The following is a 57,253-nucleotide window of genomic DNA, read 5'->3' as shown; positions in this document are numbered from 1 at the left end:
CGGTGGGCGTGTCGCCGGTGCGTGTTTCGATCCGCGCGCCCAGTTTCATTTCCGCCGACGGCGTCTCCAGGTTGCGGGCGATATCGACGGCCAGCGCCTTGAGCGGCGAGATGTAGAGCGTGTGCAGGCCCCGTCTTCGCTCGGCTGGCGGACCCTGCATCTCGTGGTAGAGCTCGATCAGCGGCGGCAGGAAGCCGGCCAGCGTCTTGCCCGCGCCGGTCGGCGCGACCAGCAGCGCCGAGCGGCCCGCCTGGGCCAGATCGAGCAATTCCTGCTGGTGCCGCCGGATCGCCCAGCCGCGCGCGCCGAACCAGTCCCGGAAGACGGGCGGCAGGGATACCGGGAGCGGGTGCGACGAATCCATGGCCTAATCTAGCGGAATGGAACAGAATGGGAACAGGAGGTTTATGCCCATCCCTTGAAACGAAACCGCGGTGCCTGATGTTCTTGTCTCCATGACTGCCTTCACCGACATCGTCTGCCCGACGCCGAAGGGCCTCTACTGCCCGCCGGGAGATTTCTACATCGACCCGACGCGTGCCTCGCCCCGGGCGGTGGTGACGCATGGCCACTCCGACCATGCCCGCGCCGGTCACGGCTCTGTCCTGGCGACCAGGGAAACGCTGGCGATCATGGGCTCGCGCTATGGCGCCGACTTCACGCCGTCGCAGCAGGTTGCCCGGTATGGCGAAAAACACCGGATCGGCGACGCCACGGTCTGGCTGGTACCGGCCGGGCATGTGCTGGGCAGCGCCCAGGCGGTGATCGAGGCGCATGGACGGCGCATTGTCGTGTCCGGCGACTACAAAAGGCGGCCCGATCCGACCTGTGCGCCGTTCGAGCCGGTGCCGTGCGACGTTTTCATCACCGAGGCGACCTTCGGCCTGCCGGTCTTCCGCCATCCCGATGCCGCGCGGGAGGTGGACAAGGTCCTCCACATGCTGGACGTGTTCCCCGAACGCTGCGTGCTGGTCGGCGCCTATGCGCTGGGCAAGGCGCAGCGGATCATCGCGCTGCTGCGCCAGGCGGGTCACGGCGCGCCGGTCTATATCCACGGCGCGATGGAGAAGCTCTGCGCGCTCTATGGGGAACTGGGCGTGGACCTGGGCGATCTGCGCCTCGCCAAGGACGCCACACGGGACGAGATGATGGGCCGGGTGATCGTCGCGCCGCCCTCGGCGCTGGGCGACCGCTGGAGCCGGCGGCTGCCCGAGCCGATTGGCGCCTTCGCCAGCGGCTGGATGCGGGTGCGCGCCCGGGCGCGCCAGGGCGGCATCGAGCTGCCGCTGGTGATCTCCGACCACGCGGATTGGGACGAGCTGACCGGCACCTTGCACGAGCTGTCGCCGCAGGAGGTCTGGGTGACGCACGGCCGCGAGGAACCGCTGGTGCACTGGGCCGGCCTGAACGGCCTGAAGGCCAGGCCGCTGCACCTGGCAGGCTATGACGATGAAGACGGCGAGGCGCCGGCGAACGAGGCCGCGACAGCCACGGACTCCGCCGGATGAACCGGTTCGCCGAGCTGCTCGACCGGCTGTCCTACACGCCCGGCCGCAACGACAAGCTGGCGCTGATGGTCGATTATTTCCGGCACGTGCCAGATCCGGACCGGGGCTATGCGCTGGCCGCCATGACCGGCACGCTCGACTTCAAGCACGCCAAGCCGGCCATGATCCGCGGCCTGATCGAGGAACGCACCGACCCGGCCCTGTTCCGCTGGTCCCGCGACTATGTGGGCGACACCGCCGAGACCATCGCGCTGATGTGGCCGGCACGCCGCGGCGTCAACCGGGTGCCCGATCTGTCCGAGATCGTCGAGGAACTGGACCGCACCTCCAAGCTGGACATGCCGGGGCGCATCGCCGGCTGGCTCGACGCGCTCGACGAGACCGGGCGCTGGGCGCTGCTGAAGCTGATCACCGGCGCCATGCGGATCGGCGTCTCGGCCCGCCTCGCCAAGCAGGCGCTGGCCCAGTACGGCAACCTCGACATCGCCGAGGTGGAAGAAGTCTGGCACGGACTGGAGCCGCCCTATCTCGACCTGTTCGCCTGGGCGGATGGCGCGGCGGAACGACCGGAACATGGCGCGCTGGCGCCGTTCCGGCCGGTGATGCTGTCCCATCCGGTCGAGGAGGCGAATTTCGCCCGGATGGACCCGGCCGACTACCGGGCCGAATGGAAATGGGATGGCATCAGGGTACAGGCTGTGTCGGAAGGCGGCGTGAAGCGGCTCTACAGCCGTACCGGCGAGGATATTTCCGGCGCGTTCCCCGACCTGATCGAGGCCATGCACTTCGAGGCCGCCATCGACGGTGAGTTGCTGGTGATCCGCGACGGCGCGGTCGCGCCCTTCTCCGACCTGCAGCAGCGGCTCAACCGCAAGACCGTCAGCAAAAAGCAGCTCTCCGGTTTTCCCGCCGGCCTGCGTGTCTACGACCTGCTGGTCGAGGATGGCGAAGATCTGCGCCCGCTGCCCTTCGACGAACGCCGCGCGCGGCTGGAGATTTGGGCCGCGCGGCAGGGCGAGGCGCGCATCGGCCTGTCGCCGTTGATACCCTTCGCCGCATTCGAAGACCTCGCCGGCCTGCGCGGCCATACCGAGGCCGAGAGCATCGAGGGCGTCATGCTCAAGCGGGGCGACAGCCCGTATCTCGCCGGGCGGCCGAAAGGATATTGGTGGAAATGGAAGCGCGACCCGTACCTGGTGGATGCCGTGTTGCTCTACGCCCAGCGCGGCAGCGGCCGCCGTTCATCGTTCTATTCCGACTTCACCTTCGGCGTCTGGAAGGACGGCGCGCTGGTGCCCGTGGGCAAGGCCTATTTCGGCTTCACCGATGACGAGCTGAAGCAGCTCGACAGGTTCGTGCGCGCCAACACCATCAACAGTTTCGGTCCGGTCCGCGAGGTGACCCACGAACCCGACAAGGGCCTCGTGCTGGAAGTGGCCTTCGAGGGATTGCAGCGTTCGAGCCGGCACAAGTCAGGCGTCGCCATGCGGTTTCCGAGGATCAACCGGATCCGGTGGGACAAGCCGCCCAGGGAAGCGGACGAACTGGCGCTGCTGGAGAAAATGCTGATCTAGCGCCGATTATCTGTCCGGCGCGGGCGCGTCTCCGGCCGGCGGACACTCCCCCTCGAAATCCACGTTCTTGCCGGCCGCCGCGGCATCGCACGAATTGCCGTAGGTCTTGCCGTCGCAGCCGCATTGGGGCCGGTATTCCCTGGTGCACATCTGCGGCTTCGCCACGCAAACACCGGTCTTCTTCTCGATGCCGCAGCTGCCGCCGTCGAACTTGCAGTACTGGCCATCAGGGCAGGCGAAGCCGGCCACGGTATCGCAGATCACCGCGTTGCCATCACCCTGGCCGATGGCCGAGGAGGCCGCCGGAATGGTGACCGACGAGGGTTTGCCCAGCGCGTCCTCGGGATCGCCTGGCCCCGCTCCCTTGTCCGAGGCACAGGCAGCGAGCGACAGCGCGGCGATGGCGAACGCAAGGGTCAGAAGTGGCTTCATCGTTGGTCTCCGTTGGGCCGCGCCACCATAGCGTTGTTCCACCGCGCGGGCCAAGGGCGGTTGACGTGCGCCCGCACAAGGGGCATAGGGCATTCAGGCCTGAATGTTGACAGGCGCGCAGGTGGGGCCGGCTTTTGTTGACTGAAGACGACGACTATCCGTCCATTGAGGACTTCGAGGAGATCGCGCGGGAGGTCTTTGCGCGCCTGCCCGCCCATTTCCGCACCCACTGCGAAGGCGTCGCCATCCGCGTCGAGGATTTCCCCGACGACGAGGTCTGCGAGGACATGGAGCTGGAAAGCCCCTGGGACCTGCTGGGCCTCTATGAAGGCGTCAACATGCTGGACAAGGTCTCCGGCGTGATCGACGGCGTGCCGGACGTGATTTTCCTCTACCGGGAGCCGATCCTGGACTATTGGGAGGAAGAAGAACGGAGCGAGTCCATCCGCCACATCATCGCCCATGTACTGATCCACGAGATCGGCCACCATTTCGGTTTCTCCGATGAAGACATGGAACGCATCGAGGAAACCGCCAGCGTGAGCGCGGAATAATGCACGCCGTATGTCGAAATAAGCCTCTCGACGTTGCGGGCGCGAAATGGCACTGATGCAGCCATGAACAAGCGGATGATCATCATGCTTGCGGCCGTTTTCGTCGTTCTCGGCGGCGTTTTCGGCTGGAAGGCCTTCGTGAGCATGAAGACAGCGGAATACATGGCGACGATGAAGCCGCCGCCGGCCGTCGTGTCGTCGGCGGTCGTCACCCGGCAGGTCTGGCGGTCCGAGCTGACATCCGTCGGCACCCTGCGCGCAGTCCAGAGCGTCGACCTTGCCACCGAAGTGGCCGGCACCGTGCGCCAGATCCTGTTCGAATCCGGCACCGAAGTCGCCAAGGGAGCGCCGCTGGTGCGGCTCGACACCACCGCCGAGGAAGCCCGCCTGAAATCGCTGCAGGCGGAAGTGGCGCTGGCCCGGAGCAATTTCGAGCGTGACACCAAGCTGATCAATCAGGGCCACGTATCGCAGGCCCGGCTCGATGCGACCAAGAGCAGCCTGGACAGCCTGTTGGCGCAGGCCGACGAGCAGCGGGCGATGATCGCCAAGAAGGTGATCGCGGCGCCGTTCCCCGGCCGCCTCGGCATCCGCAAGGTCAGTCTGGGCCAATATGTGCAGGCCGGCACGCCCATGGTCGACCTGCAGCAGCTTGACCCCATCTACGCCGACTTCACCCTGCCCGAGCGCTATATCGATGCGCTGGGTCCCGGTCAGACCGTCAGCTTCAGCGTCGCCGCCTTCCCGGGCAAGACCTTCACCGGCAAGGTCACGGCGGTCAGCCCGCGGGTCGACAGCGCCACCCGCAGCATCGCGATGCAGGCAACCGTCGAGAACGCCGACAGGGCGCTGAGGCCGGGCATGTTCGCCCAGATGATCGTGGGCCTGCCGTCCGAGCGCAGCGTGCTGACCCTGCCGCTGTCGGCGGTGACCTATAATCCCTACGGCAATTCGGTCTTCGCGATCGCCGAAAAGGGCGGCGAGCGCACCGCCGTGGCCACGCCGGTACAGACGGGCGAGACCCGCGGCGGTATGATCGAGATCACGGGCGGGCTCAAAGAGGGCGACCAGGTCGTGTCTGTCGGACAGAACAAGCTGCGCAGCGGCCAGACCGTGGCCGTTGACAATCGGGTGGCGCCGCCGCAGGCGGTGGACCTGCCGTGAGATTCACGGACATATTCGTCCGCCGGCCCGTGCTGGCGAGCGTGATCAGCCTGCTGATCCTGCTGATCGGCCTGCGCTCCATCTTCATGATGGAATTGCGCGAATATCCCGAGACCAAGTCCACCGTCGTCTCGATCCGCACGGCCTATCCCGGCGCCAGCGCCGAATCCATCCAGGGCTACGTGACGACGCCGCTGCAGCAGGCCGTCGCTGAAGCCGAGGGCATCGACTACATAGCCTCGACCAGCACGCAGGGCACCTCGGTGATCGAGGCCCATATGCGGCTCAACTACGACCCCAATGCCGCCGTGGCGGAGATCCAGGCCAAGGTGGGCAGCCAGCGCAGCCAGCTGCCGCAGGACGCCCAGGACCCGGTAATCAGTGCAACCACCGGCGAGAACATGGCGCTGGTCTATGTGGCGTTCTTCAGCGACGCCATGTCGCCGTCGCAGATCAACGATTATCTGATGCGCACCGTCCAGCCGCGCATCCAGGCCATTCCGGGCGTCGCCAAGGCGACTTTGATGGGCGACAAGACCTTCGCGCTGCGGGTCTGGCTCGACCCCAAGCGGCTGGCGTCACTGGGCATGACCGCCGATGACGTGGCGTCGGCGCTGCGGGCCAACAACTACCTGGCCGCCGTGGGACAGACCAAGGGCGCCTCGGTGTCCATCGACATGAGCGCCGAGACCGACATCCAGGATCCCGAGGCGTTCCGCAACATGGTGATCCGCCGCGACCAGGACACGCTGGTCAGGTTGCGCGACGTGGCCGACGTGGAACTGGGCGCGCGCAATTACGAGATGACCACCTGGTACAACGGCAAGACCACCATGTTCCTCGCCGTCGAGCAGACGCCGGGCGCCAACCCGCTGACCGTGTCCAAGGAGGTGCTGGGACTGCTGCCGGACATCGAGTCGCAGCTGCCCACAGGCCTGAATATGGATCTGGCCGTCGACTTCAGCGAATATATCAGCGAGTCCATCGCCGAGGTGTTCTGGACCCTGGGCGAGACCGTGGTGATCGTGCTGCTGGTGGTGCTGATCTCGCTGGGATCGCTGCGCGCCGCGGTGATCCCCAGCGTGGTGGTGCCGCTGGCGCTGGTCGGCTGCTGCTTCATGATGCTGGTGATGGGTTTCTCTATCAACCTGCTGACCCTGCTGGCCATGCTGCTGGCCATCGGCCTCGTCGTCGACGATGCCATCGTGGTCGTCGAGAACGTGGACCGGCACATCTTCGAGGGACAGACGCCGTTCCAGGCCGCCATCAACAGCGGCCGCGAACTCGTGGTGCCCATCATTTCCATGACCACGACCCTGGTCGCCGTCTATGTGCCGATCGGCTTCATGGGCGGCCTCGTGGGCAATCTGTTCGTTGAATTCGCCTTCGCGCTGGCGGGCTCGGTGCTGATCTCGGGCGTCATCGCGCTGACCCTGTCGCCCATGCTGTCCTCGCGTATCCTGAAGCCGGCGACCGGGCACGGCCGCATGGAAGCGGCGGTGCAGCACTTCTTCCAGCGTCTCGCCGACCGCTACCAGACGCTGCTGTCGAGCGTGCTGGATCACCTGGCGGTGACGATGACCTTCGCCGTCATCGTCCTGGCCAGCATCTATTTCATGTTCGTGACCACCAAGACCGAGCTGGCCCCGACCGAGGACCAGGGCATCCTGTTCGTGCAGATGGCCGCGCCGCAGACCGCGACTATCGATTACGTGCAGACCTATGCCAAGGAGATGGTGAAGCAGTTCGAGACGATCCCCGAATACAAGCACAGCTTCCTGATGCTGGGCGGCAGCGGCAGCCCCAGCCTGAGCTTCGGCGGGTTCAAGATGCTGCCATCGACCGAGCGCGAACGCTCGGTGTTCGACGTCTATCCGGAAATCCAGGGCAAGGTGTCGAAAATTCCCGGCGTGCAGATAAACATGGCGCCGCGGCCGAGCCTGCCGGGCAGCGGCGGCGGGTTTCCGGTCCAGTTCGTTCTCACCTCGGCCCACGACTTTACCGAGATGGACCAGATGGCCACGGAGATTCTGGGCGACGCCATGGCCTCCGGAAAATTCATGTTCCTGCGCAAGTCCACCGAGTTCAGCCGGCCGCGCACCACGCTGGAAATCGACCGCGACCGGGCGGCCCAGCTGGGCATCGACATGAAAGAGGTCGGCGCCAATCTGTCGGCCATGCTGGGCGGCGGCTACGTCAACCGGTTCAGCCTGGGCGGCCGATCCTATGAGGTGATCCCCCAGGTATCGCGTGATTTCCGGGCCAATCACGAGCTGCTCGATTCCTATTACATCCGCGCCGGCAGCGGCCAGCTGGTGCCGTTATCGTCCATCGTCCGGTTCAAGGAATCGGTCGAGCCCAGCAAGCGCACCCAGTTCCAGCAGCTCAATGCAGTGACCCTGGAAGGCGTGCCCGCCATGGGCACCACCCTTGGCGAGGCGCTCGAGACGCTGCGCGGCATCGCCGACACGCGTTTCAGCGCGGGTTATCATTACGACTATACCGGCCAGTCGCGGCAATATGCCCAGGAAGGCAATGCGCTGATCGCTACCTTCTTCCTGTCGATCCTGGTGATTTATCTGGTGCTCGCGGCCCAGTTCGAAAGCTGGCGCGATCCGATCATCATCCTGGTGTCGGTGCCCATGTCCATTGCCGGCGCGCTGATCTTCCTGACCCTGGGCGCGGCCACCATCAACATCTACACCCAGGTGGGGCTGATCACGCTGATCGGCCTGATCGCCAAGAACGGCATCCTGATCGTCGACTTCGCCAACAACCTGCAGATCAAGGAAGGCCTGGACAAGCGCGCCGCCGTGCTCAAGGCGGCCGGCGTGCGCCTGCGGCCGATCCTGATGACCACGGTCGCCATGATCTTCGCCATGGTGCCGCTGCTGCTGGCCGACGGTCCGGGCGCCGAAAGCCGCTTCGACATTGGTCTCGTCATCAGCACAGGCCTTGGCATCGGCACCCTGTTCACGCTTTTCGTGGTGCCGACGGTATATGTCGTCCTGGCGCGCGACCAGCGCGACCGCGCCCGCGCGGCACAGCCTCATCCCGCCACGCCCTGAGCACCGGAACCCAACGGTCGCAGCCGCGTTGCCGTGAAAGTCGTTACCAGCGCCGTCCCGCGTTGATAAGCTATGACAGAAACAACGGAATTTCTTTCGCGGCAACGGAGTGACGCACAGACGTGCAGTCGAGCAAACCCTGGAAAGCCGAAAGCAAGCCGCCATCCTGGATCAGGCGGCGCGCGGCATCGGCAAAGCGGCACTGGCTGACACTGACCGGGCCGGCGCCGCTGCGCTGGCTGCCGGAAGGCGTCCGGCGGCGGGCGCTGGTGTTGCGGGTGCTGCGCGCAAGCTGGCGCGATCTGGTGCACGGCCATCTCAGCCTGCAGGCCATGAGTCTGGTCTACACCACGCTGCTGTCGCTGGTGCCGCTGCTCGCGGTGAGCTTCTCCGTGCTGAAGGGCTTCGGTGTCCACAACCAGGTGCAGCCGCTGCTCTACAACGTGCTGCGGCCGCTGGGATGGGAAAAGGCCCACGAACTGGCCGACCAGATCATCGGCTTCGTCGACAACGTCAAGGTCGGCCTGCTTGGCGGCGTCGGCCTGCTGATGCTGATCTACACGGTTCTGCTGCTGATGCAGAAGATCGAGGACGCGCTCAACTATACCTGGCACATCAAGCGAGGCCGGAGCCTGCGCCAGACCTTCGCCGTCTATCTGAGCGTGCTGCTGATCGGGCCGTTGCTGGTGTTCGGGGCCATCAGCGTGATCTCGGCGCTTGCCTCCGACAGCCTGATCGAGTGGGTGACGCATCAGTCCGGCATGGAGACGGTGATCGCCTGGGGCGGCCAGTTCGTGCCCTATGTGATCCTGGTGGTCGCCTTCACCTTCATCTACATGATGGTCCCGAACACCGGGGTCCGGTTCAAGCCGGCCCTGATCGGCGCGGCGATCTCGGCGGCGCTGTGGGAGCTGTGGGGCTGGATGTTCGCGGCGTTCCTTGCCAACTCGGCGGGCTATGCCATCTACGCCGCCTTCGCCACCTTGTTCATCTTCATGTTCTGGCTCTACGGCAGCTGGCTCATCCTGCTCCTGGGCTCGTCCATCGCCTGCTACATCCAGCATCCGCAATACGCCACCGTCGAGCCCGACGCGCTCAAGCTCAGCGCCCGCGCCCGCGAGATCATCGCCATCGCGGTGATGCGCGAGATCGCCAACCATTTCAAGACGGGCGCGCCCGGTTGGACCGTGGCCGCCCTCGCCAAGCGCATCGACGCGCCGGACCCGGCCGTGGAATGGACCGTGTGCGCACTGCTCGAAGGCGGACTGCTGTTCGAGAGCGGCGAGAAGCCGACGCGGCTGATGCTGGCCAAGGATCCGTCGGTCGTCACCCTGGCGGAAATGGTGGCGGTGCTGCGCGACGCCGATTCGACGGGCCGGCCGTCGCGGCTCAAACCACCCGAGGACCCTCAGGCCAATGGTCTGATCGAGGAGTCCGAACGGGCGCGCGACGTCGTTCTGCGTGGCAGGACCATCCGGTCGCTGATCGACGCGCCGGATACGCCGCCTCCCGGCGATGCGCCGCCCGCCCCCTGAGCGGCGATTGACACGGCGGCGGACCCGCCGCCTAATGCCCGCCAATTCCAGCCTTCGAGGAGCAGCACCATGAAAAGCCAGGCGATCACCGCGTTCGGCCAGCCTCTTGAGGAAGTCACCGGCGAGACTCCCCTGCCGCAGGGCGCCGAGGTGGTTCTCAAGGTCACCCATTGCGGCGTCTGCCATTCCGACGTGCACATCCACGATGGCCACTTCGACATGGGCGGCGGTAACAAACTGGACATGACCCGCGGCATCCAGTTGCCGTTCACTCTGGGCCACGAGATCGAGGGCGTCGTCGTCGCCGTCGGGCCCGACGCGAAGACGGCGAAGGTGGGCGATCGGCGCGTTGCGTTTCCATGGATCGGCTGCGGCAATTGCCCGATCTGCGCCCGCGGCGACGAACATCTGTGCAACGCGCCGCGCCAATTGGGCGTCAATATCGCCGGCGGCTATGCCGACCACGTGCTGGTGCCGGACGAGAAATACCTGCTCGACTACGCCGGGATCCCCGAAGGCCTCGCCGCCACCTATATGTGCTCGGGCCTGACCGCATTCTCCGCCCTGAAGAAAATCGACCAGCCCGGGCCGGATGACGCGATCCTGATCGTCGGCGTCGGCGGCGTGGGCATGATGGGGGTGCAGTTCGCCAAGGCCCTGTTCGGCAAGGCGCCGCTGGTCGCCGATATCAGCGCCGACCGCATGGCCGCAGCCCAGAAGGCGGGCGCCGGCGCGGCCTATGACGCCGCCGACGCCAAGATCGTCCGCCAGATCAAGACCGATACCGGCGGCGGCGTGTTCGCGGCCATCGATTTCGTCGGATCGGAAAGCTCGTTCGCGCTGGCCCGCAACAGCCTTCGCAAGGGCGGCACCGCCGTGGTCGTCGGCCTGTTCGGCGGCGCGTTCAGCATGCCGATCCCCATGTTTCCGTTCACCTCCATGCAGCTCAAGGGCTCGTTCGTCGGCTCGCTGGCCGAGACGAAGGAGATGCTGGACATGGTCAAGCGCGGCGCAGTCGATCCGATCCCGGTTGCCGAGCGGCCGCTGGACCAGGCCAGCGCCACCCTGGACGACCTGCGCAACGGCAGGATCACCGGCCGCGTGGTACTGCGTCCCTGACAGGCCGCCCCGAGCAGCACCGCGTCGGCGCTCGCCGCGACAGGAATCGCCGTTCCCGTCGCCGCAGCGGGCGGCCGGGAACGGCGCGTCGGGGAGAACTCAACGAAAGGGTGCGAGGAGCGCGAAATAGGCACCCTGCGGATCGACGGCATTGACGATCCAGTTGCCGCCCGGCACCTGGTGCGGCCCCATCAGCACCTTGCCGCCGCCCCGTTTCACCCGGTTAACGGCTGAATCCATGGCCGGGACGTTGAAGTAGAACTGCCAGCACGGCGTGGTCACCTGTTCGGGCTTGTTCATGATGGCGCCGATGGCAAGACCCGTATCGTCCATGGAACACAGCCGGTACTTGCCCATGGCGCCCATGTCCATGGCGTCCACCTGTTTCCAGCCGAACAGGCCGGCATAGAAATCCGCTGCCTTCTCGCCGTCGGCCGCATACAACTCGCGCCAGCCCACATTGCCCGCCGTCTCGTTGCCCAGCGGTGGCATCTCGCCGGTGGTGGAGGGCTGCAGCATCATGAACATGGCGCCGCCCGGATCGGCGAGCACGGCGAAGCGGCCCACCTGGGGAATCTCGGCCGGCGGAACGTGGACGGCGCCGCCGCCATCCTTTAACCGCTGCACATCGGCGTCAATATCGGCCGAGTGGATGTAGCCCACCCAGCAGGGCGGCTGGGTCTTCGCGTCGGGCGGAAGCACCATGACGCCGCCGATACCACGCTCGGCCACATTCAGGACCGTGTAGTCGCGGTCCCCGCCAATTCCCTGCGGAGTCCAGCCGACTACGTCGGCATAGAATGCAGTGGCCGCCTTGGGGTCGGATGTCATCAATTCGTACCAGAAGAAGGGTTGGGTCACGGTCGGTCTCCGTTCAGGCGCTGGCGGCAGCGCGTTCGATCTCAGCAATGTCGATCTTGATCTGGCCGAGCATGGCTTCGGTGGCGCGGCGGGCGCTGTCACCATCCGCGTCAATCGTCAGCTCGACCAGACGCCGGGGCATGATCTGCCAAGACAGGCCCCAGCGGTCGGTAAGCCAGCCGCACTGCACCGGCGTCCCGCCGCCATCGAGAAAGGCATGCCACAGCCGATCGGTTTCGGCCTGGTCCTCGGTGAGGACAATGATCGAGGCGGCGGCAGAATGCTTGAATACCGGGCCACCGTTGAGCGCCTGGTAGCGCTGGCCGTCGAGGGTGAAGTCGACGATCATGGTGTCGCCCGTCTTGCCGCCGGGCGTGTCCGCCTTGTAGGGCGTCACCTTGTCGATCCGCGAGTTGGGCAGCAGCGAGGTGTAGAACCGCGCCGCCGCCTCGCCGTCCCTGTCGAACCACAGGCAGGTGGAAATCCTGGACATCACTTTTCCCCCGCTTCGACGATCACCTCGAAACCGGCGAAAATCATGCGCTGGGGATTGAACGGCATCACGTCGGGCATCTTCATGCGTGGATCGGCCATTACCTTCCGGTTGCCCTCGTCGCGGGCCTCCTTCGACGGCCAGGTGATCCAGGAAAACACCACGTTCTCGCCAGGCTCGGCTTTCACGGCGCCATGAAAGTCGGTTACCTTGCCTTCCGGCACGTCGTTGCCCCAGCACTCGACAACGTGCGTGGCGCCGGCTTCACGGAACAGCACGGCGGCCTCCTCGGCCATCTTGCGGTATGCATCCTTCTGATCTTCCGGCACGGGAATAACGAATCCGTCAACATAACTCATCGGGTCTCTCCTCGGGTTGTGCGGCCTGGCCGCGGTTCCTCTGGCCTCGATTGCGTGCCGTCCCTCAGGCAAACGTCACTTGCGACGGCGCCGCCTGCTGTCGGCGGGCAACGGAGACCCTGATGAGGATCATGCTGGGCATGCGACTCGGTCCCCGTTGCGGCTTGACAGCTTTACCATTATAGTTATAAAAAACAACTATGAAGTTAACAAAAACTACGGCCGGCCTTTCGTTACCCGGCCGAAGCTATGACGACGCCTGCGGCGCCGCACACGGTCTCGACCTTATCGGCGAGCGCTGGGCCATTCTGGTGATGCGCGAGTTGATGCTGGGACCGCTGCGCTTCAGCGATCTGCGGGCAGCCTTGCCGGGAATCTCGGCCAATGTTCTCACGCAGCGGCTGCAGGGTCTCGAAGGGATCGGGGCGCTGGTGCGTCGCAAGCTGGCACCGCCAGCCGCCTCACAGGTCTACGAACTGACGCCGTGGGGATACGAAGCCGAGCCGATCATGCAGGCGCTGGGCCGCTGGGCCACGCGCTCGCCCTTGCATGATCCCATGCTGCCGCTCAGTCCGGTGTCGCTGATGCTGTCGTTCCGCACCATGTTCGCCGCCGACCTCGCCGGCGACTTCGAAGCACGGATCGGCTTCCGCCTCGACGGCGAAGACTACATGGTGCAGATCCGGAAGGGCCGCATCGATGCACAGCGCACGCCCATCGAAAGCCCCGACGTGACGTTCACCGGCACGCCGGGCGCCGTCGCGGCCGCGGTCTATGGCGGCGTGCCGATTGCGGCGCTGGAGGCGGACGGCGCGCTGCAACTCGAAGGCTACAGGACCATCGCCAACCGCTTCGTCACCCTGTTTCCGCTGCCCCCCAAGATCAGCCCGGCTGCATGACCGGCCGGCCTCCGGTCATTCTCCCGCCATGCGCTCCCGTGCGGCGGCGCGGCGGCGCCACCGGATCGCGCTTCCGCTGGCGAACCAGAAACTGAAAACCGCCAGCGTGCCCAGCAACGTCAGGACCAGTCCGGTCACCGTCATCAGGGCCGTATAGACAAGGCCGCCCACCTTGGCGGCATGGAGCGGATAGACCATATTGGATGCCTTGCTGCCGGTCGGCAGGCGCAGCGCGTCACGCACGGCCACGATCTCGCCGGTGGACGGCTCGAACCACACATTGGTGCGGCCGTTCGGCAGCCATTCGGCCGGCTGCCGCATGCGCAGGGAAATCAGCCCGCCCGGCTTTCTCGGCAGGCCGATGGTTCGGAATTCCGCATCGGGGAACCGCGCGCGGGCGGCGCCCAGCATCGCCGGCCAGTCGAGGCGCTCGGCCAACGGGCCGCCCTCGACCGTGGGCGGCGCCGTCGCCGCGCGCATCTGCGCGGCGGAAGACAGCGGGGACAGCACGAAGTCGGAGACCGGCCGCATGGTCATCATCGCCCCGGTCAAAAGCGCCAGGAACAGCAGGGGCGCCGCCAACGCGCCCATGTCCCTGTGATGCTGGACGATGGCAAGACGCGACAGCGAGCGCGGCCATGGCCGCGGGGAAAAGAGGCGCCATGTGCGCCACCACAGAACCAGCCCGGTGACGACGAACACCAGCCCCGCCAGCGCGGCCGCCCCGGCCACCGCCTCGCCCGTCTCGCCGGCCAGCAGGTGGTGATGCAGGTCGAACAGCCAGACCTCGACGCGGTCCCACTTGCTGGTCCACCGCGTGACCACCTCGCCCGCCTGGCTCGCATAGGCGCCCGCCTCGCCGCCGTAATAGAGCCGGTGCACGCCGTTCCCGGCGCTGGAGAGAACAATCGAACTGGGCCGGGTGTCGGGATCGGCCAGCAGCTGCCCGACCGACGCGGCGATGGCCGCCGTGTCGGTCACCTGGGTATCGGCGGCATGCGGCACCGTCGCCCGCACCCAGGCATCCTCGTAGATCAGCAAGGTGCCCGAGAGCCCGAGCACCGCCAGCAGCAGGCCGATGAACCCGCCGGCCCAGCGATGGGCGAGCGCCAGCGTGTCCATCAGAACCGGTAGTCCCAGGCCAGCGTGATCGTCCGGCCCCGTCCGGCAAAGAACAGGGTGTCGTCGGTCGGCCGCGTCGTGTCCGAGTAATAGGTGATGTATTGCCGGTCCAGCAGGTTCTGGATGCTGAGCGATACGCCGCCGAAGTCGGTCTCATAGCGCACCGCCGCGTCGACCAGTGTGTAGCCGTCGAAACTGTTGCGCGGGTCGCCGCCCTGGAAATCGCGGGCCAGGTAGATCTGGCCCTGCACCAACGCGCTGAACCGGCCGTCGCGGTATGACGCGGACAGGTTGACCCGGTCCGGTGAGATGTTGGCGCCGTCCAGGTCGATATCGAGAATGTCGTCGCCGTCGCTGTCGGTGCGCCCGCGCAGATGGGCATAGCCGACGGACACTTCCAGGCCCGGAACCGGTGTCCGCGCCTTCAGGTTCAGCTCCAGCCCCTTGATGGCGACGCGCTGGCGCTGGACATCGTAGACACCGCCCGCATTCAGCACTAGCAGGCTGCCGTTCTTGCTGCTCGACCAGAAATAGGTGGCGCTTGCCGTGATCGGCCCACGGTCCACCTCGATGCCCACTTCCCGGTTGTTGGAGACCACGGGATTGATGTCGAGGAAGGTGTCGATTTCGACATTTTCCTGGGTGATGCCGCGCAGGATCCGGCCCACATCGGCGACGGTATAGCCTTCGGCATAGGACACGTAGCCGCGGATGCCCTTCCAGGGCTCGTAGACAACGCCGCCATTGAGCAGCGGCTCGTCGAAGCTGGGCGACCCGCCCGAGACCTGCCGCGCGCCGTAGAATGCGAGCGTGGTGAAATCGTCCACCTTCAGCTGTACGTTCTCCCAGCGCACGCCGCCGGACAGCCGCAGCGTTTCATCGAACAGCGCCAGGTTGAGCTGGCCGAACGGCGCCAGGCTTCGAAATTCGGTCGGCGGCACCCAGGCCCGGTCGGTCAGCGCGAGAACCTGCTCGGTGCGATCGAACAACGCGTCGAATCCGATGGTGCCCCGCAGACCACCGGCAATGGTGCGTTCGTAGGTGAACTTGCCGCCATATTTGCGCGAGCGGTTGGCGGATTGGTCGAACAGCGTACCCAACGGCGCGATGGACGCATCCTGGAAGGTGCCGAAAGTACCGCCGCCAAAGACATCCTCGGAATGGTTGTAGAACAGCTGGGCGACGAAATTGCCGCCGGCCAGGTCGTCATCGATGAACGACAGGGCCACGGTCTCGACCTGATTGACCGGCGGCACGCCCGGTTGCTTGCCGCGCATGCTGGTGGCTGGAATGCCCATGGTCCGGTCGCCGGGCACGACGATGTAATCACCGTCACCCGCCAGTTCGAAGCGGTTGGCGATCAGCTCGAGACGGGCGCTGTCGTCGATCTGGAAGCCGAGCCGGCCGAACACCGACCAGCTTTCGGAATCCTGCACCTCGCCCTGGGTGCCGTCGACGCCGATGCGGTTGCCCTTGCCGTCATAAAACGCGCCCCGCGTCTCGTAGGTGCCGCCGATCGTGGCGTCGAACCGGCCGGTTTTCCAGCTTACCAGCGCGCCGGTCTTGCCGCCGAGGCCGTCGCCCGAAAAGCCGTTGTCGGCCGTACCCTGAAGCAGGATCCGGCCGGTGAAGCCGTCTTCCCGTGGCGCGCCCACCGTCACCTGGTTGACCACGCCGCCCGTCGCGCCAATGCCCTGCAAGGCATTCGAGCCGTATATCAGCTCCACCCTGTCGATGAAGAAGGGGTCGATGGTGTAGCCATCGCGTGACCCGTCGCGAATCGGGGTCGACTGCGGAATGCCGTTGATGGCGTAGAGCGGCGAACGCCCGCGCAGGGTTTCGCCCGATCCGGACAGCTTCTGCCGGGTCGGCGAGAACGAGGGCGACAGGGCCGACACCGCGTCGATGATCGAGCCGCTGATGAGCACCTGCTGCTCGAGGGTGACCGCGTCGATGACATCGATGGTCATGGGCAAGGCATTGGGCGGCAGCACCGTGCGTGTGGCGGTGACGACAACCGTGTCGCCCGCGGCATCGGGCGCCGTGTCCGCCGGACCGGCTTCCTGAGCCAGGGTCGCAGGCGCATTCAGCACCGCGCAGACGAGGGCGACGAGGGTGATGGAAGGGGCGTTGCTCAAGGTTTCGTCCAGTCGGCCTGTTGGTGGGTGCCGACTGTATTACGGTTTTTGATAACGAGTTGCAAGAGCAACAAATGCATATCCGGACGCTGCCGGTTTCCTGCCGGCTGCGCTAGAAAAGTCTGGTCAGAAGATAGAAGACCGCGCCCACTGCCGCCGATGCCGGGATGGTGATCAGCCAGGCGACGACGATGCGGCCGGCGACGCCCCAGCGTACCGCCGATGCCCGCCGCGCCGCGCCGACGCCGACGACGCAGCCGGTGATGGTGTGAGTGGTCGAGACCGGAATCCCGAAGGCCGAGGCGGCGAACAGCATCACCGAGCCGCCGGCCGAGGCGCAAAAGCCCTGGTGGTGCGACAGCTTGGTGATTCGCGTGCCCATGGTCTCGATGATCTTCCAGCCGCCCGACAGCGTGCCGAGCGCGATCGCCAGGTAGCAGCTGAGCACTACCCAATGCGGCACGTGGAACTCGCCCTGCAGCATGCCCTGGGAGTAGAGCAGCACGGTGATGATGCCCATGGTCTTCTGGGCGTCGTTGGCGCCGTGGCCCAGCGAATAGGCTGCCGACGACACCAGATGCAGCTTGCGGAAGATGCCTTCGGCCGACCGCGCCGTGGCCCGCATGAACAGCCATGACGTCGCCAGCACCAGGAACATCGACAGGAACAGGCCCATCATGGGCGACAGCATGATGGCCGAGGCGGTCTTGATCACACCGGGCCAGACGATGCCGTCGAGCCCGGCCCGGGCGACGCCGGCGCCGATCAGTCCGCCGATCAGCGCATGGCTGGACGACGACGGAATACCGCGCCACCAGGTCACCACATTCCAGAACATCGCGCCGATAAGCGCCCCGAAGATCACCTGGGGATCGACGATGTCCTTGTCGATGATGCCCTTGCCGACGGTCTCGGCGACTTTCAGCCCGAACACGAAATAGGCGGCGAAGTTGAAGATCGCGGCGAACACCACCGCATGCACCGGCGACAAAAGGCGCGTCGATACCACTGTGGCGATGGAGTTGGCCGCATCGTGCAGTCCGTTGAGGAAGTCGAAGGCCAGCGCCAGCGCAACGAGCGCCACCAGCAACGGCAGGGCGATGATGGTCGTTTCCATCAGGCGTGATCGATCACAAGTCCGTCAATCTCGTTCGCCACGTCCTCGAACCGGTCGACGACGCGTTCCAGATGGCTGTAGATCTCGCGCGCCACGATGAAGTGCAGCGTGTTGCTCTTGCCGTGCGCCTTGAACAGCGCCTTCAGCCCGGCTGCATGGATATCGTCGGACTGGCCTTCCATCTTCACCAGCCGCTCGGTCAATTCGTGCAGCCGCACGCCGTTGTCGCCGATATTGCGCAGCAATGGCAGCGCCTCGGCGATCAGCCGCGATGCGTCGACGATGATCGCCGCAATATCCTTCATCTCCTGATCGAATTCCTTGACCTCGTAGAGACTGATCGCCTGGGCGGTCTGCTGCATCTGGTCGAGGGCGTCGTCCATGGCGCTGATCAGGCTGATGATGGCGCTGCGATCGAACGGCGTGAGAAAGGTGCGCCGGACGGTCTGCATCACCTCGCGGATGATGTCGTCGGCCTCGTTCTCGCGCTCGACGATCTCCGTGATGTGGTCCTGCATGCCCGGTCCGCCCTGGAGCAGCCGTACCAATGCGTCGCTGCCCGCGTTGAGGGTGACCGCGTGGGCCTCGAACAGGGCGAAGAAATTGCCCTGGCGCGGTAACAGCGCCTGGAACCAGTGAAACATCCGAAATCCCCTCCCCACGCCCCTGACGCTCGCCAGGGGGCCGGCCTTGATGGCGCGATTGACTTCACTTGCCTTGAAGCTGCGGATGATATCCTTCAACTCGGGTTCGTCGACCGCCTCGGCGGCATCGACCAGCGTGAACCACCGCCGCTCGCGGCGGTCCTGCTCTTTCCACTCGTCCAGTTCGTCGGTGACGGCGATGGGAAACACGTCCACGTCCACCATCAGCGAGGCGCCGTTGTTGCGCTTCTTGCGGTACCGGTAGGCGCCGATCGACGTGGGGCATGCCGCGCCGAGGATGCCCGCTTCCTCCTCGGCCTCGTGCGCGGCCGAGGCATGCGCGGACAGGCCCTTCACCAGATTGCCCTTGGGCAGCACCCACCGCTTCGTCTCGATGGACGTGACCAGCAGGATGCTCACGGGCGCGTCGAGCGCGTCCGATGTGGCCCTGTACGGTAATGCGGCGATCTGCTTGATGGTAAACCCCAATGTTAAAAATTCGCGACTGCTCTAACGCCGCCTCCGCGTTGCTGTCAAACGGGTTGAGACCCGATCGCAGAACCCGATCGAAACGGCGCAATGCGCGGGCGCAAAACACGCCAGCGCACGTCTGATAATCAGGAAAACCTTCCCGCTTGCTTAACGGCGCCTTGGCAGCGCTCGTTCCCGCATTGTAACGACGAGCCGGGGATTACGGCGGAAAAACTCGGGTCCGGCGGCACGGTGTCCGCGACTGCGCTTTCCATATGCAACCTGGCCCGCCCGACACGCCTGGTGCGGGCTAGGGTCTGGCGACCAGGTCCCTGATGCGCGCGGCCAGATCTTCCATGGCGAATGGCTTGGTCAGCAATTCCATGCCCGGCTCCAGCTGGCCGTTCCCGACCACAGCATTCTCGGCGTAACCGGTGATGAACAGCACCTTCAGCGCCGGCCGGATCTGGCGGCCCGCATCCGCAATCTGGCGCCCGTTCATGCCGCCGGGCAAGCCCACATCGGTCACCATCAGGTCGATGCGGGCATCGGATTCGATGATTTTCAGCGCCGTGGCGCCGTCGACGGCCTCCAGCGAATGGTAGCCGAGTTCTTCCAGCACCTCGAGCACCAGCATGCGCACTGTCGGCTCGTCATCGACGACCAGCACCGTTTCGCCATCGCCGGCCGGCGCGATCCCGGCGACCGGCTCGCCTGGCTCATCCGGCGGGTCTTCGCCCAGGTGCCGGGGCAGATAGAGGCACACCGTGGCGCCCTGGCCCTCTTCGGAATAGATGCGGGCCTGGCCGCCCGACTGCCGGGCAAAGCCATAGATCATCGACAGGCCCAGCCCGGTGCCCGCGCCCAGCGGCTTGGTGGTGTAGAACGGATCGAAGGCGCGGGCGATCACCTCGGGCGCCATGCCGGTGCCCGTATCGGACACGCACAGGGAGATATATTGGCCCGGCGCCAGGTCGCGCTCGCGCGCGCCGCGTCCGTCGAGCCACCGATTGGCGGTCTCGATGGTCAGGCGGCCGCCTTGGGGCATGGCGTCGCGGGCATTGATGCACAGATTGAGCAACGCGTTCTCGAGCTGGTTGGTATCGGCGAACGTGGTCCAAAGGCCGCCGGCACAGACCACCTCGACCGTGATCTCCGGGCCGACCGTGCGGCGGACCAGGTCTTCCATGCCGGTGATCAGCCGGTTGACGTTGACCGGCCGGGGATCGAGCGTCTGGCGGCGCGAGAAGGCAAGCAGCCGGTGGGTGAGCGCCGCCGCCCGTTTGGCCGACCCCTGGGCCGCCGCCACATAACGCTCGATTTCCTTGTAGCGGCCCTGCGCGACCCGCGTCTGCAACAGCTCCAGGCTGCCGGAGATGCCGGTCAGCAGATTGTTGAAATCATGGGCAAGACCGCCCGTCAGCTGGCCGACCGCTTCCATCTTCTGCGCCTGGCGAAGCTGTTCCTCGGCCAGGCGAAGCGCCTCGGCCTGTTCCCTCTCCACCGTGATGTCGCGCCCATAGCAATAGATCAGCTGGCCTTCCTGCGCGGTCTGCCACGAGATCCAGCGCGGCGATCCGTCGGCGTGGCGCAGCCTGGTATCGAAGCTTGCATGCGGTCCGCCCGCCGCAGCGGCAAACGCCGCGTCCACATCGGCGATGTCCTCGGGCAGGGCGAAATCCCGGTACAGCCGGCCCGCTATCTGCGCCGGTTCATACCCCAGAATCGGGCGCCAGGCGGGGTTTGCCGCACGCAACCGGCCATCCAGCCCAAGGACCGCCAGCAAGCCGCGAGAGTTGCGCCAGACCCGGTCGCGCTCGGCGGTGCGCGCCTCCACCTGCCGCTCCAGCGACGACGCCAGCGCCTGCAGCTCCCGTTCGGCGCGGCGGCGCTCGATGACGACGCGCGTGCGATCGGCCACATCGCGGATCAGCGCCAGCTCGTCGTCAGTCCATTCGCGGGCCGTGGAATGGTTCAAATAAAGCAGCGCCACCAGCCCGCCATGCTCGGTAACCGGCATGTTGACGACCGACTGGGCGCTGATCGCCTTGAGCGCACTGGCCGTGGCGGCGGTGCGCGGGTCGGTCTCGGCGTTGGCGAACACCACCGTTTCACCCCGCTTGAGATCCTCGATATAGGACCCATAGTCACGAAAGTGCAGCACGCCCGCGAGACTGCTGATGCCCGGCGCGTTCCAGTCCCGCTCGATGGTGATGGTTTCGGCAATCGGATCGACGGTGCCGTAGCCGACCCGGTCCACGCCCAGCGCCTTGCCCAGTAGCTCACCAGCTTCGTGGGACAGATCGGCCAGGTCCGATTTGTCGCGAAAGCGGTCGCTCAGCTCGAACAGCAATGCCTGGCGCCGCTCGTTGGCGCGCAATCCTTCCTGAGCGGCCTGGACCGAGGTGACATCGTAGCCTTCGACGAAGATTCCGGTGACGGCGCCGCCCTCGTCGATGATCGGTTCGTAGATGAAGTCAAGGAACCGCGTCTCGGGCGGATCCGACGGCGACGGCCGCAGGCGCACGGGCACATGGTGTGCGACGTAACGCTCGCCGCTGGCATAGGTGCGGTCGAGCAGGTCGTAGAAGCCCTGGTCCGCCAGCTCGGGAACCGCCTCGCGGACCGTCTTGCCCAGCAGCTCGCGGCCGCCGAGCAGCCGTCTATAGGCCGTATTGACGAACTCGTAGACGTGGTCGGGGCCGTTGAGAATGGCGATGAAACCCGGCGCATTCTCGAACAGCCGGCGCCGCCGCTCCTGCGCCGCGGCCTCGCGGCGCAGCGCCAGCACCTGGGACGTGGTCTCGATACAGACTCCGAACAGGCCTTCGACGGTACCGCGTTCGCCACGCACCGGCGTGTATGAGAACGAGAAATGCGATTCCTCAAGCTGGCCGTCCCGGTCGAGCATCAGGCTGATGTCGTTCATGTGCACCGGCTCGCCGGCGAATACCCGGTCGAACAGCGGCCCCAGCTCGTCCCACGCCTCGCCCCAGACTTCCTCGCTGGGTCGCCCGAGGGCGCCGGGATGCTTGCGGCCGAGGATCGGCGCGAACGCGTCGTTGTAGAGCCAGGTGCGATCGGTTCCCCACGCCATGAAGATGGGCTGGTGGGAATCGTGCATCAGGGAAACCAGCGTCCTGAGCGGCGCCGGCCAGCCTTCTGGCGTCCCGAGCGCAGTCCGCGACCAGTCGAAGGCGCCGATTCGCGCGGCCATGCCGTTCGATGCCTGTTGCGTACCGATCACACCATCCCACCCATGCCCCATAGTGTAACCAGCGGTAAATGACGGGAACAGGGTGTTGGTTCCCTAGTTCAGGTCACGGCGCAGTGTTTCCATCAGCTTTGCCGCCTGCCGCTGGATCGCCGCCTCCGGCTCCAGGCCCAGGCACGTCTCCAGCGCCTCCCGCGCGCCCTTGAGCTGGCCTGACTTGGCCTGTATCGCCGCGCTTTCGAGCCACAGCCGTGCATCGGCCGGGGCGATCAGCAGCATGCGCTGCATGATCTGCAGCCCGCGCGCCTGGTTGCCCCCCTGCAAGGCTCGGCCCCGGATGTTATTGAGCAGGCGCAGCAGGATCGAGCGGTCGGACATGGGCTCGTAATATTTCGGCTCCAACTCGGCGTCCGGCCCCACATAGGTCTTCAGCAACTGGCGCAGCGCCGGCGGCTCCACCGTCACGCCGGCATGGAACGGGTCCAGGATCACCCGGTCGCCCTCGCCGTCGAGTCGCAACACGAAATGGCCGGGGAAATCCAGCCCCCACGCCTTCCAGCCGGCGCGGCGCGCGGTCTCGATATAGAGGATGGCGAGTGCGACCGGCAGTCCCCTGCGGCGGTCGATCACCGACATCAGGTTGGCGTTGATCATGTCGTCGTAGCTGTCACGGTCGCCGCCATAGCCGTGCTCGATGTGGATCACGGTCGACAGGGCGTCGCCGCGGTCGGCGGCGCACGAGACCTGCCGGTCGGTCAGTCCCGAGGCCAGCTCGTCCAGATGGCGCAGATAGGGGCCGATCTCGCGGCCCGGATGATCAAGCGAGGCGAGCAAAAGCGCGGCTTCGGCAAGCGGCATCTGGGCGCCGTCCGCCGCACCGATCTCCCGCAGGCGGGTTTCGCAATCACTGCTCTCGGTCATTCGGCGGCCTGCGAGACCTCCGCCCGGTCGAATGTCAGCCGCAGCTGCTTCAGGCCGCGCAAGATGAAGTTGGGGTGATGCTCCAGCGCCTCGTGCCCGTCCGCCAGCCGCACATTGGCCAGGCGGCGCAGCAGGGTGCGGAAGCCGAGGAACATTTCCTCGCGGGCCAGCATGGCGCCGACGCAGAAATGCACGCCGACACCAAAGGCGATCTGCGCGCCCGCGTTGCGGCGGCAGACGTCGAGCGAATCCGGCTCGGCGAAGACCGTGTCGTCGCGGTTGGCGGCGGCCCAGCGCAGATTGACCAGCGAACCGGCGGGAATCTCGTGGCCGCCCAGCACGGTGTCGCGCGTGGTCACCCGGAACAGCCCGGCGACCGGCGATTCGAGGCGCAGCACCTCCTCGCAGAAGGTGCGCATCTGCTTGTCGTCACCCGCCTTCAGCAGCGCCAGCTGGTCGGGATTGTCCAGCAGCAGCACCATGCCGGCGGCGAAGGCGTTGGTGGTGGTCTCGTTGCCCGCCACCAGCAGCTGCTGGATGATCGACAGCAGCTCTGATCCGTTCAGCGGCCGCCCTTCCGGGTTGCCCTCCTCCTCCAGCCTGGCGGTGACCAGGTCGCTGAGGATGTCGTCCTGCGGCGCGCGGCGCCGCTCCTCGATCCGGTCGAGGAAGTAGTGCTGGAATTCGATGACCAGCTTTGCCCGCGCCAGTTCGGCGTCGCGGCCGATGTCGAGACCGATCGGGACGGACGCATCGGACCAGTCCTTGAATTTCTGCATGTCGGCGCGCGGCACGCCCAGCTGGTCGGCGATGATGTAGATCGGCAGCTTGATGGCGAATTCGGTGACGAACTCAACCTCGCCGCGGTCGATGAAATCATCGATCAGCTCGTCGACAATCTGCTGGATGTAGCCCTGCATGGCGCGGACGCGGCTAGCGGTGAATGCCCGGTTGACCAGTGTACGATAGCGCGTGTGCACCGGCGGATCGGCCGAAATCAGCGTGCTGGCGAAGGGCACGCCCTCCTTCTCGAACAGCTCGATCACCTCGGGATAGGCGCCCATACTGCCCGAGGCGCCCTGGGTGATCTGGCTGGAGAACACCTCGGTGTTGCGCACCGCCTCCATCACCAGGTCGTAGCGGGTGACGATGAAAAATCCGGTCTGGGGAATCCGGTAGACCGGCGCCTGGTCGCGCAGCGCCCGATATGCCGGAAACGGGCATTCGATCGTGGCCTGCTCCATAAGGTTCAAGCTTGTCAGGTCCGTCATCGCGTCCTCTCCCATACGCGCAGATTCCCGCCGCGAAACCGCGATCTGCACGGCGGTGGAGTGTAACCTGCAGCCCCCCTCGCCGATAGATAAACTGGTTGCCGCGGCGAGGGATAAAAGGTAAGTAATGCTGATATAAATCGGTTGAAACGCCGGTTTGATGGCGCAGGATTGCCGGAAGCTCCTGCAGCCCCATGTTCCGATTAGGCTGACGCATGGCAGCCACGGGAATCTGAGGGCTTTGGTAACTCCCGGCGAATCGGTACTCTTAACGGCCTTTAAGAAAAGACCGGAGAACGCCCGTGACCCCGCAAGACGGCCACGAGGTGTTTTCGCGGCCTGAAGGGAGACACCCCAGGATGTCGAAGCCAGACAGGGAAATCACCAGGCCCGGCCTGCCAAAGGCGCAGGGACTTTATAATCCGTCGCAGGAGCATGACGCCTGCGGCATCGGCTTCGTCGCCAATATCAAAGGCAAGAAGAGCCACGAGATCGTCCAGCAGGGTCTGCAGATTCTGCTCAACCTGGACCATCGCGGCGCCGTGGGCGCCGATCCCAAGGCCGGCGACGGCGCCGGCATCCTGATCCAGGTGCCCGACGCGTTCATGCGCACGGAAGCCGGCAAGCTCGACATCACCCTGCCCAAGGCCGGCCATTACGGCGTCGGCGTTATCTTTCTCCCGCGCGAGGAAGCGCAGCAGGAGAAGATCAAGGAACTGGTCGAGACCGTCACCGCGCTGGAAGGCCAGCGCTTCCTGGGCTGGCGCGACGTGCCGGTCGACAATTCGGATTTCTCCGAGGCGCTGAAGAAGACCGAACCGGTCATCAAGCAGTTCTTCATCGGCCGCGGCGCCGCCGTGATCGACGAGGATTCCTTCGAACGCAAGCTGTACACCCTGCGCAAGGTCGTCTCGGCCGGCGTGCTGCAGATGGGCCAGGCGGTCTATGACTGGTACTACATCCCGTCCCTGTCGGCCCGCACCATGCTTTACAAGGGCATCCTGCTGGCCAAGCAGGTGGGCCAGTACTACATGGACCTGCAGGACCCGCTGATGGAATCGGCGCTGGCGCTCGTCCACCAGCGGTTCTCCACCAACACCTTCCCGTCCTGGAAGCTGGCACATCCGTTCCGGTTCATCTGCCACAATGGCGAGATCAACACGGTGCGCGGCAACATCAACTGGATGAATGCGCGCCGCGATGCGCTGCGCTCGGAAGTCTACGGCGAGGACCTGGAAAAGCTGTGGCCGCTGATTCCGGAAGGCCAGTCCGATTCGGCCGACTTCGACAACGCCCTCGAGCTGCTGGTGCATGGCGGCTATTCCATGGCCCATGCCATGATGATGCTGATCCCGGAAGCCTGGTCGGGCAATCCGCTGATGGATTCCGAGCGCCGCGCCTTCTACGAATATCACGCCGCGCTGATGGAGCCGTGGGACGGCCCGGCCGCCGTGGCATTCACCGATGGCCGCCAGATCGGCGCCACGCTCGACCGCAACGGCCTGCGTCCCGCCCGCTACATCATCACCGATGACGACGTGGTCATCCTGGCATCGGAAGCCGGCGTGCTGCCCGTGCCCGAGAGCAAGATCGTCAGGAAGTGGCGCCTGCAGCCCGGCAAGATGCTGCTGATCGACACCGTCGAAGGCCGCATCATCGACGACGAGGAAATCAAGGCGCAGCTGGCCTCGGCCAAGCCGTACCAGAAGCTGCTCGACGCGGCGCAGATCCAGCTGGAGACGCTGCCCGAGCGCAACGGCGTCGAGCCGCCGTCGACCGGCGTGCCGCTGCTGAAGCAGCAGCAGGCATTCGGCTATACCCAGGAAGATCTGCGCATCCTGATGACGCCGATGATGCTGACCGGCCAGGAAGCCATCGGCTCCATGGGCAACGACACGCCGATCCCGGCGCTGTCGAACCTACCCAAGCCGCTATATTCCTATTTCAAGCAGCGCTTCGCCCAGGTGACCAACCCGCCGATCGATCCGATCCGCGAGGAACTTGTCATGTCGCTGACGTCGTTCATCGGCCCGCGGCCCAATCTGCTGGGCCTGGGCGCAGGCGGCCACAAGCGGCTGGAAGTGCACCAGCCGATCCTGACCAATGCCGATCTGGAAAAGATCAGGCACATCGGCGACGTGGCCGGCAATCCGTTCCAGACCCTGACCGTCGACGCCACCTATCCGTCGTCAGAGGGCGCTGCCGGCCTGAAGGCCGCGCTGGACCGCATCTGCAGCGAGGCGGAAGAGGGCGTCGAGGCCGACTACAACATCGTCATCGTGTCCGACCGGGCGGTGAGCCAGGACCGCATCCCGATTCCGTCGCTGCTCGCCACGTCGGCGGTGCACCAGCATCTGATCAAGCGCGGCCTGCGCACCGGCGCGGGCCTTGTGATCGAGACCGGCGAAGCACGCGAGGTGCACCATTTCTGCCTGCTGGCGGGTTACGGCGCCGAGGCGATCAATCCGTGGCTGGCATTCGACACCATCGTCAACATGCTGCCGCACCTCGACGAGCAGATTCCCGAGAAGTCCGCCAAGGAGCGTTACGTCAAGGCGATCTCGAAGGGCATCCTGAAGGTCATGTCCAAGATGGGCATCTCGACCTACCAGTCCTATTGCGGCGCCCAGATCTTCGACGCGGTCGGCCTCACCAGCCAGTTCGTCGACGATTATTTCTACGGCACGCCCACCACGATCGAAGGCTCGGGCCTGCCCGAAATCGCCGAGGAGAGCGTCCGCCGGCACAAGCTGGCCTTCGGCCATTCGCCGGTCTATGCCAACCAGCTCGATGTGGGCGGCGACTACATGTACCGCATCCGCGGCGAGGACCATGTGTGGACTCCGGAGACGGTCAGCGCCCTGCAGCACGCCGTGCGCGGCAACAGCCAGGAGCGCTACCGCCAGTTCGCCGCCGCCATCAACGACGAGGGCGAGCGTCTGACCACCCCGCGCAGCCTGTTCAACATCAAGCATGCGCCGACCCCGGTGCCGCTCGAGGACGTCGAGCCGGCGTCCGAGATCGTCAAGCGGTTCTCGACCGGCGCCATGTCGTTCGGCTCGATCAGCCGCGAGGCGCACACCACCCTGGCCATCGCCATGAACCGGATCGGCGGCAGGTCGAACACCGGCGAGGGCGGCGAGGAGCCGGACCGGTTCCTGCCCATGCCCAACGGCGATTCCATGCGCTCGGCCATCAAGCAGGTGGCCAGCGGCCGCTTCGGCGTGACCGCCGAATATCTGGTCAACGCCGATGACATCCAGATCAAGATGGCCCAGGGCGCAAAGCCCGGCGAAGGCGGCCAGTTGCCCGGCCACAAGGTCGACGAGATCATCGCCAAGGTGCGGCACTCGACCCCGGGCGTGGGCCTGATTTCGCCGCCGCCGCATCACGACATCTATTCGATCGAGGATCTGGCCCAGCTGATCTTCGACCTGAAGAACGTCAACCCGCAGGCCCGCGTCAGCGTCAAGCTGGTGTCGGAAGTGGGCGTGGGCACGGTTGCCGCCGGCGTTTCGAAGGCGAAGGCCGACCACGTCACCATCTCGGGCTATGAAGGCGGCACCGGCGCCAGCCCGCTGACCTCGCTGAAGCATGCGGGATCGCCGTGGGAAATCGGCCTCGCCGAGACCCAGCAGACCCTGGTGCTGAACCGCCTGCGCGGCCGCATCGCGGTGCAGGTCGACGGCGGTCTGCGGACCGGCCGCGACGTGATCGTGGGTGCGCTGCTCGGGGCCGACGAATTCGGCTTCGCCACCGCGCCGCTGATCGCGGCCGGTTGCATCATGATGCGCAAGTGTCACCTGAACACCTGCCCGGTCGGCGTCGCCACCCAGGACCCGGAACTGCGCAAGAAGTTCACCGGCCAGCCCGAGCACGTCATCAACTATTTCTTCTTCCTTGCCGAGGAAGTCCGCGAATACATGGCCGCCATGGGCTTCCGCACCATGAACGAGATGATCGGCCGGGTCGACATGCTCGACATGCGCAAGGCCCACGACCATTGGAAGGCCAAGGGCCTGGACTTCACCAGGCTGTTTCACAAGCCGGACATTGACGGCGACGTCGCCATTTTCCACAACGAGGAACAGAAGCACGGCATCTGGGACATTCCGGACCGTGTGCTGATCGAGCAGGCGCAGCCCGCGCTGGTCGACGGCACGCCGGTGAAGATCGACATCCCCGTACGCAACGTCAACCGGACGGTTGGCGCCATGCTGTCGGGCGAAGTGGCCAAGCGCTACGGCCACGCCGGTCTGCCCGAGGACACCATCGCGGTGAAGCTGACCGGCACCGCCGGCCAGAGCTTCGGCGCGTTCCTCGCCAGGGGCGTGTCGTTCGAGCTGGAAGGCGAAGGCAACGATTATGTGGGCAAGGGCCTCTCGGGCGGCCGGGTCGTCATCTACCCGCACCGTGAAAGCCAGTTCCCGGCACCCGATAGCATCATTGTCGGCAATACGGTGCTCTACGGCGCCATCGCCGGCGAGTGCTACTTCCGCGGCGTCGCGGGCGAACGCTTCGCCGTTCGCAATTCGGGCGCGACCGCGGTCGTCGAGGGCGTGGGCGACCACGGCTGCGAATACATGACCGGCGGCATCGTCGCCGTCATCGGCAAGACCGGGCGCAACTTCGCGGCCGGCATGTCGGGCGGCATCGCCTATGTGCTGGACGAGGAAGGCGATTTCGACCGCCGGGTGAACCTGCAGATGGTCGAGATCGCGCCGATCCCGGCCGAGGACGAATTGATGAACCGCATCCTGCACCTGCAGGGCGACCTGGAGAACCACGGCATCGTCGACCTGGATCACGACATGACCCGGTACGACGCCGAACGCCTGTGCCTGCTGCTGAAGAAGCACCTGCGCTATACGGGCAGCGACAGGGCCAGGCACATCCTGGAAAACTGGGCGGAATATCTGCCCAAATTCATCAAGGTCATGCCGGTCGACTACCGGATGGCGCTGGAGCAGATGCAAGCAAAGCGGAACGTGCAGCGCGCCGTCGCCGCGGCGGGAGGACGCTGATATGGGCAAGCCTACCGGCTTCAAGGAATTCGACCGTCTCGACCGGAAATACGCCCCGGTCGAAGAGCGGGTCAAGAACTACAACGATTTCGTCATCCCGCTGCCGGCCGAGGAGCTGAACAAGCAGGCCGCGCGCTGCATGGATTGCGGCATTCCGTTCTGTCACAACGGCTGTCCGGTGAACAACATCATCCCGGACTTCAACGATCTGGTGTACCGCAACGAGTGGAAGGAAGCGTTCATCACGCTCGATTCCACCAACAACTTCCCCGAATTCACCGGCCGCATCTGCCCGGCGCCCTGCGAGGCGTCGTGCACGCTGAACATCGACGACAAGCCGGTCACCATCAAGACCCTCGAATGCGCCATCATCGACCGGGCTTTCGAGGAAGGCTGGGTACAGCCCCGTCCCGCGCCCTACCGCACCGGCAAGAAGGTGGCGGTGGTCGGCTCCGGCCCGGCGGGCATGGCGGCCGCGCAGCAACTGGCCCGCGCCGGCCATGAAGTGACCCTGTTCGAGAAGAACCGCAAGGTCGGCGGCCTGCTGCGCTACGGCATCCCCGACTTCAAGATGGAAAAGCACGTCATCGACCGCCGCGTGGCCCAGATGGAGGCCGAGGGCGTGATCTTCGAGACCGGCGTGCATGTGGGTGTCGACATCGAGGCGGGCGACCTGATGAAGAAGTTCGACGCCGTGCTGCTGACCGGCGGCGCCGAAAAGGCCCGCGACCTGCCCGTGCCCGGCCGCGAGCTCGACGGCATCGAATTCGCCATGGACTTCCTGCCGCAGCAGAACCGCCGCGTCGGCGGCGAGCCTGTCGGCAACGTCAAGGAGATCCTGGCGGGCGGCAAGAACGTGGTCGTCATCGGCGGCGGCGACACCGGTTCCGACTGCATCGGCACCAGCTTCCGCCAGGGCGCCCTGTCGGTGACCCAGATCGAGATCATGCCGCAGCCGCCCGAGCACGAGAACAAGGCGCTGGTCTGGCCGAACTGGCCCATGAAGATGCGCACGTCGTCGTCGCAGGCCGAAGGCGCCATCCGCGACTTCGCGGTGAACACGGTGAGCTTCGAGGGCGAGAACGGCCACGTCACCGGCCTCAACTGCGTCCGCGTCGACGAGAAGTTCCAGCCGCTTCCCGGGACCGAGTTCCGCATCCCGGCCGACCTGGTGCTGCTGGCCATGGGCTTCGTCAGCCCGGTCCACGAGGGCATGCTCCAGCAGCTGGGCGTGACGCTCGACCCGCGCGGCAATGTGGGCGCCGATACGGTGCGGTACCAGTCCTCGGTCGAGAAGGTATTCGCCGCCGGCGACATGCGCCGCGGCCAGTCGCTGGTCGTCTGGGCGATCCGCGAAGGCCGCCAGGCCGCCCGTGCCGTGGATTTGTGGCTGATGGGCGCGACCGAGCTGCCGCGCTGATCGGTCATGGATGAAGGCCGGCGCGCCGGCCTGGTGCGCGCGTGCCGCGAGATACTCGCGGACGGTGCGGAAACCGAAGAGGTCCTGGCCATCATCAGGGCCGCGGCCGGCGATTTCGACGATGCCCGCGCTCTGGTCGCCCTGGTCTTCGGCATCAAGGCGGAAACCGCCCACGAGATGATCGCCGACAGCGCCACCTGGGAAGACCGCCGCGAGCCCCTGCTCGACAACGACCGCATCCTGGACGATTTGCGACGCGGCGACTGACGGCGCACATCCGCAGCGCCGCGGAGGAATAAAACACAGTGTCCGCCGCCGATCGTGGCCTACATTTTCCGCAGGCAAAGCGGGAGGTTTCCATGTGGCAGGACCGGCGCATCCTCGACCTGTTCGGGATCGACCATCCCTTGCTGCTCGCGCCCATGGCCGGCAGCGCAGGCTCGGCGCTCGCTGTCGCCGTGGCAAAGGCGGGCGGCCTGCCCGCGCTGCCCTGCGCGCTGCTGAGCCCCGAACAGATGCGCGCCGAGATCGGCGTGATCCGTCAGCAGGCGACCGGCCCGCTCAACCTCAACTTCTTCTGCCACACGCCGCCCGAGCCCGACCCGGCCCGCGAGCAGGCATGGCGTGCGAAGATCGCGGCGCTTTACGGTCCGGTCCCCGACGGCCCGGACGCACCGCCGCGCCGGCCCTTCGACGAGGCGGCCTGCGCCGTGGTCGAGGACAGCCGCCCCGAAGTGGTCAGTTTCCATTTCGGCTTGCCAGCCGCACCGCTGCTCGCGCGGGTCAGGGCAACGGGTGCGAGGATCATCGCCTCGGCCACCACCGTCGATGAAGCGGTCTGGCTGGAGCGAAGCGGCGTCGATGCCGTCATCGCGCAAGGCGCCGAGGCCGGCGGCCACCGCGGCATGTTCCTGGGCCTCGACACCGCCACCCAGACCGGCACCTTCTCACTGGTGCCGCTGGTCACCGACGCGGTGAAGGTGCCGGTGATCGCAGCGGGCGGCGTCAGCGACGGCCGCGCCATGGCCGCCGCCCTGGTGCTGGGCGCAGCGGCCGTGCAGGTCGGCACCGCGTTCCTGCGCAGCCCCGAGGCGCTGACCAGCACCCTCCACCGGAAGGCGCTGGCGGCAGGCGGCCCCACCGCCATGACCAACGTGATCACCGGCCGCCCGGCGCGCGGCTTCACCACCCGGCTGGTGCGGGATGTCGGCCCCATCAACCCGGACGCGCCCGCCTTCCCGCTCGCCTCGAACGCCATCGCCAGCCTGCGCAAGGCGGCCGAGGCTGACGGCAGACCCGACTTCTCGCCGGTCTGGGCGGGGCAGTCGTTTTCATTGGCGAGCGAGGAGCCGGCGACCGTGATCGCCGAGCGCATCGTGCGGGACGCGGCGCGGTTGCTCGACAGATAATAGTCGACCGTCATCCCCGCGCACGTGTTGTGTCCCGGAGGGTTGGGTTGATAGCTTTGGTGTAGCCTGTGGCATCCGCTGGGTGGAGGAACGCCGATGCTTGTGAAGTTGCACGCGAACGCGACGACGACGCCGAAGACGAGGGCCTATATCCAGTCCAGCCCGCTGTCGGTTGCCGAGTTGGTGACGGAACTGAATGTCAGTGAACGGACGGTGCGTCGTTGGAAGGGGCGCGTGGATGTCGCCGATCATTCCTGTACGCCGCATACCCTGGCCACGGACTTTACCTTTGAGGAGGAAGAGATCGCGGTTGGGCTTCGCACCGATCTCAATCTGTCGCTGGACGACGCCCTGGAGGTGATGCGCCGCTGCATTCGCCCCAATATCTCCCGCTCGGCCCTGCATCGCTGCTTCCAGCGCCGGGGTGTGTCCAGACGGCCCAAGCCTTCGGAACGACCCGCTGAACCCTTTGCGAGCGAGCCCTTCGGCTATGTGCACATCGACCTGAAGCATCTGCCACGCTTGGAGCGCAAGGCCGCTTACGTCTTCGTGGCCATCGAGCGGACAACCCGCTTCGTCCATGTCGAGATCATAGAGACCCGGAGCGGGCCGATCGTCGCCGGTTGCCTGCAGCGGTTCCTGGAAAGCTTCGGCTATCCCGTCCACACAATCCTGACCGACAATGGCTCCGAGTTTACCGACCGCTTCGGCGATGCCCGCTGGCGCAAGCGCGACAACGGCACCGGCGAGCATCCCTTCGACAAGATCTGTCAAAAGCACGCCATTAAGCACAAGCTGACCAGACCCTACCGGCCGCAAACCAACGGCATGGCCGAGCGCTTCAACCGGCGCCTCGCCGAGGCCATCCGGAATCACCCTCCCATCGACGCCAACAATGGCAAGAACCGCTTCGAAACCCACCAGCAGCGGAACGACTTCATCCTCGCCTTCGTCAGGGACTACAATCGAACCAGACTGCGATGCCTCGGACACAAGGCACCTGCCGAACTCTTGGCTAACCTTCCGGGACACAACACGCACGCGGGGACCCAGCTCTTCGTAGGACTGGTTGACTGCTTACGAGCCTCTTCAACGAACGAAGTTTCTTTCGTAACCGAGCGGCACGGACATTCAGCCCCTTCCCCAACTGGGTTCCCGCGTGCGCGGGAATGACGACTATGGGATGGAACGGGAAGCCTATCACCCGTTACACTCTCGCCAGACAAGGGGAGAGACACCATGACCGAGAAGCCTTTCAACTACGACTATGTCGGCGGCTACACCCTCGACGAGCAGGCCGAGGCCGAGCTGATCGCGGCGCAGAACGAGTGCACCTTCATGTGGTCGACCAAGGAAGGCTGGCCCGTCGGCGTGATCATGTCCTACATCTTCGAGAAGGGCTGTTTCTGGCTGTCGGTGTCGTCGCTGCGCGTGCGGGTGCAGGCCGTCGAGCGCGATCCGCGCGTGTCCATCGCCATCACCAGCAAGGGCACCAGCACGCTCGCCAGCCGGGCGCTGACCTACAAGGGCACCTGCGAGGTGTTCAAGGACCAGGCCACCATCGACTGGTTCCTGCCGCTACTCGCCAAGCGCCTGCGCGGCGGCGACGAGGAGGCCCAGAAGCTGTTCGTGAAGCTGAACGACACGCCGAACCGCCGCGTGCTGAAGGTGACCCCGGTGAAGCGCATCGGCTATGACGGCCAGAAGATGCGCAAGGCGACCGAGGAGGCCGTGGCGGCGGGCCGGGAGATCGGGCCGAGCTAGAGCACAAAGATGCCTAGGATAGCAGATCGTCCAAAGTACGCTCCATCTTTGCATGCTTTTCTTCGAGCGCAGCAAGATAGGCCCGCAATTCTTGCAACATTGAAACGGATAGCGTGGGGATTTCGCGCCTCCAATCGAGGTAGTCATATAGTTCTTCGGGAAGATTGGGGGCATCAAAAGAATAAGAAACCGGCTTATCGTCCTCTCTATTGAATAACTTATGTAGATATCTATTTTCTTCTTCTACATCGAGAGACTGGGAGCCCCATCTGCTGAATTGCGCTACGCCAATATTATGCAGAATTATAACGAGCGCCATATCTCGGTTAGTGCGAGAAGATATACGAGATGTACCCTTTGTTGTTCCAGATATAGTTATAACATTCCTTCGTAAAAAATTGATAAAATCGCCTCTTTCTACTGAATCAACAATATTATTGTTGGAAACAAATGCGCGAAGCCATGGAATTAGAATCTTAGCCTCCGTAATATCCTGATTAATCTCATACAGTAGCGGAATCACTCCATCGCCCCACGCATTGCTCCATAAGCGCTCTACAATTTTCTCTTGAACATGTGGCAGCGCGTTGGCAACGAACAATGCGACAAAATATTCTTGGAATGATCTATGCGAAAATATAAGATGACTACCATCCTCCATCAGCAGACATACCGCCTGTAAAGCATCAGAAATAAAATCATCAGCACGGACTGTAATACCAGTTAATTTAGTGCATTTTTCTACGTCGGATATCGCCTCCATTCTATCAAATGTTAAAGATCTCTTATCATACGTCAACAAGCTAAAGGCTGAAAATATTTTGGAAAAATCTTGTATGTCGAGATTAGTTCTTCTGTCGCGCATGAAAGATCCCTTGAAAGCATCATGCTGCTGAAAAAGCGCTACATAAGCTTTACTATAAAATAAACTCAATTTCTTGGGTATCTCTGCATTATCCCCATACGTTAAGAACATTATTATTAATAATAGAGGTATTGATAGAAATGATGCGTGGCTATTAAATACTCCTGATTTTAATGCACCAATAAATCTTTCTGTTATCTCCTTATCTGCGCCCAGCTTTCTAATTAACTCTATGGCCGCGTCTTGAGAAAGCGCTTGCAGATGCGCCACATGGTAATCTGACCATCCGCTAAAACCGTCATCAGGGCGTGAGGTTACTATAATATTGCACTTTCTATTTCTAGCGGAAAAATCATGTAATTCAAAGGCAATGTGTGGTTTCATTTCGTGTGATAACTCGTCATATCCATCTAAAAATACTATAAAATGCCCCTCATCTAGACCTTTTAATATATACTCTCTGGGCAAATCAAATCCGTTATTAATTAAAGATGCAACTATCGCATCAATTAGCGTCTCTTTTGTTTCATTTATTCGCCTTAGCTCAATTAGCACCGGCACTTTACCGTCTGCTGCGAGGGCAGTCATAAATAGATGTTTAACAAAAATCGACTTTCCCGCTCCTCCTGTTGCGCAAATAACTACTCTCCGTGAGATAGAAACTATATCCGACGCCGAACAACTCTTTATAACTGAACCGCCGCACCTGACATCCAGATCAACGTAAAACTGATATATGTCTACGGCAATATCCCGGTTCGTAAAGGACTTTGATTTTCCTATCTTTTCTGAGGAATTTAATAAATACGCCTCGTACGCAGACTTTAATCTAAATCTTATCTGTTCTGATGTGCCTTTTATTATTCCTTTTCCCAAATCAATTAATCGGCCCAGATTTCGACCTACTATTTGTGCGATAAATACTTCAGCAACCATTTTTCTCCTCCCGTAGTATCCGTCTCAATATCTCACAGGCGGTCCGTGCTTTCAATATCTACACCCTCACCATCACCTTGCCCATGTTCGAGCCGTCGAACAGGCGGTGATAGGCGGCAAGCGTATTCTCCAGGCCGTCGACCAGTTCCAGATTGTAGGTGAACTTGCCGGCGCGGTGCCAGTCCATCAGCTGCTGCTCGATCTCGCCGCACTGGCCGAAGAAGTCGGGCGAGAAGAAGCCCTGCACCGTGGCGCGTTTCATCAGCAGCTGGTCGAAATTGCTGGGGCCGGGTTTCTTTTCCGTGTCGGCATATTGCGACACCAGGCCGCAGATGGCGATGCGGGCATACATGGCCATGTGGCCCATGATGGTGTCCAGCACCTGCCCGCCCACATTGTCGAAATAGACGTCGACCCCGTCCGGGCACAGCACGTTCAGTTCGTGGGACAGGTTCTGCTGGCGGTAGTTGATGGCGTGATCGAACCCCAGCTCCTCGGTCAGCCAGCGGCACTTTTCCTCGCGGCTGGTCAGGCCGATCACCCGGCAGCCCAGATTGCGCGCCACCTGTCCGGCCAGCGAACCGGTGGCGCCCGCCGCCGCCGAGACCACGACCGTCTCGCCCTTTTTCGCCTTGCCCACGTCGACGATGCCCGCATAGGCGGTTCAGCCATTGGGGCCGCCCATGGCCAGATAGGCCGGCAGGTCGATGTCCGGCTCCACCGGCAGCTTCTGGAACAGGCCGGAATTCTCGTCGGCCACCGAATAATCGGCCCAGTGGCCGAAGGTGCGCAACCGGTCGCCGACGGCGAAGTCCGTGCGCCTGGACTCCACCACCTCGCCGATCATCATGCCGGCCATGGGCGCGCCGATGGGCACCGGCGGCTGGTAGGCGTCCTGGCGCGGCCCCATCCACATGCGGGTTCCCGCGTCCATGGACAGATAGAGCGCCTTGACCAGCACCTGGCCGTCGCGCAATTGCGGAATGTTGCCGTGCTGGTGGAACTCCAGGGCGCTCTCGAAATCATCGCCGTCGGGCCGGCGGGCCAGCACCCAGTTGCGGTTGGTGTTACCAATCATGGGGTCCCCATTCTCCTGCTGGACCCAGCTTAGCATGGGGCGCGGTTGCGAAACACAGGAGGCGCGGCTAGCGTGGCCCGGGACACAGCGGGGCCAGACACCATGGAACAAGCGACAGCCGTCAAGAAACGACACGGTGAAAGAGGCGGCGCGGCGCGGCATCTCGGCCACGGCCGGCGCGGCGGCACTGCCTTGCGGGTTGCCGCGGCGCTGCTGTGGGGCCAGGCAATCCTGCCCGTCCCCGCTTTGGCCGATGACGCCGCCGACATCCATGCCCGCATCCTGACCATCGACACCCATATCGACATCCCCGGCGGCTACGCCACGCCAAAGCACGATCCCGGCGTGAAGGGCGACCTGCAGGTGGACCTGCCCAAGATGGCCGAAGGCAAGCTCGATGCCGGGTTCTTCATCGTCTATGTGGGCCAGGGACATGAATCGCCCGTGGGTTACGCCGATGCCTACAAGCAGGCGGTGGCCAAGTTCGAGGCTATCCACCGGCAGGCCGAACAATATCCGGACCGGATCGAGATGGCGCTGTCGCCCGACGACGTCGAGCGCATTGTCCGCTCGGGCAAGCTGGCGTCATGCATCGGCGTGGAGAACCTCTATTCGGCCGGGCCGGACATCTCGAAAATCGCCGAATTCCATGCGCGCGGCGCCCGCTACATGTCGCTGACCCATTCGGGCGACAATCACCTGGCCGACAGCGCCAATTTTCGCGGCAAGCTCGACCGGCCATCCATGGAAATCCACGGCGGCCTGACCGGCATGGGACGCGCGGCCATCGCCGAGATGAACCGGCTGGGTGTGATGGTCGACGTCTCGCACAGTTCGGAGGCGACCACCCTGCAGGCGGTCGAGGCGTCACGCGCGCCGGTCATCGCCTCCCATTCGGCGCTGCGCGGCGTCCATGACATCCCGCGCAACCTGAGCGACAAGGCCCTGAAGGCGCTGGCGGCGAAGGGCGGCGTGGTGCAGGTGGTGGCGTTCGACTCCTATCTGCGCGCGCCCAGACCCGAAAAGGCGGCGGCCCTCGAGGCGCTGCGCAAGGATCTGGGCCTGACCACCGCCGCCGCCTGGAAGGCGATCACCGACGAGCAGCGCAACACCTACATGGCGCGGCTGCGCGACCTGCACGCGCAATATGGCCGTGCCACGGTCAGCGATCTCGCCGACCATATCGACCATGCCGTGACGCTCGTCGGCATCGAGCATGTGGGCATCGCCTCGGACTTCGGCGGCGGCGGCGGCATCGGCGGCTGGGAGGACGCGTCCGAAACCGGCAACGTCACCGCCGAACTGGTCCGGCGCGGCTATTCGGAAGCGGACATCGGCAAATTGTGGAGCGGCAACCTGCTGCGGGTGTGGCGCGCGGCGGAAGCCGCGGCCAGATAGTCAGCCAGACGCGCCGCCGCCGGCGGGCGGCACCGCCGTGAGGGCGACCGGCGCGTCATTCTTGCCGCCGCCGCCGCCATCATCACCGCCGCCGTCCTCGTCGCCGGCCAGCGCGCCCTTCTCCACATACAGCGACTGGCTGGGAAACGCGAAGCCCGAGCCGGCATTCTCGACGATGTCCTTGATGGCGAGCAGCAGCTGTTCCTTGGCGGCGCGGAACACGTCGAGTTCCGGCGTTGTCGAGAAGCACTGGACGAGCATGTCGATGCTGGAGGCATTGAACGCGTCGATGCGGACCACGACGCCGTTCTCGGGCGGCGTCGAGAACAGGCCGGACGACAGGATATAGGCCTCGATCTCCTCGCGGATCTGGCGCAACTGGGCGCCGGTGGTGCGGTATTCGAGGCCGACCAGCCAGTTGACCCGGTGATAGGACCGGCGGCTGAGATTGCTGACGGCGTTGTCGGCCATCTGGGTGTTCGGCACATAGACGGGTATCCGGTCCCAGGTGCGGATAAAGGTCGAGCGGAACCCGATCGCCTCGACCGAGCCCTCGACCACGCCGTCGACCCTGACCGCCTCGCCCTTGGCGAAGCGGCGTTCGGTCAGGATGGCGATGCCGGCGATCAGGTTCTTGAACAGATCCTGGGCTCCGAGGGCGATGGCGACGCCGAACAGGCCAAGACCGGCCAGCAGCGGCCCCACCTTGATGCCCCACATCTCCAGCACGATGGCGATACCGATGAAGGCGATGACGACACGCACCGCCTTTACCATCCAGTCGATCGTCGCCGCGCCGAGCACCGCCTGCATCGGCATGAACGCCTGGCTCATGGGGGCGATGGCGCGGTAGATCGCCCAGAAGATGGCGAAGGCGACCATCGACCGGATAATCAATTCCAGCGTCACCCAATATTCGGGCGCCGGCTCCAGATAGCGGAACGCCAGGTAGAGCCCCAGGATCACCGGCACCAGCCGCAGCGGCGGTGCGATCGCATCGACCGCGGCATCGTCGAACTGGTTGCGGGTGCGGGCCGTCGCCTTCTTCAGGTTGACGACCACGATGTGGGAGAACAGCCGCCGCACGACGACGGCGACCAGCACGATGCCGATGGCGATCAGGATGTCGCCCACGGTCGTGCCCAACAAGCCGTGAGTCCAAACCTCCACGGTCAGCGTCCAGAAGTCGTTCACCCGGTCCATGCCCTGCCTTTTCATGCGTATCAGATCGAGGGGTGATAACGCCGGCGGCCCTGGAACGGTGCCGTTGATCCGAAGGGCCACCCCGCGCGTAGGAGAGTACTCCGGAAGGGGTAAAGATGACAGAACAGGCGATGATCACTACCATAATGCCCGCGGCCGCATCGTGGCGGCGCGCAGGAAGAGCGGGAGGCATGCAGCGACGGGTTGTGACGTCCCCCGAAGAATCGAGGCGCCTCGAGGCGCTGGTATCCGACATTGCGCGCCGCCGCGATCGCGGGGCCTTCATCGCGCTTTTCAGCCATTTCGCGCCCCGGCTGAAGTCCTTCATGCTGCGCGGCGGCGCCGACCCCGAGACCGCCGAGGAAATCGTCCAGGAAGCCATGATCACGGTTTGGAACAAGGCCGAACAATACGACCCGGCCCGCGCCGCGCTGTCGACCTGGATATTCACCATCGCCCGCAACAAGCGTATCGACATGCTGCGGCGGCAGGTGCGGCCCGAGATCGACCCGCTGGACGCCTTCCCGGTCGAGCCGGAGGCGCCGGCGGACGCCCGGCTGGCGCTGGAGCAGGCCTCGGCCGACCTGCGCGGCTCGATCGCCCGCCTGCCCGCCGAACAGCGCCAGGTACTGCAGCTCGCATTTTTCGAGGACAAGCCGCACAGCGTCATCTCCGTCGAGCTGGGCTTGCCGCTGGGCACCGTCAAGTCGCGCATCAGGCTGGCGCTTACCCGGCTGCGCGGCATGGTGGCGGAGCACATGCCGTGAACGCCGACCTGGACATGCTGTTGCTGGATTATGCGAGCGGCGCGATGCCGGAAGGTCCGGCGCTGGCCGTCGCCGCCAAGCTCGCCATTGACCCCGCCGCCCGTGCCGACATGCGGCTGCTCGAGGCGACCGGCGGCGCGCTGTTCGCCGATGCGGACGCGGAACCGGTGTCCGAGTCATTGCTGGCCGCGACTCTCGGCCGGCTGGATCACGACGCTGGCAGGCCGGTCCTGTCCGAGCCTGCACCGGACGAGGAAACCCGCCGCCTGCTGCCGCCGCCGTTATGGCGCTATGCGCCCCGGGGCCTTGAAGGTCTGCGCTGGCAGCAATGGGGCAAGAATGTGCGCGAGGCGGTGCTGCCGCTTGCGGACCGGCGCTACCGGGCAACGCTGCTGCAGGTCAGAGGCGGCCACGGCGTGCTGCGCCACACCCATGAGGGAACCGAATTGACGGTGGTGCTGGCCGGCTCGTTCCACGACGAGACGGGCCGCTACGGGCCCGGCGCCATGCAGATCTGCGACGATACGGTGCGGCACAGGCCGGTCGCCGACCGGGGCGAGGATTGCCTGTGCCTGGGCGTGGTGAGCGCACCACTGCATTTCACCGGCCTGATCGGGCGGTTCATCAATCCCCGGATGAAATTCTAGGCCAACCTGGGTGTTTAGTCCCGCGTCAGCGCAACCTGCATGACGTCGATGGTCCGGGCCCTGAATCCCCCCTCGCAATATGCCAGGTAATAGCGCCACAGCCGGCGGAACCGGTCGTCAAGGCCATCGAACCGCAGGCCTTCGGCGGCGCATTCGAACCGCTCGCGCCAGAGTCGCAGGGTACGGGCGTAATGCTCGGCGTAGAACGCCTCGTTCAGCACCTTCAGGCCGGCGCGGCCGACCTGCTCGCGGAACACCTTGATCGACGGCAGCATGCCGCCCGGGAAGATGTGGGTCTGGATGAAATCGGGCCGGCGCCGGTATGATTCGTAGACATCGTCGCGAATGGTGATCACCTGCAGCGCGGCGCGGCCACCGGGACGCACGGTCTGCGCTACCTTGTCGAAGAACGCCGGCCAGTATTTCTCACCCACCGCCTCGAACATCTCGATCGACGCCAGATGGTCGAACTTGCCCTGGACGTCGCGGTAATCGACGAGCTGGACCGAGACCTGGTTGCCCAGGCCCGCGCGCTGGATGCGCTCGCTGGCATAGCGGTGCTGCTCGCGCGAGATGGTGATGGAGGTGACGTCGACGCCGCGTTCCCGGGCCGCGAATTCTGCGAAGCCGCCCCAGCCGCAGCCGATCTCCAGCAGGCGCTCGCCCGGCTTGGGGTCGATCATGTCGAGCAGGCGGCGATATTTGTGACGCTGGCCTTCCTCGAGCGACGTGTCCTCGGTCGGGAACACGGCCGACGAATAGGTCACCGTGTCGTCGAGCCACGACGTGTAGAACTCGTTGCCCAGATCGTAATGGGCGGCGATGTTGCGGCGGCTGCCCTTGCGCGAATTGGGCCGCACCGAATGGGCAAGCCGCTGCAGCGCCAGCGACAGCTTGTGGCCCTGAATCTCGCGCCGCGAACCCAGTCGGTTGCGCGCCGCCAGCTCGATCAGTGCCGCAAGGTCCGCGGTGTCCCAGTGGCCGGCAATATAGGATTCGGCAAAGCCCACGCTGCCTTCGCCAAACAGGCGCTTGAGCGCGTTCCAGTCGCGGAAGGTCACATCGGCCTCGGGCCCCGGCGCTGCGCCGCGGAACGTGCGGCACTCTCCCGATGGCCCCGCCACGGTAAGCGTCCCGGCTTCCAGGTTACGATCGATAAACGCGAAGAGCTGGGCTTCGCCGGCGCGGGTGATCATCCGGGCCAGTCCCCCCAGCGCCGTGCGCGGCAAGCCAAGCCCCTTGGCGGCGATGCGCCCGGTGGAGCTACCTTCCGACGGCATAGAGTGGTTCATGAGTATCCCCCGCCACCTGTTCGCCTGAAACCTCCGTATCGGGCGGTGCCGGATGACGAAACACCCGCGCGCCCTTGCGCCACAGCTTCAATGCCTCCCAGTGGATACCGCCGATAACCTTGAGCGTCATCAACGGATGCCGGATAAACATTCGCGCCAGTATGCCATCACTTAACGGCTTGCGCACCCCTGACAGGGCGGCGAACAGCACGCTGCCTTCCGGCGTCTCCTCGCGGATGGCGACGGCCAGCGCATCGCCCGGCTCGGACAGCTTGAAATGATAGCGGGCGTCCATGCCGATGAACGGCGAGACATAGAGGTTCTTGTCGCATTCCTGGCGGATGATGCGGCCGTCGCCGGTCGCCGGCAGCAGATAGGAATGCCGGTCCCTGTACGTGTTGGTGACCTCGTAGAGCACGGCGCGCAGCACGCCGTGCGTGTCGCGTATGTAATAGACGCTCAACGGATTGAACACGTAGCCCAGCACCCGCGGGAAACAAAGCAGCTGGATCCGGCCCACCGGAAAATCGTGGCCCTTGCTGGTCAGCAGCCGCTCGACCCAGGCCCGCGTATCTCCGCCGTCACCGAAATCCCGGTCCCGGAAACTGAACAGATTGAACCTGTTATGGGAAAACAGCCGGAGCTTGCGGCCCAGGGCGCCGATCTCGTCCAGATCGAGCAGGAGGGAGAACACGCGGTAGGTGAAGCGATGACGGAACGGCCGCACGCGGTGGTGCATTACCGTCGCTTCGTAAAGTGCCGAGTGCATGACCGGCTCAGGCCACCGCCGCGGCCGCAAGCCGGTCGGCGAGCCAGGGCAGCTCGGCCCCAAGCGCCAGTGCGACGTTGAGGCCGGAGGTGAAGGCGTCCTCGTGGAAGCCGTATCCGAAATAGCTGCCGCAATACCAGATCCGGTCGGCGCCCTGGACCTCGGGCAGCCGCTTCTGGGCGGCCAGCGCCTTGCCGTCGAACGACGGATGGTCGTAGGTCAGGCGGGCGATCACCGCGTCGTCGCTTGGCTGGTGCAACGGGTTCAGGGTGACGAACAGCGGCACCCGCGCATCGAGCCCCTGCAGCCGGTTCATCCAGTACGTGACCGACAGCCTGCCTTCCACGTCCTCGGCGCCGCTCGACAGATAGTTCCAGCTCGACCAGACCTCCCGCCTGCGGGGCATCAGCGTGCTGTCCCCATGCAGAATGACGGCGTTCTTCTCATAGTCGAACTTGCCCAGCACGGCGCGCTCCAGTTCGGTCGGCGCCGGAAGCATGGCATAGGCCTGGTCGGCATGGGCGGCAATCACCACCTGGTCATAGATGACGCCCTCGTCGGCATCGGTCTTGACCCGCACGCCCGCCGCCTCGCGCGTGACCGTGCGCACCGGCTGGCCGGAGCGGATATCGCCGCCGAAGTCGTCGATGATGGTCCGCACATAGGCCTGGCTACCGCCGGTGACCGTCCGCCAGCGCGGCCGGCCCGTCACGGTCAGCAGGCCGTGCTGCTGGTAGAATCGGATGAAGGTGGCCGCCGGGAATTCCTCGATCTTGTGGACCGGCATGGACCAGATGGCGGCGGCCATCGGATACAGATGGTTGAACCGGAAATATTTCGAATAGCCCTGGCGATCGAGCAGCTTGCCCAAGGTGATGCTTTCCAGGTCCTCGCGCTCCAGCAGCAGCGGCATTTCTCGGTAGAAGCGCAACACGTCCCACACCATGCGCCAGTACATGGGCCGTGCCACGTTGCGCCGCTGGGCGAACAGGCCCGCCATGCCGGTGCCGGAATATTCAAGCTGGCCGTCGCGGATCGACACGGCGAAGGACATGTCGCTGCCCGAGGTTTCGACGCCCAGATGGGCGAACATGGAGACCAGGTTCGGGTAGTTCACCTCGTTATAGACGATGAACCCGGTGTCGACCGGCACGTCGCCCACTGCGGTTGGCGCCGTCATGGTGTGGCTGTGGCCGCCAAGCCTGCGGTCGGCCTCGTAGAGCGTCACCCGATGATGCTTCGACAACGCCCACGCGGCGCCCAGGCCCGCGGCGCCGGAGCCGATCACGGCGATGCGCTGCGGCGCCAAAGGCGACGCCTGCTTGATAGGGATGATGTTGAGTAGCTGGCCCGTGGTTGTCATATGTCTCAATTCAAACAGTCATTGGCCGGTCATCCGGCCAAACGCGGCCAGCGCCCTTTTACGCGCCTCGGCATGGTCAACGATACGATTCGGATAAGACTGCCCAAGCCTCAAACCCATCGCTTCCCGGCAACCGGGCGTCATTGTCCAGGGCGCTGCGACATACTGGTTCGGAACTTCGGCCAGTTCCGGTATCCAGCGACGCACGTAACGCCCCTCAGGATCGAACTTTCGCGCCTGCAGCGCCGGGTTGAATACCCGAAAATATGGAGCAGCATCAGTACCACAGCCAGCAACCCATTGCCAGCCACACGAATTGCTGGCGGCGTCGGCGTCAACCAGTGTCTCAAGGAACCACTGGGCGCCGAGCCGCCAGTCCAGGCGCAGATCCTTGACCAGGAAGGATGCCGCGACCATGCGGGTCCGGTTGTGCATCCATCCGGTCCGCCATAATTGCCGCATTGCGGCATCGACGATGGGATAGCCGGTCGTGCCGCGCTGCCATGCCCGCAACGCTGACTCGTCGTGGTCCCACGGGAACGCCTCGAATTCGGGTCTCAGCGGCCGATGGGTGATATCGGGAAAATGGTGCATCAGGTGGCAGGCGAAATCGCGCCAGACCAACTGGCGCAGGAAGGCGGCCATGCCGCCCGAGCCCGCATCGGGATGATGGATCGCCGCGTCCCATACCTGCCGCGCGCTGATCTCGCCAAAATGCAGATGCGGTGACAGCATCGACGTGCCGTCGCGGGCCGGCATGTCCCGCGCGCCGTCATAGGCGGCGGCCGCGCTGTCGAGAAAGGTCTCCAGGCGGGCGGTCGCCCCGGTCTCGCCCGGCTGCCAGGTCTGGCCCAGGCCGCCGGCCCGGTCAGGATCCAGCGCCCTGAGCCCCCACGCCTCAAGCGTCTCGCTGACCGGCCACGCCGCCGGCGTGGCCAGCCGGTCGGGCGCGGCGATGGGGCGTGCCGGCGGCTCGGCGGCCAGGCATGCCTTGTGAAACGGCGTGAATATCCTGTACGGGCCGCCTGCGCCGGTGACGACGGATCCGGGCTCGAACAGGTGATTGCCGGCATAAAGCTTGAGGGCCGCGCCGCGGCTGGCCGCCAGTCGCTCCACCGCGCGTTGCCGGGGTTCGTGGGATTGGCTTGCCAGAACGCCGCCCGCGCCAGTTTCCCGGATCAGGTCGGGCAGGATGCGGCTGGCATTTCCCCGCCGCAGGATCAGCCGCGAGCCCAGGCGCTCCAGCGCCGCGGAAAGATTTTGCAGGCTGTGGTGCAGCCACCACCGGCCAGCGGCGCCCGGCATGGCATGCCGGTTGCCGGTGTCGAACACGAAGACCGGGATGACCGGCCTGCCGCTCCGCGCCGCCATGGCGAGCGCCGGATGGTCGGCGAGGCGCAGGTCCGAGCGGAACAGGACAATGAGGGGCGAGGACATCGGCATGAACCATGTACGCAGCCCGGTTGGCCGCGGATCATGGAAAGAACGGGATATGCTAGCTGGTGCGGCTGAAATCGATGAGCGAACCGTCGGCGACGGCAATGAACTGCATCTTCACCAGTTCGCCGTTCTCGCCGTACCACAGGTCCAGATCGATCGGTTTGCCTGTCTCGGCGACGACGCCGGTAACCTTGTAGCGGTGCGCGGTGACGGTCGCCCCTACCGATTCCACCTGCTCGATCCCCATCGGCGCAATATTGACGTCGATCGGCGAGCCGTACTGGGTGTTGAACCAGCGCGACGTGGCCATCATGTCCGGCTTCCAGTAACTGGTCGGCGGCAGGGTGTCGGGCAGCATCCGCTGCTGGTCGTTGGTTTTCACCAGGAGCTTGTCTTCGCCCGCCACATGGGCATCGACCACCCATTGCTTGCCGTTCTGCTTGGTCGCGCTCTCGAAGGCGACCATGCGGTCTCCCGCCCAATGTTCGGTCGCCTCGTGGCGATAGCGGTAGACGGTCACGAACAGCATCTGGACCTTCAGGTCGGCGTCGACCTCGACCTGCAACCGGCCGCCCTTTGCCTGGAACCCGATCTTGTGGGTGCCGATCTGCGTGCCCTTGCGGAACACCGCGAACTCGATCTTGCCGTGCTGTGGGACGCCCGCTCCGGCGGTGGCGGGACCGAGATTCGCGGTTGTCGACGGCGCGGCCACCGCCATGGTGGCGGCGATCAGGGTGGTCGCGATCGAGGTTCTCAAGCGCATCCGGTTCTCTCCAGAAGCTTAAACACTCGCTCTCGTGAACGGGTTACGCACCCGGGCGTCATTGGTTCCGGATCATCTGCTCCCCGCTGGCGCCAAGCCTAGCACGGGCAGGTGCCGCGTCAAAGATTGCACATGGCCCTACCGGGCCCCGGCAATCTCGCCTGTCGTCCACTGGACGCTTTCCGCCAGCGCGTCATGCACCGCCTGGTCGAAGGCGGCGATGATGGCGTCGATATCGGGCGAGGTTGCCCGGACCTTGGCCTCGACGACATGCTGCCCGGCGACGCCGATCGGCCCCAGCCTGACGAGGGTCAACGCCAGGCGCACCTTCACCTGCGGCGTCGTCGCGCCCTGGAAGTATTCGGCCTGGAAATCGCGAATCTGCACCTGCAGCTCGAAGCCGGCAGGCGCAACCGCACCGCCCCTTGCCTGGGTGACCGTCTGGCCCGCCCGTTCGAACGATTCGACCATGACGTTCTGGATCATCACGGTGGGCCGGCCGGCCCAGCGGGCGCCGCCGAAGAACTGAAGCTCGTTGGGCGACGACCGCCGTGCGATCAGCGTGGTGTCGAGGCCGTTGACCGTGGTCGGATCCTCGATCAGCAGCAGCGAGGCGGTCCCCTTGGCGTCGATGGTCTCGGGCGCCGTCAGATTGTAGAGGCCGGGCGCCGGGCCGTCGTTGGGCAGTTCGATAAGCCCGCCGCAGGCGCCCAGCAGCGCGGTGATCAGGACGATGGCCGCCAGGCGGCCCGTGTTGCGCATCGGCGTCATGGTTTGGGTGCCTCGATCTGGGGCGTCTTTGGCGGGAAGATGAAATCGGTGGGGCTGTCCTCGAATTTCTCGAGCACGCGGTTGAGCGAGGCGGCGGCACGTCTCGCTTCGATTGCGAACTGGCCGATCTCGGGCAGCGCGGTCGAGGCGAAATTGGAGATCGCCGGGCGGTTCTCGCTGACCATGGCGTCCAGGTTCTTGCTCAGCTGCTCGAAGTTCTTCGCCGTCTGGCGGAAGTCAGCCAGCGCGGCGGGAAGATCGTTGGCGGACAGGTCTTCCAGGTTGCCGGCAAGGCCGTTGATCCGCTCCATCGCCTCGCGCGCCTGGATGATCGCCTGCTTGATGTCGGCATTGTTCTCGGCGACGGCCCCGGTGACGCTCTGCAGGTTGCCCAGGATCGACGAGACCTTGGTGATGTTGTCGTCGCTGATCAGCTTGGCGGCCTGATCGAGCGCGCGGATTGCCGAGGCAAGCACTTCCGGCGCAGTCCGGAACACGCCCTGCAGGCCGGTGATGCGCGACGGAATAACGGGATATTCCTCGCCTTCCGGCGTGACCAGCTTCTGCCCCGGCTTGTTGTCCTTGTCTTCGTTGATCAGCTGCACGAAGGAGACGCCGGTAAATCCCATCACTTCCAGGGTCGCAACCGTATCGGTGGTGACCGGCGTGTTGGAGAAGACCCGGATCGTCACCTTGATGCGGCTGGTCTTGACCGGATCCACCGAGATATCGCGCACCTCGCCGACCAGCAGGCCGTTGAAGCGTACTTCGCCGGCTTTGGCGAGACCGGTAACCGGCGTATCGAAGTAGACATTGAAGTGATCATAGTCCTTGTTGAAGTCTGCCTTCGCCGCCCAGAAGAAGAACGCGACCAAGCCGATCGACAGCGCCAGGACAACGGCACCCATAAGGACGTGATGTGCGCGGGTTTCCATTTTTTCGTTGGCCTATCTTTTTCCGACGCCCGCGGCCCGGGAACGCGGGCCATGAAAGTACTCGCGAATCCAGGGATGATCGCTTTCCAGCATATCGTCGATCGTTCCCACGAGTTTAACACGTTTGTCCGCCAGCACTGCAATCCGGTCGCAGACCGTAACGAGCGAGTCAAGGTCGTGGGTGATCATCACCACGGTAAGACCCAGCGTATTGCGCAGATGGGCGATGAGATCGTCGAACGCCGCCGCCCCGATGGGATCGAGGCCCGCGGTCGGCTCGTCGAGGAACAGGATCTCGGGATCAAGCGCGATGGCGCGTGCGATGCCGGCCCGCTTCTTCATGCCGCCCGACAGCTCGGACGGCAGCTTGGGCGCCGCATCGGGCGGCAGGCCCACCATGGACAGCTTCATGGAGGCGATCTCGTCCATCAACTCCTGCTGCATGCCCAGTACATGCTCGCGCATGGGCACCTGGACATTCTGGGCGACGGTGAGCGCGCTGAACAGGGCGCCCTGCTGGAACAGCACGCCCCAGCGTTTCTCTATGCGCCGCTGCTCGAAGAAAGACAGCGTCAGGAAATCCTCGCCAAAAGCCCAGACCGATCCCGCCTGCGCCTTGTTGAGGCCGATAACGGTGCGCATCAGCACCGACTTGCCGGTGCCGGAGCCGCCGACAATGCCGATGACCTCGCCGCGATAGATGTCCAGATCCAGATCCTTGATGATCGGATCCCCGCCGAAGCCAACCTCGAGTCCGCGAATGGCGATGGCCACGTCCTTCAGCGTGGACTGCCGCGCATCCTCCGGTGACTGCTGTCCCAGCCGTTCCAGGTCTTCAGCGGCCATTACACACCGATCGTCGTGAAGAAGATGGCGAAGAACGCGTCGAGCACGATGATCATGAAGATCGATTCCACCACCGACTTGGTGGTGTGATGGCCGACGCTTTCAGCGCTGCCCTTGGTCGCGAGGCCTTCGTAGCAGCCGATGAGCGCGATCAGGGCGCCGAAGATGGGCGCCTTGATCAGGCCCACGCCAAGGTCCCATCCCATGATGACGTCGTGGGTGCGCTCGAGGAACTGCATGGGCTCGATACCCAGGGACATCCAGCCGATCAGCGCACCGCCCAGCAGGCCGACAATGTCGGCATAGAAGGTCAGCAGCGGCATCATGATGACGAGGGCGATGAAGCGAGGCACCACCAGCGTGTCCATCGGCGAGATGGCCAGCGTGTCCATCGCGTCGATTTCCTCGTTGATCTTCATCGAGCCGATCTCGGCCGTGAACGCGCTGCCGGAGCGGCCGGCGATGATGATCGCCGACAGGAGGATGCCGAACTCGCGCAGCACCGCGGTCACCACCAGATTGACGGTGAATATCTCGGCGCCGAACAACCGGAGCTGGTAAGCGCCCTGATAGGCGATGACGATTCCGATCAGGAACGAGATCAGGCCGACGATCGGCATGGCATTGAGGCCGATCAGTTCCATCTGCTTGATTGTCGCGGTCAGCCGGAAACGGCGCGGAATCGTGGTATAGCGCCACAGCGTCTCGATCAGCAGCCCGACAAAGGCCAGCGACGCCGTCGCCTGGCCACCGACCCGCAAGACCGAGGCGCCGATATCTTCCAGCATCCGGATGACGACGTTCGGCTCACGCTCCTCGATCAGGCATAGCGCATCGTTGGCGGTCGCCTGTTCGATCAGCGACATCTGGTCTTCCGTGCCGCCCCGGTATTCCACGTCGTGCCCTGCGGCACGAAGGTCGCGCACTGTGCGGTACAGGAGCCAGGCGCCCGCGGTGTCGAGCCGCTCGAGCCGGCCAAGGTCGACGAAGATGGGCTCGTCCTTGCGGAAACTCAACGTCTTGAGGGATTCGAACAGCGGGGGCGAGTTTGTGACGACCCACGCGCCGCCTGCCTGTAGCGTGGCGCCGCCGTCAGATCGATCCTGCGAAATCCACGGCTGGTTGCCGATGGTCGCGCTCTGCCCCATATACCCTCCCGATCGCAATTTGTAGTATCAACGACTTGGCAGACATTTGGCAACGTCGCCGATGGTCCACTATTCGGCCGGCAAGGTGTTGGACTCGTGACAACCGCAAATGACGTTCTTGAATTCTGGTTCGCGCCCGAGAGCCGCCCGGATCAATATCACCCCGATGGCCGCGATCTCAAGGCATGGTTCGCCCCCGACCGTGCATTTGACGACACCATTAGAGAACAATTCCTGGACACCCTCGAAAGCGCCGCGCGGGGCGACCTCGACGGCTGGATGAATTCGCCCGAGGGCGCACTCGCGCTGGTTGTGGTGCTTGATCAGTTTCCACGCAACATGTTTCGTGGCCAGCCCCGCGCTTTCGCGACGGATGGCCGGGCCATGGCTGTCGCCGAGGAGGCGATCGCCCGCGGCTTCGACCAGCGGATGCCCGGCGTGTGGCGCAAGTTCTTCTACCTGCCGTTCGAGCACGCCGAGGACCGCGAAGCCCAGGCCCGTTCGGTGGCGCTCTTCCGGACGGTGAACGACCCGACTGGCCAGCATTATGCCGAGCTGCATCGGGAGATCATCGACCGGTTTGGCCGCTTCCCGCACCGCAACGCCATATTGGGCCGTGAAAGCACGCCGGAGGAGGCCGCATGGCTCGCCGGCGGCGGCGAAACCTTCGGCACGAAGGGCTGACCGGCGCCCGAAACCGCTTGGCCGCCGGAGAGGCCGGAGATATAAACCGGGAAAAGCCTTCAGGAGTCCCGACGATGAACAATCCCGATCAGCTGCCGCTGCTCATTGCCTTCATGCTCTTCACCTTCGTGGTGATGGCCGGCATGTCCTACCTGTTCGCCAAGTGGATGAAGCAGCACAAGGCCATGGCAGACAAGTGGACGACCGACGGCGACGCCTCGCACGGCCACGATCACCACTGAACCGCCGCTCAGGCGAACCGCGCATCCTGCTCGGTCTGGATCCATGATCGCATGGCGCCCACCAGCGCCAGGCAGGTAAGTTGCTCGGTTGCATAGGCGCCGGTGTCGATCCCAATGCGGCTGGGGCGGTCGGACGAGGGGAATTCCTCCGGCTTGAATGCGACCGAATGTCCGTGCACCACGACCTTGCCATGATCCCGGGTCGATCGCAGGAACTCGTCCCGGATCCAGATCAGGTCTTCGGGATCCTGCCGGCGCAGCGGCACGCCGGGCTTCACCCCCGCATGCACGAACAGATAGTCGCCTTCGGTGTGCTGCATCTCCAGCCCGCGCAGGAAGGCCAGATGGGCCGGCGGCAGCGCCCCGGCCAGTGCGTCGCGCAATTCCTTGGCCCGGTCCACGTCCCAACCGTCAACCGGCACTCCATAGCTTGCCATGGTCGCCTCGCCGCCATTCTGGAACCAGACTCCGCCATCGGCCGGCTGGCTGAGAAACCGCAACATCAGGTCTTCGTGATTGCCCAGAAGGCAGACCGATTCGAATCCCGCCGGCGGCGCCAGCAACCGGTCGATAACGCCCTTGCTGTCGGCGCCCCGGTCCACATAGTCGCCGAGGGTGACCAGCACCTTGCGGAAGCCCACATAGCGCGCCGCATGGTTTTCGATCCGCCCGATCACCTCATCGAGAAGGTCCCGGCGCCCGTGAATGTCGCCGATGGCGTAGACACATGTCCGGTCCGGGACCTGGCAGAACTTGCGCCGTTTTCTGAACAGCCCGAACAAGGCCGCCCCTATTTGGGCGGACGCGGCGCGGCGGCCGGCTTCTCGTCGGGAACGGTAGGCGGCAGGTCGATGGCCGGCGTGGCCGGCGCCGACACCGTCGCCGGGGCGGCCGGCGGCGTCTCCACGATCTTGACGATGCGCTGATTGCCGATGCGCCTCGCGTGGTCGGACGGCGTCATGCCGGTGTAGTCGGCCAGGGTCACGTCGGCGCCGGCGCTGACCAGCAGCGCGACGATATCCTCGGATTTGGCCCGCACCGCCTTGATCAAAGCGGTTTCACCCTGCTTGTCCGGCGCGTCGAGATCGGCGTTGTAATAGACCAGCAACTGGGCGGAGGTGAGCTGCTTCTGGGTCGCGGCGCGCATCAGCGCCGTCTCGCCGGTGGACCGGTTGAACAGGTCCGGGTTGGCCTTGTACTCCAGCAGCGTCTTGACCAGGCTGGGGTCGCCGATCTCCACCGCGACCACCAGTGCCGGCGTACTGTCATATTCACGGCCGTTCGGGTTGCCGCCATTGACCAGATAGGGGAGGACCTTGCCGTAATCGTGCTTGCGAATGCTGCGGATGAACTCGGCGTCCGGCGTCATCTGCGCTTGCGCGGCGCCTGCCGACAGGCAGAGCACGGCGACCGCGATCATGAGCCTGCCGCCCAGGCGCCCCCAATATTCCATCATTACCCATCATCCTTCCGTGTTGGCGCTGCACCCTATATATAGGGCGCAAGCCTCGACAAGCGCCGACCCTAAACCAACCCGACCTGCTTGGAAACCCGGCCTCATGCGCCTTCTGATCCCCGTTGCATTCGCCCTGCTGCTTGCCGGCGCCGTTCCGCTTTCCGGATGCGGCGACTCCGGATGCCGGGGCAAGGGCGATGCCGCCGTGCCCATCGGCGGCGCATTCGAGTTGGCCGACCAGACCGGCCGGGCGGTGACCGACGAGACGCTGAAGGGCAAGTACCGGGTGGTCTATTTCGGCTTCACCTTCTGTCCGGACATCTGCCCCACCGAATTGCAGGCGATCAGCGGCGCGCTCGACATGCTGGGCGAGGATGCGGACAAGTTCACGCCCGTGTTCATCACCATCGACCCGGAGCGCGATACGCAGGCGGTGATGGGCAGGTACCTGAAAAGCTTCCATCTGTCCTTCATCGGACTGACCGGGACCGCCGAGCAGATCGCCAAGGCGGCAGGCGCCTACCGGGTGTTCTATTCCAAGGACGTGCCGCCCGACGCGCCGGAAGCCTACATGATGAATCATTCCGGCTACGTCTATCTGATGGACTGCGACGGCAAATATATCCGCCACTTCGATGCCGGCTCATCCGCCGCCGACATGGCCAAGGCGATGCAGGAACTGCTCTAGCCGGACGGCGCTCCCGCCGGATGGTTGCATATTCCTGAAATCGTTTCAGATTCATATATCCGAAACAGTACAGCGGACACGCCATGCTCTATCACACCCACGAACTGCGCCGCATCGCCCTGCAGCCTGCGCGGCTGATGGCGGAAGCCGGACAGTACGTGCTCTCCAATCCGCTCAATCCATGGTCGCAGACCTGGACGGGTAAGGCCATGTCCGCCGCCCTCACCGTGTTCGAGGAAGCCACCCGCCGGTTCGACAAGCCCAGTTTCGGGCTGCACCATACGGTCATCGACGGGGTGGACGTGCCGGTGACCGAGGAGATCGTCGGCCGCCGGGCCTTTTGCCAGCTCAGGCACTTCGCCCGCGAAGGCCGCACCGGCGACCCGCGGCTGCTGATCGTCGCGCCGCTGTCGGGCCATTACGCCACCCTGCTGCGCGGCACGGTCGAATCCCTGCTGCCCGATCACGATATCTATATCACCGACTGGCGCAACGCCCGTGACGTACCGTTGAGCGAAGGCCGCTTCGACCTGGACGACTACATCGACTACGTCCGCGACTATCTGCGGCTGCTGGGTCCGAATACCCATGTGATGGCCGTCTGCCAGCCGGCCGTGCCGGTGTTCGCGGCGGTGGCGCTGATGTCGCAGGACGACGACCCCTGCGTGCCGTCGTCCATGACCCTGATGGGCGGCCCCATCGACACCCGCAAGAGTCCGACCGCGCCGAACAGGCTGGCCAAGGAGCGGACTTACGAGTGGTTCGAGCAGAAGATGATCACCAGAGTGCCGCCGACGGCGCCCGGCTTCATGCGCGAGGTCTATCCCGGCTTCCTGCAGCTGACCGGTTTCCTCGCCATGAACTGGGACCGGCACGTGGAATCCCACGTCAACTATTACAACCATCTCGTGGACGGCGATGGCGACAACGCCCAGAAACACCGGGAATTCTACGAGGAGTACATGGCAGTGATGGACCTGCCCGCAGAATATTATCTGCAGACCATCCGGGTGGTGTTCCAGGAGCACCTGCTGCCGCGCGGCATGATGGTGCACCGCGACCGGCTGGTGAGGCCCGAGGCGATCCGCAAGACGGCGCTGTTGACGGTCGAGGGCGAGAATGACGACATTTCCGGCCCGGGTCAGACCCAGGCCACCCATCCGCTGTGCATCAACCTGCCCGAATCCATGCAGCGCGACTACATCCAGCCGAAGGTGGGCCATTACGGCGTGTTCAACGGCAAGCGCTGGCACACCGAAATCGCGCCGAGGGTGCGCGACTTCATCCGCGCATTCGACCAACCCGCATCCTGAGCAAGCGCATGAGCGATTCCCTGCCGTTCTGGAAGACCACGCCCATGGCCGAGATGAGCCGGTCGCAATGGGAATCGCTGTGCGACGGCTGCGCCCGCTGCTGCCTGCACAAGCTGGAAGACGAGGATACCGGCGAGATCGCCCAGACCAATGTCTGCTGCCGGCTGCTGGACACCGACTCCTGCAGCTGCACCAAATATGCCGACCGCAAGCGGCTGGTGCCCGACTGCCAGGTGTTGACGCCCGAAAACGTGACGATTTTCCACTGGATGCCGCGAAGCTGCGCCTACCGGCGGCTCGCCGAGGGCAAGGATCTGGAATGGTGGCATCCACTGGTCTCGGGCGATCCGGACTCGGTGCACCAGGCCGGCATCTCGGTGCGCGGCAAGGTGATCTCGGAGCGCGACGCCGACGACCTGTTCATGCACCTGGTGGACTGGGAACTGTAGGCGCGCGGTCGGTGATTTCGGGCGCGCCGATCAACAACGCCCTCACCGGAATCAGCGTTCTCCCAGCCAGCTGCTGAAGGCCGCATCCCTGCGAAGGTCAGCAAACGCCATCGGTTCCGCCGGCTTGCCCTGCCGCGTATTCAGGCCCAGCCGCCACCAGCCGACGTCACGCCAGTCGCCCTTCTTGTAGCCAACGTCCGCATAGACACCGATCGCCTCGAAGCCCATCGCCTCATGGAGGCCCGTGCTCGCGGCATTGGGGAGGGCAATGCCTGCGAACGCCGACCGGAAGCCCTGTCGGCGCAGCAGATCGAACAGAACCGTGTAAAGGCGCCTGCCCAGTCCCTTGCGGCGGGCGCCTTCCGCCAGATAGGCCGTGACATCCACCGACCAGCGGTAGGCGGCACGGTCGCGGTGCGCGCCCGCATAGGCATAGCCGAGGACAAAGTCGCCATCGACGGCGACAAGCCACGGGAAGCGCGGCAGCGTCGCCGCGATGCGCCGGCTCATTTCAACCGGCGAGGGCGCCTCGGTCTCGAAGGCGATCCAGGTCTCCTCGACGATGGGCCGGTAGATCGCCGCGCACGCCGCGCCGTCAGTGCTCCTGGCCACCCGAATCTGAATCACCGCGTGTCCCCTTCCGCTTGCCTCGGTAGAGCAGAGCCCTGAGGCTCGACCGGTAGCCGGCGCTACTGGTCGTGATATCCGGAAATTCTAGCTGAGCGCGTCCCGCACCTCGAGGGGTGTCGCGAACCGGCCGCCAAGCTCGTCCCTGAAGAACTGGAAATAGTCCCGGCAGGTGCGAAGCAATCGGGCCCGATCGGATTCGTCCTTCACATAGGGCGTGCAGCCGGGCCGCAGCGACGGGCTATGAAAGCTGAAGGTGAGCACCCGCGTACCGTTGACCAGGAGCTTGCGGGTCAGGCGCTTCAGGTCCGACAGCGGGTGCCCTTCAGGCGACAGCCGGATGCGCTCGAGCAGGCCCAGCCGGGAAAACGCCGCCTTGAGACGCGCCCGCTCCAGCGGGGCCGAGGCGACCACGCCATGCAACGGGTTGCCGATGGGCGACAGCATGCCGCAATAGCCGGCGGTCGACGGCAGTTCCAGCAGCCTGCCGCCCGGTCCAAAGCGGAATGGATCGGCCAGATAGCGCGTGTGGTCGGGTCCACCATCGCGGCGGCCGTCGAAGCTCGGGCAGATGCTGAGGTCGATTTCGAAGCCCAGGTCGGCGATGATTCCGGGCGTGGCCGGGCCGATGCCATAGCGCCCAGCCTTGTGAATCACCGGCTGTATGCCGAAGCTGTCGGTGACGCGGGCGACGAGCGCCTCCAGCTTGGCGCGCTCCAGCGCCGGCGGCAAATTGCCCTGATAGGAGTTTGTCCGGCTGACCGGCTCGTCGAAGGGCGGCGTTACCCAGCCATGCAGCTGGGCGGCTAGCACGGCCCGGCCTGCGGCGACCCAGCCGCGCAGGGCTTCCGTCCGGTCAGGGTTGTCGGCGACCGGATAATCGACCGCATAGACCGGCACGATGCCGAATTCCTCGAACAGTTCCTGGGCGCGGCCCAGTTCGGCAAGAGCCTCCAGCGAATAGCCGGACCGGGCGAAGGGTCTGCTCCAGTCGAACTCCTCCTCGGTATCGATGACAACCATCAGAGCGGGCGCCGCCGTTGCCGGCAGCCTGAGAACGCAGCGCTCGAAATCCGTCATCGCCTCGCCCGGCAACCGTTGGGACGTTCGCACTTTCGGTTATCTGCGCGGGCCGTGCAACCGGGTCAGTCGGCGCTGCTGCGCTTCACCTGGTCGGCACGGACCATCAGGTCCCGCCAGATCCGGGCGGGCATGCCGCCGCCGGCCACATGGTTCATGGGCGAATTGTCGTCGTTGCCCAGCCAGACGCCCGCCACGTATTTGTCGGTGTAGCCGACGAACCAGGCGTTGCGCCATTCCTGGCTGGTCCCGGTCTTGCCGGCGGCCACGTGATTGGACAGCCGGGCGTTGCCGCCGGTCCCGTACGACACCACGGCGCGCATCAAATCGTCGAGTTGCTCGACCTGCTGCGGGGCAACGACCCGTTCCCGGCTTTCCTTGCGCTTGTAGACCTTGTCGCCGTCGGCATCGC

Annotated in this window: 52 protein-coding genes (2 of these 52 running past the window's edge); 22 read left to right on the top strand and 30 right to left on the bottom strand. The window is 65.0% G+C overall.

What is annotated here, in order from left to right:
* Positions 1-364: the start of a ligase-associated DNA damage response DEXH box helicase gene (locus tag WJU21_RS10535; RefSeq protein WP_346323366.1), read on the bottom strand. 2,177 nt of this gene lie to the left of the window's left edge; 364 of the gene's 2,541 nt are visible here — the first part of the coding sequence; the start codon lies at positions 362-364; its stop codon lies off the left edge, out of view.
* Positions 365-455: 91 nt separating this feature from the next.
* Between WJU21_RS10535 and WJU21_RS10530 the strand changes: the two genes are divergently transcribed.
* Both WJU21_RS10530 and WJU21_RS10525 read left to right on the top strand, forming a co-directional pair.
* Positions 456-1,508 (top strand): ligase-associated DNA damage response exonuclease, encoded by a 1,053-nt coding sequence (locus tag WJU21_RS10530; protein WP_346323494.1) that lies wholly within the window; start codon positions 456-458, stop codon positions 1,506-1,508.
* Positions 1,505-3,082, top strand: coding sequence for a cisplatin damage response ATP-dependent DNA ligase (locus tag WJU21_RS10525; protein ID WP_346323365.1), 1,578 nt, complete (start codon positions 1,505-1,507; stop codon positions 3,080-3,082). Before WJU21_RS10530 ends, WJU21_RS10525 begins: the two co-directional genes overlap by 4 nt.
* A gap of 6 nt (positions 3,083-3,088) precedes the next feature.
* Here the strand turns inward: WJU21_RS10525 and WJU21_RS10520 are convergent, their stop codons facing one another.
* Positions 3,089-3,514: a Kazal-type serine protease inhibitor family protein gene (locus tag WJU21_RS10520; RefSeq protein WP_346323364.1), complete on the bottom strand. Its 426-nt coding sequence runs from the start codon at positions 3,512-3,514 to the stop codon at positions 3,089-3,091.
* 137 nt (positions 3,515-3,651) lie between these two features.
* Between WJU21_RS10520 and WJU21_RS10515 the strand changes: the two genes are divergently transcribed.
* From WJU21_RS10515 to WJU21_RS10495, 5 genes are all read left to right on the top strand, one after another.
* Positions 3,652-4,068 carry a metallopeptidase family protein gene (locus WJU21_RS10515; protein ID WP_346323363.1) on the top strand — a complete coding sequence of 139 codons (417 nt, stop codon included), beginning with the start codon at positions 3,652-3,654 and terminating at the stop codon, positions 4,066-4,068.
* A 63-nt stretch (positions 4,069-4,131) separates the two neighbouring features.
* Positions 4,132-5,232, top strand: coding sequence for an efflux RND transporter periplasmic adaptor subunit (locus WJU21_RS10510; RefSeq protein WP_346323362.1), 1,101 nt, complete (start codon positions 4,132-4,134; stop codon positions 5,230-5,232).
* Entirely contained in the window at positions 5,229-8,300 is a 3,072-nt protein-coding gene (locus tag WJU21_RS10505) for an efflux RND transporter permease subunit (protein WP_346323361.1), read from the top strand. The genes WJU21_RS10510 and WJU21_RS10505 overlap by 4 nt, the downstream gene beginning before the upstream one ends.
* A 122-nt stretch (positions 8,301-8,422) precedes the next feature.
* Positions 8,423-9,835 carry a YhjD/YihY/BrkB family envelope integrity protein gene (locus WJU21_RS10500; RefSeq protein ID WP_346323360.1) on the top strand — a complete coding sequence of 471 codons (1,413 nt, stop codon included), beginning with the start codon at positions 8,423-8,425 and terminating at the stop codon, positions 9,833-9,835.
* Between the two features lie 69 nt (positions 9,836-9,904).
* Positions 9,905-10,954, top strand: a complete 1,050-nt coding sequence (locus tag WJU21_RS10495) for an alcohol dehydrogenase (RefSeq protein ID WP_346323359.1) — start codon at positions 9,905-9,907, stop codon at positions 10,952-10,954.
* Positions 10,955-11,053: 99 nt separating this feature from the next.
* On the opposite strand, the gene WJU21_RS10490 is transcribed toward WJU21_RS10495, so the two are convergent.
* The 3 genes from WJU21_RS10490 to WJU21_RS10480 are packed head-to-tail and all read right to left on the bottom strand — an operon-like array spanning position 11,054 to position 12,667.
* Entirely contained in the window at positions 11,054-11,785 is a 732-nt protein-coding gene (locus tag WJU21_RS10490; RefSeq protein WP_346323493.1) for a VOC family protein, read from the bottom strand.
* Positions 11,786-11,828: 43 nt separating this feature from the next.
* Positions 11,829-12,308, bottom strand: coding sequence for a VOC family protein (locus WJU21_RS10485; protein WP_346323358.1), 480 nt, complete (start codon positions 12,306-12,308; stop codon positions 11,829-11,831).
* A complete protein-coding gene (locus WJU21_RS10480; RefSeq protein WP_346323357.1) occupies positions 12,308-12,667 on the bottom strand; it encodes a DUF1428 domain-containing protein in 360 nt (119 codons plus the stop codon). The genes WJU21_RS10485 and WJU21_RS10480 overlap by 1 nt, the downstream gene beginning before the upstream one ends.
* Positions 12,668-12,867: 200 nt before the next feature.
* Here WJU21_RS10480 and WJU21_RS10475 point away from each other — a divergent pair, with 200 nt between their 5' ends.
* Complete coding sequence (locus WJU21_RS10475; RefSeq protein ID WP_346323356.1) at positions 12,868-13,566, top strand: helix-turn-helix domain-containing protein; 699 nt, start codon at positions 12,868-12,870, stop codon at positions 13,564-13,566.
* Positions 13,567-13,581: 15 nt separating this feature from the next.
* Here WJU21_RS10475 and WJU21_RS10470 read toward each other — a convergent pair whose 3' ends face one another.
* The 7 genes from WJU21_RS10470 to WJU21_RS10440 all read right to left on the bottom strand — a co-directional run bounded on the left by WJU21_RS10470 (position 13,582) and on the right by WJU21_RS10440 (position 24,464).
* Positions 13,582-14,688 (bottom strand): PepSY-associated TM helix domain-containing protein, encoded by a 1,107-nt coding sequence (locus tag WJU21_RS10470; RefSeq protein WP_346323355.1) that lies wholly within the window; start codon positions 14,686-14,688, stop codon positions 13,582-13,584.
* Positions 14,688-16,826, bottom strand: coding sequence for a TonB-dependent receptor (locus WJU21_RS10465; protein ID WP_346323354.1), 2,139 nt, complete (start codon positions 16,824-16,826; stop codon positions 14,688-14,690). Before WJU21_RS10465 ends, WJU21_RS10470 begins: the two co-directional genes overlap by 1 nt.
* Positions 16,827-16,938: 112 nt before the next feature.
* Positions 16,939-17,943: an inorganic phosphate transporter gene (locus tag WJU21_RS10460; protein ID WP_346323353.1), complete on the bottom strand. Its 1,005-nt coding sequence runs from the start codon at positions 17,941-17,943 to the stop codon at positions 16,939-16,941.
* On the bottom strand, positions 17,943-19,076 hold the full coding sequence (locus tag WJU21_RS10455) for a DUF47 family protein (RefSeq protein WP_346323352.1): 1,134 nt from the start codon (positions 19,074-19,076) through the stop codon (positions 17,943-17,945). The genes WJU21_RS10460 and WJU21_RS10455 overlap by 1 nt, the downstream gene beginning before the upstream one ends.
* A gap of 292 nt (positions 19,077-19,368) precedes the next feature.
* Entirely contained in the window at positions 19,369-22,305 is a 2,937-nt protein-coding gene (locus WJU21_RS10450) for a PAS domain-containing protein (protein WP_346323351.1), read from the bottom strand.
* A 63-nt stretch (positions 22,306-22,368) separates the two neighbouring features.
* Complete coding sequence (locus tag WJU21_RS10445) at positions 22,369-23,193, bottom strand: transglutaminase-like domain-containing protein (protein ID WP_346323350.1); 825 nt, start codon at positions 23,191-23,193, stop codon at positions 22,369-22,371.
* Positions 23,190-24,464 (bottom strand): cytochrome P450, encoded by a 1,275-nt coding sequence (locus WJU21_RS10440; protein WP_346323349.1) that lies wholly within the window; start codon positions 24,462-24,464, stop codon positions 23,190-23,192. Before WJU21_RS10440 ends, WJU21_RS10445 begins: the two co-directional genes overlap by 4 nt.
* 359 nt (positions 24,465-24,823) lie before the next feature.
* Between WJU21_RS10440 and gltB the strand changes: the two genes are divergently transcribed.
* The 6 genes from gltB to WJU21_RS10410 all read left to right on the top strand — a co-directional run bounded on the left by gltB (position 24,824) and on the right by WJU21_RS10410 (position 34,081).
* Positions 24,824-29,488 (top strand): glutamate synthase large subunit, encoded by a 4,665-nt coding sequence (gene gltB, locus WJU21_RS10435; protein WP_346323348.1) that lies wholly within the window; start codon positions 24,824-24,826, stop codon positions 29,486-29,488.
* 1 nt (position 29,489) lies between these two features.
* Entirely contained in the window at positions 29,490-30,908 is a 1,419-nt protein-coding gene (locus WJU21_RS10430) for a glutamate synthase subunit beta (protein WP_346323347.1), read from the top strand.
* A 6-nt stretch (positions 30,909-30,914) separates the two neighbouring features.
* Positions 30,915-31,175, top strand: a complete 261-nt coding sequence (locus WJU21_RS10425) for a hypothetical protein (RefSeq protein WP_346323346.1) — start codon at positions 30,915-30,917, stop codon at positions 31,173-31,175.
* A 92-nt stretch (positions 31,176-31,267) separates the two neighbouring features.
* Positions 31,268-32,317 carry a nitronate monooxygenase family protein gene (locus WJU21_RS10420; RefSeq protein ID WP_346323345.1) on the top strand — a complete coding sequence of 350 codons (1,050 nt, stop codon included), beginning with the start codon at positions 31,268-31,270 and terminating at the stop codon, positions 32,315-32,317.
* Positions 32,318-32,413: 96 nt separating this feature from the next.
* A complete protein-coding gene (locus WJU21_RS10415) occupies positions 32,414-33,490 on the top strand; it encodes a DDE-type integrase/transposase/recombinase (protein ID WP_346323344.1) in 1,077 nt (358 codons plus the stop codon).
* A gap of 66 nt (positions 33,491-33,556) precedes the next feature.
* On the top strand, positions 33,557-34,081 hold the full coding sequence (locus tag WJU21_RS10410) for a pyridoxamine 5'-phosphate oxidase family protein (RefSeq protein WP_346323343.1): 525 nt from the start codon (positions 33,557-33,559) through the stop codon (positions 34,079-34,081).
* A 13-nt stretch (positions 34,082-34,094) separates the two neighbouring features.
* Here WJU21_RS10410 and WJU21_RS10405 read toward each other — a convergent pair whose 3' ends face one another.
* The 3 genes from WJU21_RS10405 to WJU21_RS10395 are packed head-to-tail and all read right to left on the bottom strand — an operon-like array spanning position 34,095 to position 36,960.
* Positions 34,095-35,882, bottom strand: coding sequence for an NACHT domain-containing protein (locus tag WJU21_RS10405; RefSeq protein WP_346323342.1), 1,788 nt, complete (start codon positions 35,880-35,882; stop codon positions 34,095-34,097).
* A 58-nt stretch (positions 35,883-35,940) separates the two neighbouring features.
* Complete coding sequence (locus tag WJU21_RS10400) at positions 35,941-36,522, bottom strand: NADP-dependent oxidoreductase (protein WP_346323341.1); 582 nt, start codon at positions 36,520-36,522, stop codon at positions 35,941-35,943.
* Between the two features lie 24 nt (positions 36,523-36,546).
* A complete protein-coding gene (locus WJU21_RS10395) occupies positions 36,547-36,960 on the bottom strand; it encodes a hypothetical protein (protein WP_346323340.1) in 414 nt (137 codons plus the stop codon).
* 102 nt (positions 36,961-37,062) lie between these two features.
* Here WJU21_RS10395 and WJU21_RS10390 point away from each other — a divergent pair, with 102 nt between their 5' ends.
* Positions 37,063-38,358 (top strand): dipeptidase, encoded by a 1,296-nt coding sequence (locus WJU21_RS10390; protein WP_346323339.1) that lies wholly within the window; start codon positions 37,063-37,065, stop codon positions 38,356-38,358.
* Here the strand turns inward: WJU21_RS10390 and WJU21_RS10385 are convergent, their stop codons facing one another.
* The gene (locus WJU21_RS10385; RefSeq protein WP_346323338.1) at positions 38,359-39,576 is read right to left on the bottom strand and encodes a mechanosensitive ion channel family protein; all 1,218 of its coding nucleotides are present in this window, start codon (positions 39,574-39,576) and stop codon (positions 38,359-38,361) included.
* A 176-nt stretch (positions 39,577-39,752) separates the two neighbouring features.
* On the opposite strand from WJU21_RS10385, the gene WJU21_RS10380 reads away from it, so the two are divergent.
* Complete coding sequence (locus WJU21_RS10380; RefSeq protein ID WP_346323337.1) at positions 39,753-40,328, top strand: sigma-70 family RNA polymerase sigma factor; 576 nt, start codon at positions 39,753-39,755, stop codon at positions 40,326-40,328.
* A complete protein-coding gene (locus WJU21_RS10375) occupies positions 40,325-40,975 on the top strand; it encodes a ChrR family anti-sigma-E factor (RefSeq protein WP_346323336.1) in 651 nt (216 codons plus the stop codon). Before WJU21_RS10380 ends, WJU21_RS10375 begins: the two co-directional genes overlap by 4 nt.
* Positions 40,976-40,989: 14 nt before the next feature.
* On the opposite strand, the gene WJU21_RS10370 is transcribed toward WJU21_RS10375, so the two are convergent.
* The 9 genes from WJU21_RS10370 to WJU21_RS10330 all read right to left on the bottom strand — a co-directional run bounded on the left by WJU21_RS10370 (position 40,990) and on the right by WJU21_RS10330 (position 50,302).
* On the bottom strand, positions 40,990-42,267 hold the full coding sequence (locus tag WJU21_RS10370) for a cyclopropane-fatty-acyl-phospholipid synthase family protein (protein ID WP_346323335.1): 1,278 nt from the start codon (positions 42,265-42,267) through the stop codon (positions 40,990-40,992).
* The gene (locus tag WJU21_RS10365; protein WP_346323334.1) at positions 42,239-43,036 is read right to left on the bottom strand and encodes a DUF1365 domain-containing protein; all 798 of its coding nucleotides are present in this window, start codon (positions 43,034-43,036) and stop codon (positions 42,239-42,241) included. The genes WJU21_RS10370 and WJU21_RS10365 overlap by 29 nt, the downstream gene beginning before the upstream one ends.
* A gap of 7 nt (positions 43,037-43,043) precedes the next feature.
* The gene (locus WJU21_RS10360; protein WP_346323333.1) at positions 43,044-44,399 is read right to left on the bottom strand and encodes an FAD-dependent oxidoreductase; all 1,356 of its coding nucleotides are present in this window, start codon (positions 44,397-44,399) and stop codon (positions 43,044-43,046) included.
* A gap of 18 nt (positions 44,400-44,417) precedes the next feature.
* Complete coding sequence (locus tag WJU21_RS10355; protein ID WP_346323332.1) at positions 44,418-45,836, bottom strand: deoxyribodipyrimidine photo-lyase; 1,419 nt, start codon at positions 45,834-45,836, stop codon at positions 44,418-44,420.
* A gap of 58 nt (positions 45,837-45,894) precedes the next feature.
* The gene (locus tag WJU21_RS10350) at positions 45,895-46,602 is read right to left on the bottom strand and encodes a DUF6134 family protein (RefSeq protein ID WP_346323331.1); all 708 of its coding nucleotides are present in this window, start codon (positions 46,600-46,602) and stop codon (positions 45,895-45,897) included.
* A 138-nt stretch (positions 46,603-46,740) separates the two neighbouring features.
* Positions 46,741-47,373 carry an ABC-type transport auxiliary lipoprotein family protein gene (locus WJU21_RS10345; RefSeq protein ID WP_346323330.1) on the bottom strand — a complete coding sequence of 211 codons (633 nt, stop codon included), beginning with the start codon at positions 47,371-47,373 and terminating at the stop codon, positions 46,741-46,743.
* The gene (locus WJU21_RS10340) at positions 47,370-48,281 is read right to left on the bottom strand and encodes an MlaD family protein (protein WP_346323329.1); all 912 of its coding nucleotides are present in this window, start codon (positions 48,279-48,281) and stop codon (positions 47,370-47,372) included. The genes WJU21_RS10345 and WJU21_RS10340 overlap by 4 nt, the downstream gene beginning before the upstream one ends.
* Positions 48,282-48,320: 39 nt before the next feature.
* Complete coding sequence (locus tag WJU21_RS10335; RefSeq protein WP_346323328.1) at positions 48,321-49,154, bottom strand: ABC transporter ATP-binding protein; 834 nt, start codon at positions 49,152-49,154, stop codon at positions 48,321-48,323.
* Entirely contained in the window at positions 49,154-50,302 is a 1,149-nt protein-coding gene (locus tag WJU21_RS10330) for an MlaE family lipid ABC transporter permease subunit (protein WP_346323327.1), read from the bottom strand. Before WJU21_RS10330 ends, WJU21_RS10335 begins: the two co-directional genes overlap by 1 nt.
* A 96-nt stretch (positions 50,303-50,398) precedes the next feature.
* Between WJU21_RS10330 and WJU21_RS10325 the strand changes: the two genes are divergently transcribed.
* Together WJU21_RS10325 and WJU21_RS10320 are read left to right on the top strand one after the other, a co-directional pair.
* Entirely contained in the window at positions 50,399-50,986 is a 588-nt protein-coding gene (locus WJU21_RS10325) for a DUF924 family protein (RefSeq protein WP_346323326.1), read from the top strand.
* 74 nt (positions 50,987-51,060) lie between these two features.
* Complete coding sequence (locus WJU21_RS10320) at positions 51,061-51,228, top strand: hypothetical protein (protein ID WP_346323325.1); 168 nt, start codon at positions 51,061-51,063, stop codon at positions 51,226-51,228.
* An 8-nt stretch (positions 51,229-51,236) separates the two neighbouring features.
* Here WJU21_RS10320 and WJU21_RS10315 read toward each other — a convergent pair whose 3' ends face one another.
* Positions 51,237-52,010, bottom strand: a complete 774-nt coding sequence (locus WJU21_RS10315; RefSeq protein WP_346323324.1) for a metallophosphoesterase family protein — start codon at positions 52,008-52,010, stop codon at positions 51,237-51,239.
* A gap of 8 nt (positions 52,011-52,018) precedes the next feature.
* A complete protein-coding gene (locus WJU21_RS10310; RefSeq protein ID WP_346323323.1) occupies positions 52,019-52,684 on the bottom strand; it encodes an ankyrin repeat domain-containing protein in 666 nt (221 codons plus the stop codon).
* Between the two features lie 103 nt (positions 52,685-52,787).
* Between WJU21_RS10310 and WJU21_RS10305 the strand changes: the two genes are divergently transcribed.
* The 3 genes from WJU21_RS10305 to WJU21_RS10295 all read left to right on the top strand — a co-directional run bounded on the left by WJU21_RS10305 (position 52,788) and on the right by WJU21_RS10295 (position 55,134).
* Positions 52,788-53,372 carry an SCO family protein gene (locus WJU21_RS10305; RefSeq protein ID WP_346323322.1) on the top strand — a complete coding sequence of 195 codons (585 nt, stop codon included), beginning with the start codon at positions 52,788-52,790 and terminating at the stop codon, positions 53,370-53,372.
* An 83-nt stretch (positions 53,373-53,455) separates the two neighbouring features.
* On the top strand, positions 53,456-54,685 hold the full coding sequence (phaZ, locus tag WJU21_RS10300) for a polyhydroxyalkanoate depolymerase (protein WP_346323321.1): 1,230 nt from the start codon (positions 53,456-53,458) through the stop codon (positions 54,683-54,685).
* Positions 54,686-54,693: 8 nt separating this feature from the next.
* Entirely contained in the window at positions 54,694-55,134 is a 441-nt protein-coding gene (locus WJU21_RS10295) for a YcgN family cysteine cluster protein (RefSeq protein ID WP_346323320.1), read from the top strand.
* Positions 55,135-55,185: 51 nt separating this feature from the next.
* On the opposite strand, the gene WJU21_RS10290 is transcribed toward WJU21_RS10295, so the two are convergent.
* From WJU21_RS10290 to WJU21_RS10280, 3 genes are all read right to left on the bottom strand, one after another.
* The gene (locus WJU21_RS10290; protein ID WP_346323319.1) at positions 55,186-55,761 is read right to left on the bottom strand and encodes an arsinothricin resistance N-acetyltransferase ArsN1 family B; all 576 of its coding nucleotides are present in this window, start codon (positions 55,759-55,761) and stop codon (positions 55,186-55,188) included.
* Between the two features lie 87 nt (positions 55,762-55,848).
* Positions 55,849-56,841, bottom strand: a complete 993-nt coding sequence (locus WJU21_RS10285; RefSeq protein ID WP_346323318.1) for a polysaccharide deacetylase family protein — start codon at positions 56,839-56,841, stop codon at positions 55,849-55,851.
* Positions 56,842-56,906: 65 nt separating this feature from the next.
* Positions 56,907-57,253, bottom strand: partial view of a PBP1A family penicillin-binding protein gene (locus tag WJU21_RS10280; RefSeq protein ID WP_346323317.1) — the end only. Its footprint extends 1,492 nt past the window's final position; the window shows 347 of its 1,839 coding nt (coding positions 1,493-1,839); the start codon falls outside the window, past its right edge; its stop codon occupies positions 56,907-56,909.

The organism is Emcibacter sp. SYSU 3D8 (genome assembly GCF_039655875.1).
Lineage (GTDB): Bacteria > Pseudomonadota > Alphaproteobacteria > SMXS01 > SMXS01 > RI-34.
Note: the sequence above shows the minus strand (reverse complement) of the source record. Positions and strands in the feature narration are given on the sequence as shown.

What these genes read in the sequence shown, in the direction of transcription:
- WJU21_RS10365 (WP_346323334.1), bottom strand. Translation starts at nt 43,036, where the DNA reads ATGCACTCGGCACTTTACGAAGCGACGGTAATGCACCACCGCGTGCGG.
- WJU21_RS10330 (WP_346323327.1), bottom strand. Translation starts at nt 50,302, where the DNA reads ATGGGGCAGAGCGCGACCATCGGCAACCAGCCGTGGATTTCGCAGGAT.
- WJU21_RS10425 (WP_346323346.1), top strand. Translation starts at nt 30,915, where the DNA reads ATGGATGAAGGCCGGCGCGCCGGCCTGGTGCGCGCGTGCCGCGAGATA.
- WJU21_RS10320 (WP_346323325.1), top strand. Translation starts at nt 51,061, where the DNA reads ATGAACAATCCCGATCAGCTGCCGCTGCTCATTGCCTTCATGCTCTTC.
- WJU21_RS10460 (WP_346323353.1), bottom strand. Translation starts at nt 17,943, where the DNA reads ATGGAAACGACCATCATCGCCCTGCCGTTGCTGGTGGCGCTCGTTGCG.
- WJU21_RS10495 (WP_346323359.1), top strand. Translation starts at nt 9,905, where the DNA reads ATGAAAAGCCAGGCGATCACCGCGTTCGGCCAGCCTCTTGAGGAAGTC.
- WJU21_RS10390 (WP_346323339.1), top strand. Translation starts at nt 37,063, where the DNA reads ATGGAACAAGCGACAGCCGTCAAGAAACGACACGGTGAAAGAGGCGGC.
- WJU21_RS10415 (WP_346323344.1), top strand. Translation starts at nt 32,414, where the DNA reads ATGCTTGTGAAGTTGCACGCGAACGCGACGACGACGCCGAAGACGAGG.
- WJU21_RS10355 (WP_346323332.1), bottom strand. Translation starts at nt 45,836, where the DNA reads ATGTCCTCGCCCCTCATTGTCCTGTTCCGCTCGGACCTGCGCCTCGCC.
- WJU21_RS10360 (WP_346323333.1), bottom strand. Translation starts at nt 44,399, where the DNA reads ATGACAACCACGGGCCAGCTACTCAACATCATCCCTATCAAGCAGGCG.
- gltB (WP_346323348.1), top strand. Translation starts at nt 24,824, where the DNA reads ATGTCGAAGCCAGACAGGGAAATCACCAGGCCCGGCCTGCCAAAGGCG.
- WJU21_RS10475 (WP_346323356.1), top strand. Translation starts at nt 12,868, where the DNA reads ATGAAGTTAACAAAAACTACGGCCGGCCTTTCGTTACCCGGCCGAAGC.
- WJU21_RS10485 (WP_346323358.1), bottom strand. Translation starts at nt 12,308, where the DNA reads ATGTCCAGGATTTCCACCTGCCTGTGGTTCGACAGGGACGGCGAGGCG.
- WJU21_RS10480 (WP_346323357.1), bottom strand. Translation starts at nt 12,667, where the DNA reads ATGAGTTATGTTGACGGATTCGTTATTCCCGTGCCGGAAGATCAGAAG.
- WJU21_RS10410 (WP_346323343.1), top strand. Translation starts at nt 33,557, where the DNA reads ATGACCGAGAAGCCTTTCAACTACGACTATGTCGGCGGCTACACCCTC.
- WJU21_RS10335 (WP_346323328.1), bottom strand. Translation starts at nt 49,154, where the DNA reads ATGGCCGCTGAAGACCTGGAACGGCTGGGACAGCAGTCACCGGAGGAT.
- WJU21_RS10405 (WP_346323342.1), bottom strand. Translation starts at nt 35,882, where the DNA reads ATGGTTGCTGAAGTATTTATCGCACAAATAGTAGGTCGAAATCTGGGC.
- WJU21_RS10530 (WP_346323494.1), top strand. Translation starts at nt 456, where the DNA reads ATGACTGCCTTCACCGACATCGTCTGCCCGACGCCGAAGGGCCTCTAC.
- WJU21_RS10285 (WP_346323318.1), bottom strand. Translation starts at nt 56,841, where the DNA reads ATGACGGATTTCGAGCGCTGCGTTCTCAGGCTGCCGGCAACGGCGGCG.
- WJU21_RS10345 (WP_346323330.1), bottom strand. Translation starts at nt 47,373, where the DNA reads ATGACGCCGATGCGCAACACGGGCCGCCTGGCGGCCATCGTCCTGATC.
- WJU21_RS10395 (WP_346323340.1), bottom strand. Translation starts at nt 36,960, where the DNA reads ATGATTGGTAACACCAACCGCAACTGGGTGCTGGCCCGCCGGCCCGAC.
- WJU21_RS10430 (WP_346323347.1), top strand. Translation starts at nt 29,490, where the DNA reads ATGGGCAAGCCTACCGGCTTCAAGGAATTCGACCGTCTCGACCGGAAA.
- WJU21_RS10420 (WP_346323345.1), top strand. Translation starts at nt 31,268, where the DNA reads ATGTGGCAGGACCGGCGCATCCTCGACCTGTTCGGGATCGACCATCCC.
- WJU21_RS10295 (WP_346323320.1), top strand. Translation starts at nt 54,694, where the DNA reads ATGAGCGATTCCCTGCCGTTCTGGAAGACCACGCCCATGGCCGAGATG.
- WJU21_RS10490 (WP_346323493.1), bottom strand. Translation starts at nt 11,785, where the DNA reads ATGACATCCGACCCCAAGGCGGCCACTGCATTCTATGCCGACGTAGTC.
- WJU21_RS10440 (WP_346323349.1), bottom strand. Translation starts at nt 24,464, where the DNA reads ATGACGGACCTGACAAGCTTGAACCTTATGGAGCAGGCCACGATCGAA.
- WJU21_RS10380 (WP_346323337.1), top strand. Translation starts at nt 39,753, where the DNA reads ATGCAGCGACGGGTTGTGACGTCCCCCGAAGAATCGAGGCGCCTCGAG.
- WJU21_RS10350 (WP_346323331.1), bottom strand. Translation starts at nt 46,602, where the DNA reads ATGCGCTTGAGAACCTCGATCGCGACCACCCTGATCGCCGCCACCATG.
- WJU21_RS10340 (WP_346323329.1), bottom strand. Translation starts at nt 48,281, where the DNA reads ATGGGTGCCGTTGTCCTGGCGCTGTCGATCGGCTTGGTCGCGTTCTTC.
- WJU21_RS10520 (WP_346323364.1), bottom strand. Translation starts at nt 3,514, where the DNA reads ATGAAGCCACTTCTGACCCTTGCGTTCGCCATCGCCGCGCTGTCGCTC.
- WJU21_RS10445 (WP_346323350.1), bottom strand. Translation starts at nt 23,193, where the DNA reads ATGACCGAGAGCAGTGATTGCGAAACCCGCCTGCGGGAGATCGGTGCG.
- phaZ (WP_346323321.1), top strand. Translation starts at nt 53,456, where the DNA reads ATGCTCTATCACACCCACGAACTGCGCCGCATCGCCCTGCAGCCTGCG.
- WJU21_RS10470 (WP_346323355.1), bottom strand. Translation starts at nt 14,688, where the DNA reads ATGGACACGCTGGCGCTCGCCCATCGCTGGGCCGGCGGGTTCATCGGC.
- WJU21_RS10310 (WP_346323323.1), bottom strand. Translation starts at nt 52,684, where the DNA reads ATGATGGAATATTGGGGGCGCCTGGGCGGCAGGCTCATGATCGCGGTC.
- WJU21_RS10305 (WP_346323322.1), top strand. Translation starts at nt 52,788, where the DNA reads ATGCGCCTTCTGATCCCCGTTGCATTCGCCCTGCTGCTTGCCGGCGCC.
- WJU21_RS10510 (WP_346323362.1), top strand. Translation starts at nt 4,132, where the DNA reads ATGAACAAGCGGATGATCATCATGCTTGCGGCCGTTTTCGTCGTTCTC.
- WJU21_RS10370 (WP_346323335.1), bottom strand. Translation starts at nt 42,267, where the DNA reads ATGAACCACTCTATGCCGTCGGAAGGTAGCTCCACCGGGCGCATCGCC.
- WJU21_RS10525 (WP_346323365.1), top strand. Translation starts at nt 1,505, where the DNA reads ATGAACCGGTTCGCCGAGCTGCTCGACCGGCTGTCCTACACGCCCGGC.
- WJU21_RS10385 (WP_346323338.1), bottom strand. Translation starts at nt 39,576, where the DNA reads ATGAAAAGGCAGGGCATGGACCGGGTGAACGACTTCTGGACGCTGACC.